This window comes from Christiangramia sp. (assembly GCF_029937855.1).
Taxonomy (GTDB): Bacteria; Bacteroidota; Bacteroidia; order Flavobacteriales; family Flavobacteriaceae; genus Christiangramia.
Window position 1 is genome coordinate 1 of sequence record NZ_JAPYPC010000026.1, and the last position, 57,671, is coordinate 57,671.

49 protein-coding genes (1 of these 49 running past the window's edge) are annotated in these 57,671 nt (G+C 36.9%); 24 read left to right on the forward strand and 25 right to left on the reverse strand.

Annotated elements, in window-relative coordinates:
• Both Q1K34_RS13175 and Q1K34_RS13180 read right to left on the reverse strand, forming a co-directional pair.
• Positions 1-1,004, reverse strand: a 1,004-nt coding sequence (locus Q1K34_RS13175; protein WP_300439742.1) for an aromatic amino acid ammonia-lyase, incomplete at its 3' end; no start/stop codon positions are given.
• Between the two features lie 301 nt (positions 1,005-1,305).
• Positions 1,306-2,841 carry an NAD(P)H-hydrate dehydratase gene (locus Q1K34_RS13180; RefSeq protein WP_300439745.1) on the reverse strand — a complete coding sequence of 512 codons (1,536 nt, stop codon included), beginning with the start codon at positions 2,839-2,841 and terminating at the stop codon, positions 1,306-1,308.
• A 127-nt stretch (positions 2,842-2,968) separates the two neighbouring features.
• Between Q1K34_RS13180 and gcvT the strand changes: the two genes are divergently transcribed.
• The 4 genes from gcvT (at position 2,969) to Q1K34_RS13200 (ending at position 6,070) form a co-directional block, all read left to right on the forward strand.
• Positions 2,969-4,051: a glycine cleavage system aminomethyltransferase GcvT gene (gene gcvT, locus Q1K34_RS13185; RefSeq protein WP_300439748.1), complete on the forward strand. Its 1,083-nt coding sequence runs from the start codon at positions 2,969-2,971 to the stop codon at positions 4,049-4,051.
• A gap of 5 nt (positions 4,052-4,056) precedes the next feature.
• Complete coding sequence (locus Q1K34_RS13190) at positions 4,057-4,872, forward strand: sugar nucleotide-binding protein (protein ID WP_300439750.1); 816 nt, start codon at positions 4,057-4,059, stop codon at positions 4,870-4,872.
• 86 nt (positions 4,873-4,958) lie between these two features.
• Positions 4,959-5,249: a 4a-hydroxytetrahydrobiopterin dehydratase gene (locus Q1K34_RS13195; RefSeq protein ID WP_300439753.1), complete on the forward strand. Its 291-nt coding sequence runs from the start codon at positions 4,959-4,961 to the stop codon at positions 5,247-5,249.
• Between the two features lie 92 nt (positions 5,250-5,341).
• Positions 5,342-6,070: a YebC/PmpR family DNA-binding transcriptional regulator gene (locus Q1K34_RS13200; protein ID WP_300439756.1), complete on the forward strand. Its 729-nt coding sequence runs from the start codon at positions 5,342-5,344 to the stop codon at positions 6,068-6,070.
• A 3-nt stretch (positions 6,071-6,073) separates the two neighbouring features.
• On the opposite strand, the gene Q1K34_RS13205 is transcribed toward Q1K34_RS13200, so the two are convergent.
• A complete protein-coding gene (locus Q1K34_RS13205; RefSeq protein WP_300439759.1) occupies positions 6,074-6,613 on the reverse strand; it encodes a 1-acyl-sn-glycerol-3-phosphate acyltransferase in 540 nt (179 codons plus the stop codon).
• Positions 6,614-6,621: 8 nt separating this feature from the next.
• Entirely contained in the window at positions 6,622-7,821 is a 1,200-nt protein-coding gene (locus tag Q1K34_RS13210; RefSeq protein ID WP_300439762.1) for a proline dehydrogenase family protein, read from the reverse strand.
• An 88-nt stretch (positions 7,822-7,909) separates the two neighbouring features.
• Here Q1K34_RS13210 and aroB point away from each other — a divergent pair, with 88 nt between their 5' ends.
• Entirely contained in the window at positions 7,910-8,980 is a 1,071-nt protein-coding gene (aroB, locus tag Q1K34_RS13215; RefSeq protein WP_300439765.1) for a 3-dehydroquinate synthase, read from the forward strand.
• Between the two features lie 90 nt (positions 8,981-9,070).
• Positions 9,071-9,376 carry a hypothetical protein gene (locus tag Q1K34_RS13220; RefSeq protein ID WP_300439768.1) on the forward strand — a complete coding sequence of 102 codons (306 nt, stop codon included), beginning with the start codon at positions 9,071-9,073 and terminating at the stop codon, positions 9,374-9,376.
• Positions 9,377-9,435: 59 nt separating this feature from the next.
• Here Q1K34_RS13220 and Q1K34_RS13225 read toward each other — a convergent pair whose 3' ends face one another.
• From Q1K34_RS13225 to Q1K34_RS13250, 6 genes are all read right to left on the reverse strand, one after another.
• Positions 9,436-9,984 (reverse strand): type 1 glutamine amidotransferase domain-containing protein, encoded by a 549-nt coding sequence (locus tag Q1K34_RS13225; protein ID WP_300439771.1) that lies wholly within the window; start codon positions 9,982-9,984, stop codon positions 9,436-9,438.
• Positions 9,985-10,083: 99 nt separating this feature from the next.
• The gene (locus Q1K34_RS13230) at positions 10,084-11,094 is read right to left on the reverse strand and encodes a YihY/virulence factor BrkB family protein (RefSeq protein ID WP_300439774.1); all 1,011 of its coding nucleotides are present in this window, start codon (positions 11,092-11,094) and stop codon (positions 10,084-10,086) included.
• Positions 11,094-11,612, reverse strand: a complete 519-nt coding sequence (locus Q1K34_RS13235; protein ID WP_300439777.1) for a DinB family protein — start codon at positions 11,610-11,612, stop codon at positions 11,094-11,096. The genes Q1K34_RS13230 and Q1K34_RS13235 overlap by 1 nt, the downstream gene beginning before the upstream one ends.
• On the reverse strand, positions 11,613-14,186 hold the full coding sequence (locus Q1K34_RS13240; protein ID WP_300439780.1) for a phosphoenolpyruvate carboxylase: 2,574 nt from the start codon (positions 14,184-14,186) through the stop codon (positions 11,613-11,615). It lies immediately after the preceding gene.
• A gap of 92 nt (positions 14,187-14,278) precedes the next feature.
• On the reverse strand, positions 14,279-14,758 hold the full coding sequence (locus tag Q1K34_RS13245; RefSeq protein ID WP_300439783.1) for a winged helix-turn-helix transcriptional regulator: 480 nt from the start codon (positions 14,756-14,758) through the stop codon (positions 14,279-14,281).
• Positions 14,759-14,830: 72 nt separating this feature from the next.
• Positions 14,831-15,997: a M14 family zinc carboxypeptidase gene (locus Q1K34_RS13250; protein ID WP_300439785.1), complete on the reverse strand. Its 1,167-nt coding sequence runs from the start codon at positions 15,995-15,997 to the stop codon at positions 14,831-14,833.
• Between the two features lie 280 nt (positions 15,998-16,277).
• On the opposite strand from Q1K34_RS13250, the gene Q1K34_RS13255 reads away from it, so the two are divergent.
• Positions 16,278-16,700: a helix-turn-helix transcriptional regulator gene (locus Q1K34_RS13255; protein WP_300439788.1), complete on the forward strand. Its 423-nt coding sequence runs from the start codon at positions 16,278-16,280 to the stop codon at positions 16,698-16,700.
• A 31-nt stretch (positions 16,701-16,731) separates the two neighbouring features.
• Complete coding sequence (locus Q1K34_RS13260) at positions 16,732-17,109, forward strand: DNA topoisomerase IV (protein ID WP_300439790.1); 378 nt, start codon at positions 16,732-16,734, stop codon at positions 17,107-17,109.
• Here the strand turns inward: Q1K34_RS13260 and mscL are convergent.
• From mscL to ychF, 5 genes are all read right to left on the reverse strand, one after another.
• Complete coding sequence (mscL, locus tag Q1K34_RS13265) at positions 17,106-17,552, reverse strand: large conductance mechanosensitive channel protein MscL (protein WP_300439792.1); 447 nt, start codon at positions 17,550-17,552, stop codon at positions 17,106-17,108. The two genes, Q1K34_RS13260 and mscL, sit on opposite strands and share 4 nt — an antisense overlap.
• Complete coding sequence (locus Q1K34_RS13270) at positions 17,552-20,182, reverse strand: DNA gyrase/topoisomerase IV subunit A (RefSeq protein ID WP_300439793.1); 2,631 nt, start codon at positions 20,180-20,182, stop codon at positions 17,552-17,554. The genes mscL and Q1K34_RS13270 overlap by 1 nt, the downstream gene beginning before the upstream one ends.
• Positions 20,182-20,676 carry a hypothetical protein gene (locus tag Q1K34_RS13275; protein ID WP_300439796.1) on the reverse strand — a complete coding sequence of 165 codons (495 nt, stop codon included), beginning with the start codon at positions 20,674-20,676 and terminating at the stop codon, positions 20,182-20,184. Before Q1K34_RS13275 ends, Q1K34_RS13270 begins: the two co-directional genes overlap by 1 nt.
• On the reverse strand, positions 20,673-22,535 hold the full coding sequence (locus tag Q1K34_RS13280; protein ID WP_300439799.1) for a DNA topoisomerase IV subunit B: 1,863 nt from the start codon (positions 22,533-22,535) through the stop codon (positions 20,673-20,675). Before Q1K34_RS13280 ends, Q1K34_RS13275 begins: the two co-directional genes overlap by 4 nt.
• A gap of 496 nt (positions 22,536-23,031) precedes the next feature.
• Complete coding sequence (gene ychF / locus Q1K34_RS13285; protein WP_300439801.1) at positions 23,032-24,126, reverse strand: redox-regulated ATPase YchF; 1,095 nt, start codon at positions 24,124-24,126, stop codon at positions 23,032-23,034.
• A gap of 347 nt (positions 24,127-24,473) precedes the next feature.
• Between ychF and Q1K34_RS13290 the strand changes: the two genes are divergently transcribed.
• Together Q1K34_RS13290 and treS are read left to right on the forward strand one after the other, a co-directional pair.
• Complete coding sequence (locus tag Q1K34_RS13290) at positions 24,474-28,736, forward strand: M4 family metallopeptidase (protein ID WP_300439803.1); 4,263 nt, start codon at positions 24,474-24,476, stop codon at positions 28,734-28,736.
• Between the two features lie 160 nt (positions 28,737-28,896).
• On the forward strand, positions 28,897-32,202 hold the full coding sequence (gene treS, locus Q1K34_RS13295; protein ID WP_300439806.1) for a maltose alpha-D-glucosyltransferase: 3,306 nt from the start codon (positions 28,897-28,899) through the stop codon (positions 32,200-32,202).
• 16 nt (positions 32,203-32,218) lie between these two features.
• Here treS and Q1K34_RS13300 read toward each other — a convergent pair whose 3' ends face one another.
• Together Q1K34_RS13300 and Q1K34_RS13305 are read right to left on the reverse strand one after the other, a co-directional pair.
• The gene (locus Q1K34_RS13300) at positions 32,219-33,415 is read right to left on the reverse strand and encodes a hypothetical protein (protein ID WP_300439809.1); all 1,197 of its coding nucleotides are present in this window, start codon (positions 33,413-33,415) and stop codon (positions 32,219-32,221) included.
• A gap of 128 nt (positions 33,416-33,543) precedes the next feature.
• Positions 33,544-34,284, reverse strand: coding sequence for a class I SAM-dependent methyltransferase (locus tag Q1K34_RS13305; protein ID WP_300439812.1), 741 nt, complete (start codon positions 34,282-34,284; stop codon positions 33,544-33,546).
• A 165-nt stretch (positions 34,285-34,449) separates the two neighbouring features.
• Here Q1K34_RS13305 and Q1K34_RS13310 point away from each other — a divergent pair, with 165 nt between their 5' ends.
• A complete protein-coding gene (locus tag Q1K34_RS13310; RefSeq protein ID WP_300439814.1) occupies positions 34,450-35,730 on the forward strand; it encodes a carboxypeptidase-like regulatory domain-containing protein in 1,281 nt (426 codons plus the stop codon).
• Between the two features lie 139 nt (positions 35,731-35,869).
• Here the strand turns inward: Q1K34_RS13310 and Q1K34_RS13315 are convergent, their stop codons facing one another.
• The gene (locus tag Q1K34_RS13315; RefSeq protein WP_229337627.1) at positions 35,870-36,223 is read right to left on the reverse strand and encodes a 4Fe-4S dicluster domain-containing protein; all 354 of its coding nucleotides are present in this window, start codon (positions 36,221-36,223) and stop codon (positions 35,870-35,872) included.
• Positions 36,224-36,366: 143 nt separating this feature from the next.
• On the opposite strand from Q1K34_RS13315, the gene Q1K34_RS13320 reads away from it, so the two are divergent.
• The 8 genes from Q1K34_RS13320 (at position 36,367) to Q1K34_RS13355 (ending at position 43,687) form a co-directional block, all read left to right on the forward strand.
• Positions 36,367-37,425, forward strand: coding sequence for an acyl-CoA reductase (locus Q1K34_RS13320; protein ID WP_300439820.1), 1,059 nt, complete (start codon positions 36,367-36,369; stop codon positions 37,423-37,425).
• A 69-nt stretch (positions 37,426-37,494) separates the two neighbouring features.
• Positions 37,495-38,553: a 3-phosphoserine/phosphohydroxythreonine transaminase gene (serC, locus tag Q1K34_RS13325; RefSeq protein ID WP_300439823.1), complete on the forward strand. Its 1,059-nt coding sequence runs from the start codon at positions 37,495-37,497 to the stop codon at positions 38,551-38,553.
• Between the two features lie 28 nt (positions 38,554-38,581).
• Entirely contained in the window at positions 38,582-39,544 is a 963-nt protein-coding gene (locus Q1K34_RS13330; RefSeq protein WP_300439826.1) for a D-2-hydroxyacid dehydrogenase, read from the forward strand.
• Between the two features lie 119 nt (positions 39,545-39,663).
• Positions 39,664-40,227 carry a hypothetical protein gene (locus Q1K34_RS13335; protein ID WP_300439828.1) on the forward strand — a complete coding sequence of 188 codons (564 nt, stop codon included), beginning with the start codon at positions 39,664-39,666 and terminating at the stop codon, positions 40,225-40,227.
• Between the two features lie 40 nt (positions 40,228-40,267).
• Positions 40,268-40,696: a DUF6146 family protein gene (locus tag Q1K34_RS13340; RefSeq protein WP_300439832.1), complete on the forward strand. Its 429-nt coding sequence runs from the start codon at positions 40,268-40,270 to the stop codon at positions 40,694-40,696.
• Positions 40,697-40,725: 29 nt separating this feature from the next.
• Entirely contained in the window at positions 40,726-41,031 is a 306-nt protein-coding gene (locus Q1K34_RS13345) for a DUF6787 family protein (protein WP_300439835.1), read from the forward strand.
• A gap of 1 nt (position 41,032) precedes the next feature.
• Positions 41,033-41,350 carry a hypothetical protein gene (locus tag Q1K34_RS13350; protein ID WP_300439838.1) on the forward strand — a complete coding sequence of 106 codons (318 nt, stop codon included), beginning with the start codon at positions 41,033-41,035 and terminating at the stop codon, positions 41,348-41,350.
• 51 nt (positions 41,351-41,401) lie between these two features.
• Positions 41,402-43,687, forward strand: a complete 2,286-nt coding sequence (locus tag Q1K34_RS13355; protein WP_300439841.1) for a TonB-dependent receptor — start codon at positions 41,402-41,404, stop codon at positions 43,685-43,687.
• 137 nt (positions 43,688-43,824) lie between these two features.
• On the opposite strand, the gene Q1K34_RS13360 is transcribed toward Q1K34_RS13355, so the two are convergent.
• The 3 genes from Q1K34_RS13360 to Q1K34_RS13370 form a co-directional block, all read right to left on the reverse strand.
• Positions 43,825-44,340, reverse strand: coding sequence for a redoxin domain-containing protein (locus Q1K34_RS13360; RefSeq protein ID WP_300439844.1), 516 nt, complete (start codon positions 44,338-44,340; stop codon positions 43,825-43,827).
• 84 nt (positions 44,341-44,424) lie between these two features.
• Entirely contained in the window at positions 44,425-45,456 is a 1,032-nt protein-coding gene (locus Q1K34_RS13365; RefSeq protein WP_300439847.1) for a GntG family PLP-dependent aldolase, read from the reverse strand.
• A 155-nt stretch (positions 45,457-45,611) separates the two neighbouring features.
• Positions 45,612-48,002, reverse strand: coding sequence for a zinc-dependent metalloprotease (locus Q1K34_RS13370; protein ID WP_300439850.1), 2,391 nt, complete (start codon positions 48,000-48,002; stop codon positions 45,612-45,614).
• Between the two features lie 98 nt (positions 48,003-48,100).
• Between Q1K34_RS13370 and prfB the strand changes: the two genes are divergently transcribed.
• From prfB to Q1K34_RS13390, 4 genes are all read left to right on the forward strand, one after another.
• A protein-coding gene (gene prfB / locus Q1K34_RS13375) for a peptide chain release factor 2 (protein WP_300439852.1) occupies positions 48,101-49,199 on the forward strand; the annotation gives its coding sequence in 2 pieces (ribosomal slippage) (positions 48,101-48,163 and positions 48,165-49,199; 1,098 coding nt in all).
• 62 nt (positions 49,200-49,261) lie between these two features.
• Positions 49,262-49,603, forward strand: a complete 342-nt coding sequence (gene arsC / locus Q1K34_RS13380; RefSeq protein WP_300439854.1) for an arsenate reductase (glutaredoxin) — start codon at positions 49,262-49,264, stop codon at positions 49,601-49,603.
• 10 nt (positions 49,604-49,613) lie between these two features.
• Positions 49,614-49,982: a hypothetical protein gene (locus Q1K34_RS13385; protein ID WP_300439856.1), complete on the forward strand. Its 369-nt coding sequence runs from the start codon at positions 49,614-49,616 to the stop codon at positions 49,980-49,982.
• 112 nt (positions 49,983-50,094) lie between these two features.
• Positions 50,095-52,635, forward strand: a complete 2,541-nt coding sequence (locus Q1K34_RS13390) for a TonB-dependent receptor (RefSeq protein WP_300439859.1) — start codon at positions 50,095-50,097, stop codon at positions 52,633-52,635.
• A 48-nt stretch (positions 52,636-52,683) separates the two neighbouring features.
• Here the strand turns inward: Q1K34_RS13390 and Q1K34_RS13395 are convergent, their stop codons facing one another.
• From Q1K34_RS13395 to Q1K34_RS13405, 3 genes are all read right to left on the reverse strand, one after another.
• Positions 52,684-52,860, reverse strand: coding sequence for a hypothetical protein (locus tag Q1K34_RS13395; protein ID WP_026934940.1), 177 nt, complete (start codon positions 52,858-52,860; stop codon positions 52,684-52,686).
• Positions 52,861-52,984: 124 nt separating this feature from the next.
• On the reverse strand, positions 52,985-53,263 hold the full coding sequence (locus tag Q1K34_RS13400; RefSeq protein WP_300439867.1) for a hypothetical protein: 279 nt from the start codon (positions 53,261-53,263) through the stop codon (positions 52,985-52,987).
• A 4-nt stretch (positions 53,264-53,267) separates the two neighbouring features.
• Positions 53,268-53,498, reverse strand: a complete 231-nt coding sequence (locus Q1K34_RS13405; protein ID WP_300439870.1) for a hypothetical protein — start codon at positions 53,496-53,498, stop codon at positions 53,268-53,270.
• Between the two features lie 286 nt (positions 53,499-53,784).
• Between Q1K34_RS13405 and fumC the strand changes: the two genes are divergently transcribed.
• Positions 53,785-55,176 carry a class II fumarate hydratase gene (gene fumC, locus Q1K34_RS13410; protein ID WP_300439873.1) on the forward strand — a complete coding sequence of 464 codons (1,392 nt, stop codon included), beginning with the start codon at positions 53,785-53,787 and terminating at the stop codon, positions 55,174-55,176.
• Between the two features lie 63 nt (positions 55,177-55,239).
• Here the strand turns inward: fumC and ccsA are convergent, their stop codons facing one another.
• On the reverse strand, positions 55,240-57,671 hold the 3' portion of the coding sequence (gene ccsA / locus Q1K34_RS13415) for a cytochrome c biogenesis protein CcsA (RefSeq protein WP_300439876.1). The gene runs 769 nt beyond the window's last position; the window shows 2,432 of its 3,201 coding nt (coding positions 770-3,201); the start codon falls outside the window, past its right edge; the stop codon is at positions 55,240-55,242.

Below are 57,671 nucleotides of genomic sequence, written 5' to 3' on the forward strand. Positions count from 1 at the left end.
GCCAACGGCTGGCCATGAAAATTACCGCCAGAAATAATTTTATCTGCTTCAATAAAAATATTTGGATTATCAGTTACAGAGTTTATTTCAGTTTTTACGGTTTTTCTAACGAATGACAAAGTGTCTTTCGAAGCTCCGTGAACTTGCGGAATGCATCTAAAAGAATATGGATCCTGGACATTATCTTTTTCGGAAGCAGCAATTTCACTGTCTTCTAAAAAATATCTAATCCTTTCAGCTGTTTTTATCTGACCCCGATGTGGTCTCACTAAATGAACCAATTCATCAAAAGGAGACAGGTTACAATCAAAAGCATCTAAAGAAATAGAGCCAATAAGGTCTGCCATATAAGAAAGCTTATAAGCTTTTAAAAGCGCATAAACTGCATGGGCACTCATAAACTGGGTTCCGTTAAGCAGCGCCAGTCCTTCTTTACTTTGCAACTTCACCGGCTGCCAATCCATTTCTTTTAAAAGCTCAGCTCCTGAAATAATTGTATCCTGAAAATAAACCTCTCCATCACCAATTAAAGGCAGTGCCAAATGAGCCAGGGGAGCGAGGTCACCTGAAGCACCTAAAGAGCCCTGCTCATAGATTACCGGTAGAATATTATTATTATAAAGCTGGATAAGTCTTTCTACAGTCTCAAGAGCTATCCCGGAATTTCCGTAACTTAATGACTGGATCTTTAAAAGTAACATCAATCTAACTACAGGTTTTGAAACCTTATCTCCGGTACCACAGGCATGCGATCTTACGAGGTTCTCCTGTAGTTCAGTTAATTTCTCAGAAGTGATCTTCACATTGCAAAGTGCACCAAAGCCTGTATTTATTCCATAAACCGGAGCATCACTTTCTTTAATCTTATTATTTAAATAAGTTCTGGATTTTTCAATATTAAGTCGGGATTCATCACTTAAAGCTAGTTTTTTTTCATTTTTTATGAGATCATGAATTACTTCAAGATCTAAAACAGCTGAGCTTATATAATGATGATTTTGCATTTTCTTGCTTAAGTTTGTGGATTGCAAAAATCTTACTTCAGAAATAAGATTCCAAATAAAAATGAAATAAAAAAATTCTTGAAACCAACTATCCTGAGGCAAGCCGTACCGGTATTTAACCGTACCTGTAGTTATCGGTATCATTTTTCCCTCGCCGGCCAAAAACCATTTTTTTTATTTCCATTCACCCGGAACGGCGAAAAAGCAGTTCTGTCCCCTCCCAGAGGAAATATGAAAGGAAACCCGAGGCAGAACCGTCAGGGGAATTTGTAAGATTAAATCACGTTATTTTGAAATACTCCTATGTATTCCCGGTTTCGTTTGCCTCTCTTGTAAATAGTTCCTTAATAGCCCGCCCCATTCTATTGGCTATTTCTCCCGCCAGGACAGACTCATAACCCAATTCTGAAGCGGCAATATCTCCCGCCATACCATGAATGTAAACACCAAAAACTACGGCGTTAATCGGCTCATACCCCTGTCCCATCAAAGAAGTTATAATGCCAGATAATACATCTCCGCTCCCTGCAGTAGCCATTCCAGGATTTCCTGAATTATTTATATAAATGTTTTCTTGGTATATGGAAAAAGTATGTGATCCCTTTACTACCATAATAATGTTATATTTTTTACTGAATTCTTTTACGAGATTAATCTTATGAAAATCATCATCCCACTCCCCTATTAGTCTTTTTAATTCACCGGGATGCGGAGTTAGAACGGAATTTTTTGGTAGCAAATCAAGCATATCAGGATTTTCTGATAGAATATTCAATCCATCGGCATCAATCAGTATGGGTTTGTCTATAGATTCTAATAATTCTTTTAAAGCGTTTACAGATTTTTTGTCAGTTCCCACACCCATACCAAAACATACTACATCGGCTTCAAAAGCTTTTGGATAAGACGTGAGTATATTATTATCGTCATCTGTAATAACCATAGCTTCCGGAATCCCCGTTTGAATTATATCATAACCACATTTTGGAATATAAACACTGCATAAGCCTGTACCCGTGCGTAATGCTGCCTTTGTGGAAAGAAGCACACTTCCTATCTTTCCATAACTTCCACCAGCAATTAGAATTTTTCCGTAGTCACCTTTATGGGTATTCGTTTTTCTAGGAATATAAAGACCGACGGCTTCTTGTTTTCCTATTAAAAAAATGTCAGATTCTATCTTGCTTATAAATTCCCTGTCCAGTCCTATATCCAGTACCTGAAGGTCACCAATGTAATCCATCGTATCAGGAAAGAAAAAGACAAGTTTTGGCGCTTGAAAACTCAAAGTATAATTAGCTTTAATTACAGCTGCTTCCTTTCCAGGAATTTTATCTGAAAACAGCCCGCTTGGCATATCTATGGCCAGTATAAAAGCCTCCGAAGTATTGATCAATCCAACTAGTTTTGCAACCCAACCTTCTATAGGCCTGTTTAAACCAATTCCAAACATCGCATCGATCACAAAATCTCCCGTATTTATCTCAGGAAAATTGTCTTCCTTTTTGATTAATTGTGGCCAGTCATTGGTGATTTCTTTCAGTTTCTCATAATTAGCCAAAAAATCTTCAGCTCTTTTATCACTATAATTCACAACATACACGGTAACATGATAGCCGTGCTGTATAAGATGCCTGGCGACCACTAAACCATCCCCTCCATTATTTCCAATACCACAAAAGATCTTAATTGGAATAGGAGCGCCCTGCAAGCGATTATTAATTTCATTAAATACCAGGGTTGCGGCACGCTCCATTAACTCTTCTGAAGAAATGTTCTGTTTTTTGATCGTTTCTTTATCTGCTTCTGAAAGCTGTGCTGCGGAAAGTATTTTCATAAAATTCTATTTCTTTTAAACATTAAATATAAGTAAAGTCTGTACAATAAATATAAAGTCATAAAAAGACCAAATTAATATTGTATTCTGCCCGAATTGAATAAATTTGCCCAAATTTTTGACAATAATGAAAGAAATAGCCCTATCTGAAAAACACAAAGAATTAAATGCTAAAATGGTTCCTTTTGCCGGTTTTAATATGCCAGTATCCTACGAAGGTGTAAATATTGAGCATGAAACCGTAAGGGAAAAATTAGGTGTTTTTGATGTTTCTCATATGGGAGAATTTCTTATTTCAGGAGAAAATGCCCTGGAATTGATCCAAAAGATAAGTTCTAATGATGCTTCCAAACTGGTAGATGGAAAAGCACAGTATTCTTGCATGCCGAATAATGAGGGAGGGATTGTAGACGATCTCATTATTTACAGGATAGATGCCGAAAAGTATCTATTAGTGGTAAATGCTTCCAATATTGAAAAAGACTGGAACTGGATTGCGCACCATAATTCTATGGATGCAACCATGCGAGATATGAGTGATGAAATGTCATTGTTGGCTATTCAGGGCCCAAAAGCGGCAGAAGCAATGCAATCTATTACCGAAGTTGACCTTAACAATATGAAATTCTACACCTTTGAAGTTGGTAGATTTGCTGGTGTAGAAAAAGTGATTATTTCTGCTACAGGTTATACCGGAAGTGGTGGATTTGAGATTTATTTTAGAAATGAAGATGCAGAGCAGATTTGGGATGCTGTAATGGAAGCTGGTAAAGATTACGGTATTAAACCTATTGGCCTGGCTGCCAGAGATACGCTTCGTTTGGAAATGGGTTACTGTCTTTATGGGAATGATATTGATGATACCACCTCTCCCATTGAAGCTGGATTGGGATGGATCACCAAGTTCACGAAAGACTTCATCAATAGTGAAGCTTTAAAAGCAGAAAAAGAAAACGGACCAGAACGCAAACTGGTAGCATTTGAACTGGATGAAAGAGGAATTCCTCGCCAGGGATACGACATCGTTAATGAAAATGGTAAGAAAATTGGAGTGGTAACTTCGGGCACCATGTCCCCTTCCCTTGAAAAAGGTATAGGATTAGGATATGTACCGGTTGATGTTGCAGGCGTTGGAAATAAGATTTCAATTCAAATACGTAAGAAAATAGTTCCTGCGACTCAGGTGCAACTGCCCTTTTATAAAGGCTGATTTATTTGAAACGAATACTTATTTTAGGAGCTAGCGGATTTATAGGCAATGCCTTGTATAAAGAGTTATGCTCCTATTTTGATACCCATGGTACTTACCATAGCGAAAGTAATTTTTTTGAAGAAAACCATCAGTTTCATCATTTCGATATGGAAACTGAGAACATCGAAATCCTTCTTGAAAAATTATACCCCGATATTATAATTTCATCCTTAAGAGGAAGTTTTGATGCGCAGATTGCGACGCATTTTTCAATCATCAATCATATTATAAAATATAACAGCAAACTTATTTTTATAAGTTCCGCGAATGTTTTTGACGCATTTACAAACTTTCCATCTTACGAATATGACAAAACCCTTAGTCAAAGTGTCTATGGTCGGTTTAAAATAAAGATTGAAAACGCATTACTGCGATTGCCCAATCACAACTACAATATTATAAGGCTTCCCATGGTTTTTGGAAAAGCTTCTCCGCGGGTAAAGCAAATAAAAACAGTCTTGGATTTTGGAGAACCACTGGAAGTATTCCCAAATGTAGTTATCAACGCTACAGAAATATTGAAAGTTACCCAGCAAATTCACTACATCATAAATAGGAACAAACAAGGAGTTTTTCACCTTGGTAGCACAGATCTTGTACATCAAAAGGATTTTACTGAAGAACTTTGTGCAGGTTTAGGTTATGAAAATCCTCTTTTCAAAAATGTGTATGATTCCAATTTCGATAGGTTTCTGGCAGTTTTACCCAAAGACAATAAATTACCATCAAATCTTCAAATAACCGTGCATCAGGTAATAGAGGCCTCTACCAAGCTTTAGTTGTTAATCTTATACTAAACCAAAGCTTAGTACTTCTTTTTCCCTGCTTAATTTCTAACTTTAAGTAAAACCAAAATTTTAGAGTGATGAAAAAATTAAACGAGGACGAAATTCAGAAGAAACTCAAACAGTTTGACGGCTGGAGCTATGCAAAACAAGCTATTCACACTTCGTTTCAATTTGAAAATTTTAAGGAAGCATTTACGGTTATGACGCGAATCGCTTTTGAAGCGGAAGCACAACAGCATCATCCTAACTGGGGAAATGTATATAACCAGTTAGAGATTTCACTTTCTACCCATGATGCCGATGGAGTGACTGAAAAAGATTTTAAACTGGCTCGTGCTATTGAAGATATTATAGAATCTACCAATTAAGATTTAGAATATTCAAATGAACAGCTCCTAAAATTCAACGAAAATTAGGAGCTTTTTTTATACTTTTGCCCGAATCTAATTTTATTCTAAGCATGGGAAGAGCATTTGAATTCCGAAAAGCACGTAAAATGAAACGCTGGTCTGCAATGTCCAAAGCGTTTACCAGAATTGGTAAAGACATTGTGATGGCAGTAAAGGAAGGCGGCCCAGATCCAGATACAAATGCGAAATTACGCGCCGTTATACAGAATGCGAAAAGCGTAAACATGCCTAAAGATAATGTGGAACGCGCTATAAAACGTGCTTCAGATAAATCTCAGGGTGATTATAAAATTGTACTTTTTGAAGGTTATGCTCCTCACGGAATCGCAGTTTTAGTAGAAACAGCTACAGATAACAATAACAGAACGGTAGCAAATATCCGCTCGCATTTTAATAAATCTGACGGAAACCTAGGAACTTCAGGTTCTGTAGAATTCATGTTTGACCATACCTGCAATTTCAGAATAAATTCTGAAGGCATAGATCCTGAAGAACTGGAACTGGAATTGATAGATTTTGGGGCCGAAGAGGTTTTTGAAGATGAAGAAGGAATTCATATTTATGCTCCTTTCGAATATTTTGGAGCGATCCAGAAAGAACTTGAAAGTCGTAAAATAGAAATAGTTTCTTCAGGTTTTGAGAGAATTCCGCAGGTAACAAAAAGTCTGAATGAAGAACAAACAGCAGATGTGGAAAAGTTACTGGAAAAATTAGAGGAAGATGACGATGTTCAAAATGTGTATCACACCATGGAAGCATCTGAAGAAGCTGAAGAATAATGGCTAAAAGTTTTCAGAAACTTTGCCTTCCACTCCCTCATAAAAGCTAAATATTTCAGTAAAATCTTTTTTAAAATCTCCGGTTGGCGAATATGCTTTAGAGATTTTTACTAGTTTATTTCCATAGTCAAAAGAAACCAGAATAATTGGCACATTAGCTTTCACGGCGATATAATAAAAACCGGTTTTCCACTTATCTGTTTTTTTCCTGGTGCCTTCAGGAGACATGGCTAATCTGAAAACTTCTTTTTTATTGAAGATTTCGGCAATTGCATCCACCTTTTTTTTCATTCCGCTTCTATCTATTGGCGCACCCCCAACGGCTTTGAAATACCACCCAAATGGTGGTTTAAAAAGTTCTTTTTTCCCTACGAAGTTAATTTGAATTCCCATTATCTTTCTTACCAGAATTCCAATAAGAAAATCATAAGAACTGGTATGCGGTGCGACAATGATCACGCACTTCTTTATTTCAGGGTTAAAATCGTTCTCTAATTTCCACCCTAAAATTTTAAAAAAAATAAGCCTAGCGAACCATTGCATGAATAGATCTACTCCCTGTGGTGCTTGGTAGAGGGATCTCCTTTGCGCCTTTTACGTTCTTCCCGTAATAAAGAAAGCTCCCTTCCTGTTTGGCCTTTTACGGAGGTATTTTCCTGGGCTCTTCGCAATAAATACGGAACGACATCCCTTACAGGGCCAAATGGAACCAGTTTTACAGCATTATAGCCTTTTTTAGCAAGGTTATAGCTTATATGATCACTCATTCCATATAACTGACTAAACCAGATACGATCATCATTTAGAGATAATCCTTTATCTTCAATGATCTGTAAAGCAAGATAACTACTTACTTCGTTATGCGTCCCAATGAATACGGAGATATCTTTCAGGTGATTTAGACAATAAGATAGCGTACTATTAAAATTCACATCGGTAGCTTCTTTGCTTTCACAAATTGGTGATGGGTATCCAAGTTTCTTAGCACGGGCATTTTCTTTTTCCATATAAGCCCCGCGCACGATTTTTGCTCCTATTTTAAAACCTTCTTTTTTAGCCTTTTCGTGAAGTCCCTTCAAATAATCCAACCTGTCCCACCGGTAACATTGCAGCGTATTAAAAATAAGGACTTTCTCCTTATTATACCTTCGCATCATTTCCTCCATAAGTTCATCTGCTGCAGTTTGCATCCAGGTTTCCTCTCCATCTGCATATAAACGCACTCCTAACTCATGAGCTCTTTTACATAAGGTATCTACCCTTTTTTGAACTCTTTCCCATTCTGCTTTTTCCTCCTCAGACAAGCTTACTTTTTCACTTACTTTTTCCCAAATTTCAAAACGTCCAATCCCTGTAGGCTTAAACATGGCAAAAGAAATTTCTTCTTTCCCTTTAGCATATTCAATAAGGCTTAGTTTTTTTTTCATAGCGGCATCAAACTCCGCTTCCGTCTTCTTTCCTTCTACCGAATAGTCTAAAATACTATGCAGGTTCTCATTATACATTTCCTTGGTCACCGGCTTACAATCCTTCTCGGTAACTCCCCCACAAAATTGCTCAAAAATTGTTTTTTTAATTAATGTTTCTACAGGTAAGTGTAGTTTAAGGGAAAATTTCGTCAACGCAGATCCGGCTTTTACCAGCGTAGGCCTGTTCATCATACTGAATAAGAATATCGCTCTGTCCAGTTCTGTATTAGACTTTAATTTAAAAGCCGATTTAGTATTGTTGAAAATCTTTTTATTTATCATTTGGCGCTATTAATCGGGCAAATATAATTATTGAAGCCGAAGAAATTCATAATTTCTCTTTAATTTCGAGTCAACAAAACTTAATATAATGAATGATTTACCGGCATCCTTAGATTCTGTTTTTTTTGCTGAAAATGGATATTCCAAACTGAACGAGTTTTTAAAAAAAGAGAATCCCTCCAGGATTTTCATCCTGGTAGATAGCAATACTCACGAGCATTGCTTATCCGATTTTCTTCAGAAAATACAAAATGAGGTTCAGACAGAAGTCCTTGAAATTGAAGCGGGGGAAGAATTTAAAAACCTGGAAACCTGCGCAGGTGTTTGGAATGCTTTGTCTGAATTGGAAGCCGACCGAAAGAGCCTGCTAATAAATCTGGGCGGCGGTGTGGTTACAGATCTGGGTGGTTTTGTGGCCTCTGCTTTTAAGCGTGGCATACAATTTATAAATGTTCCCACAACCCTACTTTCTATGGTAGATGCTTCTGTTGGAGGTAAAACCGGAGTAGACCTTGGGAATCTCAAAAACCAGATTGGAATTATCAATCAGCCAGAAATGGTGCTTATTGATTCTTCATATCTCTCGACACTCTCTCCCCAGGAAATGAGGAGCGGCCTTGCTGAAATTCTAAAACATGGATTAATTGCTGATGAATCTTATTGGGATCGGGTTTCAAATCTATCAGACTTAGATTTGTCCCATCTTGATGAAATTATTAAGCAATCTGTAAAAATAAAAGGAACTATTGTAGATAAAGATCCCTTCGAGCAGAATATTCGAAAAATATTGAATTATGGCCACACCCTGGGGCATGCTATAGAATCCTATTGCCTAACTCATCCCGAAAAGAAAAAACTTTTACATGGGGAGGCTATTGCCGCAGGAATGATCCTGGAAACATACCTATCTGTTCAATTAAAAAATTTTCCCAAAGAAAAACTTCAGAATATTACCCGAGTAATAAAGAATATGTATGGAAAAGAAGAGTTTTCTGAAAATGATATTGAACATATTAAGAAACTGATGAAATTCGATAAAAAGAACGATCGGGGAAATATTAATTTTGTACTTCTGGAAGACATCGGAAAGCCGGTTTGTGACATCGTTGTACCCGAGGAAATCATTCAACAAGCCTTCGATTTTTATGCAAGAATCTGAATTTTAAATAATTAAAAATTATGATAATATCCTGATAAGGCTTGTATCTGATTTAATTTTTTATTTATACTTGCATAAACCATTAATACTATGAAAAGGATAATCGTAGATTACAAAAAGCTCACTCCGGAAATTTTAGGATTGCTGGTAGAGAAGTATCCAGACGGCTATGATGACGATCAGGTAATTTCTTTTAAAAATGCTAAAAACGAAACAGTAGATGCTGTGGAGGTAAGAACTGAGGACGCTATATATCTTGTAAAAGTTAGTACACGTCTTGAGACAACCATGGCGAATTTTGATGAGGATGACTACGATGATTCAGAATTCAATGATCCGATTGTTGATATTCCTGAAAAAAATGATGATTCAGACGAAGAGGACGAAGACCAATAAAAAAAGGAACGCTCCGGCGTTCCTTTAAATTTATCTCAAAATTTTGATATTATCATTAATTAAGCATGTTGTAAATCGTGCTTGCCTTCTTTAATTTCCTCAATTACTTTTGCATTGAAAGCAGGAAGATCATCAGGATTTCTACTAGTTACCAAGGCTTCATCTACTACCACCTCTTTATCTACCCAAAGGGCCCCGGCATTTTCCAGATCTTTTTTCAACGATTTAAAAGAAGTCATCGTTCTACCTTCTACCACATCTGCACTAATTAAAGTCCAGGCTGCGTGGCATATGGCCGCTACTGGTTTACTTTGTTTAAAGAAATCTCTTACAAATACCAAAGCTTTTTCTTCCCTCCTTAAATTGTCTGGATTAATAACTCCTCCTGGCAGTACCAATGCATTATAATCTTTTGCAGAAACTTCATCTAAAGTTTTATCAACATTATATTCTTTACCCCAGTTTTCTTTATCCCAGGATTTAATTTTTCCTTTTTCCAGACTTACTATTTCTACTTTAAATCCTTCTTTCTCCATTGCTTCTTTTGGAGATGCCAACTCACTTTCTTCAAATCCATGTGTGGCCAAAATTGCAATTCTCTTTTCCATAATTTAATCTTATTTTTCGTTTGAATAAATATAAAGATGAGCTAAGGAAAACTGTATTAAGGCTCTACTAAAAATAAAGAGGTTTACGTTAAACCTTTACTAAGTGCCAGGAGAATCGGTGTTTTTCGATTTTTCATCGTCAATATCCAGGTAAGATTTTAACCTATCCACAATGTATTTTTCTTCCTTCAGCTGAACCCGCTTTTGCTCCAGTTTTTTCATTTCCTGATAAATGGCCGGTTCACCAAATCTATTTGGTTCTACTTTCTCTTTTCGAACCAAAGCATATTGAACGGTAAATTCAGCACCAAAAAACAGAATCAAACAGGTGTAGTATACCCATAATAGAATAAGCACCACAGAAGAAGCCCCGCCATAAACAGAAGCAGGTTCACTTTGGCCAAAATAGAAACTAATAAGAAATTCCCCTATAAGAAATAAAATAGTGGTTACCGCTGCACCCATATACGTTGTTTTGATCCTGATCTTAATATCAGGCAGCAGTTTGAAAATTGCGGCAAATAAAGTGGTTATAAAAAAGAAACTTAGGGCAAAATCTGCAATTAAAACTACAGTTTCAGTTAGGTTTGGTAAAATTTGCTGGATTTTATCGGCAAGGACTTTTAGGAGCGTGGAAATCACGAGGGCAATGAGCAGCAGCAAACCTATTACCAGCACCATTCCAAGGGAAATGACCCTATCAAGAACCAGTCGCCAAAAATCGGTAGATTTTGCAGCTACATTCCAGATATTGTTCATAGCGATCTTTAGCTGAAAAAAGACGCCGGTGGCACCAAAAATCAGCATAGCCAAACCAAAGATGATGGCCAGTGTGGAATCTTGAGAAAGTGCCACATTCTCAATCATTAGTTCAATGGCATCAGCAGTGTCCTGACCAATGAATTCTGCTATTTCCCCCGTAAGTCGGCCACGAACAGCTTCCTGACCATAAAAATACCCGGCAATGCTAACTACGATTATCAGCAAAGACGGTAATGAAAAAAGCGCATAATAGGCAATGGTTGCGCTTCTTGCGTATGGCTCATTCTTATTCCAGCTTACATAGGCTTTTTTCAAGAGCTTCAAATATATTTTTACGGTGTTCCACATCAAAGATATTTTTGAGTTATTATATCTTTATGATGCAAGGCATGCCCGGCCACAATAAAACCTATGGCACGGGGAGTGGCATTCATATCATTCATATTGCCAACAATTTTAAGCCTTTCTTCTGACAAACTTCTGAATAGAAAAATACCAGCTTTCCGGACAGATTTAAATTCTTCAATCAAATCATCAGGCCTTCGTACCTCTGCATCAGAATTCAACACATAAATATCGTGGTCAAATCCTGGTAGGGAGTTTTTCTCATTTCTGGCAAAGCATAATGCCCTGTATTGAAAAATACGTTCAGTATCTATAATATGCTGAAGCATTTCCAGAATACTCCATTTTCCAGAGGAATAGCGATAATCCCATTTTTCCTGTGGAACTGTTTTTAAAAAATCACTGAATTCTATCCTATTATTTTCCAGGGTTTCAATAAGCTCAGCCTTATCGTCAATTTTATTAATATAGCGCCAGTAAAAATCTCCTATTTCGCCTTGAGTTAATTCTGATTTTATCATTTAAGCTGAATTTCTACTTGCATTAATATTCCCATACAGTGAGCGTGTCACCATTTTCTCAAAGGTCTCCAGTTTTTCACCAGCATTTTCAGGATTTTTATTTAATTCCTGAACCATTCGTAAAGCATGCTGTTGGATGGTTAACAATGGTAGCACAATTCTTTCTCTTGCCTGGATAGAGGCTCTACCCGCAGGTTGATTCTGCATTAACACATTATAGCCTGTCACCTTTAGAAGCATCTTTTTTGTTCGCTCAAACTCCTCATGGATTATTTGCCAGAATTCTCCAAATTCTTCATCATTTTTCATATAAGCGGTTAAAGGAAAAAACGATTTGGTAAGGCTCATCATACTATTTTCCAGTAATGTCCTAAAAAACTCCGAATTTTCATAAAGCTGTTTCACCTTATCAAAATCACCTTCCTTTTCCAGCCTTTCCATGGCTGTTCCAACACCAAAAAATCCAGGAACATTTTGTTTTAACTGACTCCAGCTCCCCACGAATGGAATGGCCCGAAGATCTGAAAGATTGAGTTCCGCAGATTTATTACGTTTTGAAGGCCTACTTCCAATATTTGTCTTAGCGTAATACTTTAAGGTACTCATCTTCTCTAAATAAGGGATGAACCTTGGATGCTTCTTAAAGTTCATGTAGGTTTCGTAGCTTATCTCGGCCAACTCGGTCATCGTTTTTCTATCTTCATCTTTCAACACGTTTTTTCCATTGCTGAAAATTTCGTTGGAAACCCCGGAACTTAATAACTGTTCCAGGTTATAAGTACATGAATCTTTAGTGCCGAAATTTGAACTAATAGTTTGTCCCTGAACCGTAAGTTGAATTTCCTCATTTTCTATGGTAGGCCCCAACGAAGCATAGAACTGGTGTGTTTTTCCACCACCTCGAGCCGGTGGGCCTCCCCTGCCATCAAAGAAAACTACCATAATTCCATATTCCCGTGAGATTTTAGTAAGAGCTTCTTTGGCCTTGTAAATACTCCAGTTGGCCATTAAATAACCACCATCCTTAGTTCCGTCACTAAAACCGAGCATGATTGTTTGCTTATTGCCTCTTCGCTCCAAATGTTCTTTATAAACAGGATTAGTATAGAGCTTTTCCATCACATTATGCGCCTCCTGAAGATCTGGAACGGTTTCAAATAAAGGGATCACGTCTACACTTGGTTTTTGCCAACCGGTCATTCTTATAAAAGCAAAAGGCTGAAGAACCCCCTGCACACTACCGCAGTTACTAATAATATAACGGTTCGCGCCCATTTCACCACTCTTTTCCTGTATTTCCTGCATCGCATAAATAGAAGAAATAGTGGCTTTGGTCATTCCATCTTCCATCTTCTCCGGATCAAGTTCTCCCTTAACATTACTTAATATTTCAATTTGTTTCTCGTCATCCAGTTCATTGTAATCTGAAGGGATCAAATCTGGGTGGAGCTTACTTAAATCTTCTAAAACTTCTTGATGAATACTAGAATCCTGCCGGATATCCAGCGTTGCAAAATGATACCCGAACAAATTAATTTTATTAAGCATATCATCTACTTCATCAATAAAAAGAGATTGATGTTCTTTATTAAGTATCTCTTTTATTTTAAATAGCTTAGACCTAAAATCTTCAATAGGCAGTTTAATAGTGCCAGATTTAGAAATCGCAGAATCATAAAGCCCTTTTTCTATTTCAGCCATCAACTCATGAACCTCCCTAAAGGTCAATCTTCTTTTTAATTTTCGGATATCCCTATAGTAATTTAGTAATATCGTTCTCCTTAGTCTTTTAGCCACTCTCAGGGTTATATCTGTAGTTACAAATGGATTTCCATCACGATCGCCACCGGGCCAGAAACCTAGATTAATTACCTGATTCCCTATCTCTTCCCCATCAAAAATATTCTGCTGAATATAATTATGGATTTTACTTGCGCTTTGATAAAATACATTCTCAAAATACCAAATCAAGTTTACAGCCTCATCATAAGGAGTTGGTTTCTCTTTCTTGAAAAACGGAGTTTTACCCAACTGAGCCAATAGCTGTTTAATCTTTACCAGATCATTTTTTTGAATAGCTTTATCGAGATCTGTAATAATTCCTAAAACAGTACCCGGGTAAAATTGAGTGGGATGTGCTGTAAGAGTTGGCCTTACATTAAACCTTTTTAAGTATTGCTTTAACTCCTCTACTTTCTGCTTTGCTTCAGCCTCTTCCTTTACACTTCTAAGAGTCCCACGTCCATCCATATTATTTACGATTGAAAATGAAGCATCTTCAATAGCATCGAACAAAACAACCTGTCTTTCTATATATTGTATAAATTTGAAAAGTAAATCTACTTTTTCTTCTTCTGTAGGATCTTCGCCGTACTTATTAAAAAACCGATTTACAATTTGCGAAGGATTTTCATTATTAGCGAATCCGGTCTCACACAACTCCTGAAACAAGGGTAAAAGCGCCCCTGTTTTTCTTATATCGTCATATGGCAAGGTGAGGAATATGCTATTATATACCTGGTATTTCGCGAGCACGTTATCATTAAATCTATCTAATCTTGGTTCTCTGTGCATAAAAAAATTTTTAGATGGTTTAATTTATTTTTACAAAAAAACCCTTTAAACAAATGCAGTCTAAAGGGTTGTTATTAATCGTTTAAGACTGCTTACATTTCCTGAAAAATCGAGTGCATCAGGCGCTTCTTATCATTAATACTTTCCTCTAAGGAAATCATGGTTTCAGTTCTATATACCCCTTCAATATCATCCAGTAAGAAGATAATGTCTTTTGCATGCTGCGTATTCTTTGCGCGGATCTTACAAAATACATTGAACTTTCCAGTGGTAACGTGAGCTACCGTCACAAAAGGAATTTCATTTATTCTTTCTAGGACAAATTTGGTTTGTGAAGTGTTTTTAAGAAATACCCCAACATATGCAATAAAAGCATATCCTAGTTTTTTATAATCCAAGGTTAATGAAGAGCCAATAATTATCCCGGCTTCCTCCATCTTCTTTACCCTTACATGAACCGTTCCGGCAGAAATTAATAGTTTTTTAGCGATATCGGTAAATGGTGTCCTGGTATTCTCGATAAGCATATCAAGAATTTGATGGTCTGTTTCGTCTAATTTAAACTTAGCCATTTTAAAGTTCTTTTTTTAATGAACCTCAAAATTAATACAAAATCGTTGAATTATTGTCAGATAATTTGATATTTATCCGTATTTAACCTCTAATTCTTCATCATTTAAGATAATTTTATTAACTATAACGTTTTCGGTAATTTCTGAATCATCTGAGAGCTTTAATAATTTTCGATCTGCATTGATTTCCTGGTGAGCATATTTATTAATTTCAGGTAATATTTTTTCGATCATTGGAACAAATTCAATTTTTCCATTTTTTAAAACTTCTTTGAACTGAATAGCAACATCTCGCACGTCACCATTGATCATTGCTTTTCGAATAATCAAATCATTAAAAAGTTTCTGATTTTGAGGAAGTTCAAAATACTTTTTATAGTCAACCAGATCGATGTTTTCTTTCGAAATTCGATATAAACAGGAGATCAAAGCCTTATACACCATTTTTCTGGTGATTTCTCTCTCATAATCACCCGGAAAATGACCGGCTTCAAACAAAATCGTAGGGGTTGAAAGATTTTGAAATGTATCCCCGGCACAATTAATATTAAAAGCATCATCATATCTTCCTATATTCCCTGATAAATCACTAGACAGATCTTCTGCCATACCGGCGATGATACTCATACTTCTCTTCCTATAATCATCTATACTGCGCTGTTCATCCATCGATGGAGTCAAAAAAGAAAGGATAGCCGACTTCGGCCTGGATCCTGCGCTAAAAATTGTACGTTGATCATGCAGGTTGAGACAAAAATCGGGTTTCAGGTCATCATAAACTTCTTTTAAAAGCTTACTTTCAGGCTGATTAAGCTCCTGAAGATCCCTGTTTAGATCGATGGAATTTGCATTAACCCGCGTATAAGCCTCAGCTCCGTCAGGATTGAGAATGGGAATTAGCGTAAGCGTACAATTTTCAAGGATGCCAGAAATTGAGTTTTCATTGGAAATCAACTTAAAGGAATTCAAAAGATCAAAAACAGCCTTTGTAGTGGTAGATTCATTTCCATGCATTTGAGACCAGGCTAAAACTTTTATATTTCCGGTTCCTGCCTTGAACTGATATATAGGTTTACCCAGAACAGATTTTCCCGGAATCGAGATTTCGAAATCATTTTTAAATTCATTAAAAACCTGTTCAAGATGGGAATTGGTAATATATCTTCCGGTTATATCTGTGAACTTCACCTGTTCGTAAGACTGATTGCTAAATAGATTTTTAAGGACATTATTCTTCATGTTTACAAAACTAAACAATGTAAGTTTTACAATTGTAAACAATAGATTTAAATAAGACTGTACACATTTGTAAACGTAAAAACACTGGCTCGTTAATAGATACTTGGAAAATATCCTATTCTCTATAATTATAAATGTATATTGCTATTTTTTAGATATTTACACATCGTTATTTAAGATTTTTATTCAAATATATTAAGTTTGTTTACAATTGTAATGATATGTATTTGGAAATATTATTTACATTTGTAAATAGAATTCATCTTTCAATTTATTTACAATGGTAAACACAGAAAAGTTTGCAAATCGGCTTAATAAAATTCTTAATTTTTACGATTTATCAGCTGCATCTTTTGCTGATCAAATTGAAGTGGGCCGCTCTTCCATTTCTCATATTCTATCAGGCAGGAATAAACCGAGTCTGGATTTTGTGATGAAGGTGGTCCAGAATTTTCCTGAAGTTGAATTGTATTGGTTGCTAAATGGAAAAGGTACATTTCCTTCCACTTCTCAAAAAGAGACCACACACAAAAAAGAAAATAAACAGAAGCAGGAAGTTTCAGCTAGTTATCCTAAACAGGAAGAAATTGCAAAACCAGGGAATCAATCTTCGGATTCTTTTATTTCCAACAAATCTGGAAAGCAAATTCAGAAAATTGTAATTTTTTATACTGATGGCAGTTTTGAAGCCTTTGAAAATTGATAATCCCGTTTAATTTGAATTATTTTGCGGTATGAAAAGATTTTTTCCCTTTTTAGCCATCCTATTACTTAATTCCTGTTTTAATGCCGAAAGGAATTGTAAAGACTTTCGAACCGGTACTTACGAATTCGAATCATATATCAATGGAGAGCTGCAAACCTCCCGTTTTATAAGAACCGACAGTATTGAAATTGAAAATTATCAGGGAAAAACAGATACTTCTTCGGTGAGATGGATCAATGACTGTGAGTATATACTTAAGAATCTAAATCCGCAGGGAATGGCTGAAGAAAAGCCTATTCATATCAAGATTCTTACTACCACCAAGAATGGCTATAAATTTGAATACGGACAGGTTGGAGACCCTAAAAAGGCTCGTGGTGAAGTGAGAAAAATTTCAGAAGATTAATTTTGGCGCTCCCTTAAAAGTTTATTCTGTTCTTCCATCTTATCATTCAGGCTAGAAAGTAACTCAATATCCTTGGGAGTAACCACGGTCTTGTTTTTAGGATCCTGCGCTTTATTTCTAAAGCGGTTCATAAATTTAACCACCAGGAATACTACAAACCCAATTACAATAAAATCGATCATGGTTTCGATAAGTAAGCCGTAACCTATAGAGACTTCCTCCACAAAATCGGCAGCACCTTTAACTCCAGAGCTTTCTTTTAAAACAAATTTTCTGTCGGCATAGTTTATACCATCGGTGAGTAAACTTAGCGGAGGCATTATGATTTGCTTTACAAGCACATCTACAACACCATTAAAGGCAGTACCAATAATGATACCTACCGCCATATCTACCATATTGCCTTTTACAGCAAATTCTTTAAACTCTTTAAATATGCCCATTATTCATCAAATAAAGAAGGTTGATCGTCTGATTTTGATTTATCTGCAGCTTTGATCTTTCCGGCTTTAATATCTTCACCAGTGATTTCTTCAGAATTTTCATTATTTTCCTCTACACCCTCTTCCTTTTCATAAGGCATTGGATCCAGCAGATTTATCTGATTTACCTTTTCTGAAGTAAGTTGATTCCCTAGGGCTTTTATTCCTTTTATGGAAATAAATTCCTCCAGATTCACTTCTTCATTATCGCGACGCTCTTTCCCTTTAGGCTTGGTATATACGATTTCTGCCATGGGATAATAATCTGTAGAGACAAGCTCTAAAAATGAATCTTCGTGCTCTGAAATAAATCTCTCTTCTTTATCCGGATGTTCTATTACAAAACGTTTTACGTAAAAGCGTTCCTTTTCAGGTTCCCAGTAAATAGCTGAAATAGGTTTGTCTTTTATCCATTTTTCCAGCACGATGATCTCCTCATCAAATCTTGTGGTTAATTCTGGTTTAATGGTCTTGGCGACACCATCCTGAGTGATAATAAGCAGCCTGTCTTCACCTCTAAATTCACCTAAAAGCTCACCTCTTTCGTCTACATTCAATCTTTTTACCGTGTCATCAAACCAAATTCGGCGAGGTTTAAGAGTAGAAACGCCTTCTTCCTTTAATTCAATTCTCTTTACGGAATATTTTGTGACAATATTTCCTTTTACATTCCTGCCTTTAATAAGAATTTCAGCAAAATCAAGATCGAATTTCACTTTGCGTATACTTCCTACCTGACGGAGCAATACGGTTACTACTTCTGCTTCCCCATTGGGATTTGCAGAAAAATACAGCACTTTAGAGTCTTTTTTACCCTGGCTAAGATCATATTCCCTATCCCTGGTTACTGAAGTGACTGCGAAGCGTTTCACGTAAGTGTTTCCGGCTTTTCCGTCCCGGTACACCATATTATAGGTGGTACGCTTGTCTTTTTTCTTAAAGATGGCTACATGAATGATATCTTTACCAATAAATGTTTTAGCATCTACTTTTGTGACCATCATTTTACCATCTGCGGTAAAACAGATAACATCATCAATATCTGAACATTCGGTTACATATTCGTCCTTTTTAAGGGAAGTACCTACAAAACCTTCTGCTCTGTTCACATAGAGTTTGGTGTTGCGAATCACGACTTTGGTAGCTTCAATATCTTCAAAAAGTCGGAGTTCTGTTTTTCTTTCTTTTCCTGTGCCGTAATCCTTTTTTAGCTTTTTAAAATAATCAACAGCAAAATCAACGATATGATCAAGGTGATGTTTCACCTGGGCGATTTCCCCTTCCAGGGCATCAATTTTTTGTTGTGCTTTATCAATATCAAATTTGGATATTCTTTTAATCCTTATTTCAGTAAGCCGAACAATATCTTCTTCGGTCACTGCTCTTTTAAGGTGTTTTGTATGCGGTTTTAAACCTTTATCTATCGCCTGAATCACTCCTGGCCAGGTTTCTTCTTCTTCAATATCACGATAAATACGATTTTCAATAAAGATCCTTTCTAAAGAAGCAAAGTGCCAGCTTTCTTCCAGCTCGTCAAGCTTTATTTCCAATTCCCGCTTCAGCAAATGTAGCGTATGATCTGTAGATCTTCTCAAAACATCAGATACGCCTAGGAATACCGGCTTATGATCTATAATTACACAACCTAGAGGTGCCAGTGAATTTTCACATTGAGTGAAAGCGTACAATGCATCAATAGTCTTATCTGGAGATAAATTATTTGGTAAATGAATCAGGATTTCCACCTCAGCAGCGGTATTATCTTCGATCTTTTTGATCTTGATCTTCCCTTTATCATTAGCCTTAAGAATAGAATCTATAAGGCTCGAGGTATTGGTGCCGTAAGGAATTTCATTGATTACCAGCGTATTTTTATCCAACTGATTGATCTTCGCCCTAATCCTTACTCTACCACCGCGTTTTCCATCATTATAATTAGAAATATCTGCAATTCCGCCGGTTGGGAAATCAGGAAAAAGTTTAAAACTCTTTCCTCTCAAATGCTGTATTGAGGCATCTATAAGTTCATTGAAATTATGCGGAAGAAATCTGGTACTTAGCCCAACGGCAATTCCCTCAGCTCCCTGCGCTAACAACATGGGGAATTTTACCGGAAGGTTTACCGGTTCCTGTTTTCTACCATCATAAGAAAGTTGCCATTCGGTTAACTTCGGACTAAAAAGAACTTCTAAAGCAAATTTTGAAAGTCTGGCCTCGATATAACGAGGAGCAGCCGCACGGTCCCCTGTTAAAATATTTCCCCAGTTTCCCTGGGTATCTATAAGAATATCCTTTTGACCAATCTGAACCATCGCATCACCAATACTGGCATCCCCGTGAGGGTGATACTGCATGGTATGTCCTACGATATTCGCAACTTTATTGTAGCGCCCATCATCAAGATCCTTCATAGAATGCATGATTCGGCGTTGTACTGGTTTAAAACCATCTTCAATTGCAGGTACTGCCCGTTCCAGGATTACGTATGAAGCATAATCCAGAAACCAGTCTTTGTACATGCCGGTTACCTTTATAAGTTCTTCTTTACTTTCAAACTGCTCTTCTTGAGCTCCTTCTTGGTTTTCTTCCATTAGGCAGTAGGTTTAGGAACGGTTTGTAGAACTTTGTTCAAGGAATCAACCATTCCCCTTTTCTTTTTTCGATTTAAAAATGTGGTATTGAATGTATACTTTCTATAGCCTTTTTTCCTTCTGGAATTAATATAAATAGTCAATGCAGAATAGATCCCATAATCCATAAATTTGAATTTCCCCAGTTTTCTCTTAGGGAATTCAGCTTTCTGAACCCGGTATTCCATAAATTTTGAAAAAAAGACTCCGTTGTTTTTAAAATTCAGCGTTTCCCCGTCACTATCAAAATCAAAAGACTGACCGATTCTATGAACGTATAATCCTAAAAGCAGTGTGACGATATTGGGCACAAAATGGCTGAAACTTATCTGCTGTTCAGATTCTGAAGAAGCCATGATCTCAATGTTCACAAAAACATTGGTAACAAATACCGCCACAAGAACGATATAAATAGATGGAATTATTTTGACCTCGTTTTTATTGGTAAATCTCATATGCCAAGCTCTTCAACAAGGTCTAATTCAACTTTCAGGTTATCGATGATAAATTCCTGTCTATCGGGTGTATTTTTACCCATGTAAAAACTCAACATTTCTTCAATAGACTTGTCTTTATCCAGCATTACGGGATCTAAACGGATATCTTCTCCTATAAAATGGACAAATTCATCTGGGCTTATTTCCCCCAAACCTTTAAAACGAGTGATTTCAGGTTTTCCCGAAAGTTTTTCGATCGCCTGTTTACGCTCCATTTCACTGTAACAATAGATCGTTTCCTTTTTATTACGTACCCTGAATAAAGGGGTTTGTAAGATATATAAATGATTTTCTTTGATCAATTCGGGGAAGAACTGAAGGAAAAAAGTGATCAATAATAATCTAATGTGCATCCCATCAACATCGGCATCTGTAGCAATCACAATATTATGGTACCTAAGATCTTCCAGAGAATCTTCAATATTTAAAGCTGCCTGAAGCAGGTTGAATTCCTCATTTTCGTAAACGATCTTTTTTGAAAGTCCGTAACTGTTTAGAGGTTTACCTTTCAAACTAAAAACAGCCTGGGTAACCACGTCACGGCTTTTGGTAATAGATCCACTTGCAGAATCCCCCTCGGTTATGAATAAAGTAGTTTCTAAACAACGTTCATGTTTACTATCTCCCAGGTGAACCCTGCAATCTCTTAATTTTTTATTATGAAGACTGGCTTTTTTAGCTCTGTCTTTGGCTAGCTTTCGAATTCCTGAAAGATCTTTACGTTCTCTTTCTGCCTGAAGTATTTTACGCTGAAGACTTTCAGCAGTTTCCGGATTTTTATGCAGATAATTATCAAGATTCCTTTTTACAAAATCATTAATATAGGTCCTTACCGTTGGAAGTTTTCCGCCCATATCTGTAGAACCTAGTTTTGTTTTCGTCTGACTTTCAAAAACCGGCTCCATTACTTTGATACTAATGGCGGCGACAATGGATTTTCTTATATCGCTGGCTTCGTAATTTTTTCCATAGAATTCACGAACGGTTTTTACTACTGCTTCTCTAAAGGCTGCCAGGTGCGTCCCTCCCTGAGAAGTATTCTGTCCATTCACAAAAGAGTGGTATTCTTCAGAATATTGGGATTTACTATGCGTGATGGCAACTTCAATATCTTCTCCCTTTAAATGAAGAATTGGGTACAGCATATCATCTTCATGAATACTATCTCCAAGAAGATCTTTTAGGCCATTTTCAGAATAGAACTTTTCACCGTTAAAAACGATGGTTAGTCCCGGATTGAGGTATACATAGTTTTTAAGCATTTTCTCTATATATTCATTTCTGAATTTATAGTTTTTAAAAATGACCTCATCCGGTATAAAAGTGATCTTGGTTCCTCTTCTGCGAGAGGTTTCTTCAAGATGTTCCTCATCTTTTAATTCCCCCTGCTCAAATTCAGCAGCATGACTTTTTGAATCCCGGGAAGATTCCACCCGAAAATAGGAAGAAAGCGCATTTACCGCTTTGGTACCAACACCATTTAAACCTACAGATTTTTTAAAGGCTCGTGTATCGTACTTACCTCCGGTATTCATCTTGGAAACTACATCTACAACTTTCCCTAGTGGAATTCCCCTACCAAAGTCACGAACGATAACCCGCTGATTCTGCACAGAAATTTCAATGGTTTTTCCTGCGCCCATCACGAACTCGTCAATACTATTATCTATAACTTCTTTTAAGAGTATATATATGCCGTCATCCTGACTGGATCCATCTCCAAGTTTCCCGATGTACATCCCGGGACGCATACGAATATGTTCCTTCCAGTCTAATGACCGAATATTATCTTCGGTATATTTAGTATTCTCGCTCATAGGTAGTAATGGAGTTATGGCCTAAATATAAGGCAATAGCTAAAAAACTGAAATAGTTCTACGCGAAAGTAATTAACAAAGAATTTAGAAGAAATGTTAATTGCGAAGTATGAATCTAGAACTATGAAGTTTGAGATACGACGAAATTACGAAAATTTATTTGTTCGAAATCTAAATACCACATCGAGCGAAGCTGAAACGCTTTTTAAATTTTAACTTCTCCATGCTAATCCCGTATCATCCAGATTATATAATTAGTATTACAACGAATTACCAAAAGATTCTTCATTTCGCCACATTACATTCAGAATGAACATGAATATAGTCCGAAGTGTGAATTACGAATTACGAAAATTAAGTTTCAGGTTTCGATATTCGGGATTTGGGATTCGTTAATTGTTCATTATTCGTTATTCATTTTTCTTTCTTCGTTGTTGTTCGTAGTTCGTTGTTCCTTACTTGTACTTCAAACTTCGTACTCCAAACCCTAACTTCCTTAGACGTTAAAACGGAAATGCATCACATCCCCATCCTTAACGATATATTCTTTTCCTTCTACTCTCATTTTTCCCGCCTCTTTTACCTTAGCTTCACTTCCAAAGCTTACATAATCATCATAGCCAATTACCTCAGCACGAATAAAGCCTTTTTCAAAATCGGTGTGGATTACACCAGCAGCCTGTGGAGCAGAAGAACCAACAGGGATTGTCCAGGCTCTTACTTCTTTAACTCCGGCGGTAAAATATGTTTGTAGATCAAGAAGCTCATAGGCTCCTCGAATAAGTTTCGCTGATCCAGGCTCATCCAATCCTATATCCTGAAGGAACATTTGCCTTTCTTCAAAATCATCTAATTCGGTGATATCGGCTTCGGTTCCAACAGCTAGCACCAAAACCTCCGCATTTTCATCTTTTACGGCTTCCTTTACCCGTTCAACGTGCTTATTTCCTTCTACTGCAGCACCTTCATCTACATTACAAACATACATCACGGGTTTATCTGTAATAAATTGCATCGGTGCGATAAATTCTTTCTTTTCCTCTTCACCCAGATCAATAGCACGAACAGATTTTCCGGCCTCAAGTCCGGCTTTCACCTTTAATAATGCAGCTTCTTCTTTCTGTGCTTCCTTATTACCGGTTTTAGCGGCTCTTTTTACTTTCTCCAGTTTCTTTTCAGTTGTTTCTAAATCCTTAAGTTGAAGTTCCATATCTATGGTTTCTTTATCCCTAATAGGATCTATAGAACCATCAACATGCACAATATTATCATCTTCAAAACACCTTAATACATGAAGAATAGCGTCAGTCTCCCTAATATTTCCCAGGAACTGGTTTCCTAAACCTTCTCCTTTACTGGCCCCTTTTACCAGGCCGGCAATATCAACGATCTCTACAGTCGCAGGAATTACTTTTTCTGGATTCACTAATTCTTCAAGTTTCAATAATCTTGGATCCGGAACATTCACTACACCTACATTCGGTTCTATGGTACAGAATGGAAAATTTGCACTCTGAGCCTTAGCATTACTCAAACAGTTAAAAAGTGTCGATTTACCTACGTTAGGCAGTCCTACAATTCCAGCTTTCATATAAAAAAATTTAGATGCTTTGTTTTTGCGGCTGCAAAGATAGGCTAAATAAGCTGAATATCGAATTTATTTGAAATGCTGTTATTTAGATTTAAAAGACAAAACCTGGACTGGTATTTAAGGTTCGTTATAAACTTCTTTGTTCTCATACCAGTCAAAAGCGTACTTAAATTCATCTTTTGAACGCTCTGATTTTCATTAATTTTTAATAAATTTTATTAATTTAATATTAAAAAATATGTATTACACCGGGTATTATATTCTTTTTAACGATTTTCAAGGAACAAAAATGAAAACCGTAATGTGTTTTTTTTCGTAAATACCATTAACCTAACTAAACTTTAATTATGAAACAAAAATTACTTCTCAGAAGGGGCTACCTTCTAATGATCTTTTTTATTACCACTTTTACCGCTTTCTCCCAGGTTACAAGTGAGGAAATAGAAACCAATTTAAACAATGATCCCAGGGTAAAAAGTTTTATTATGGAAGCGGGCCGTGGCACACCCTCTCTCATGCAAATGAATACTTCAAAAGGAGAATTGCAATTAAGCGAGGCTCCTGAATTTCTTAAAACTGTTCTTGGAACGGGCACGGAAACAGATTTTGTACTTGAAAGCAGCCTTACTTCCCATGGATTGCAGATAAATAAATTTCAGCAATATAAAAATAGCGTAAAAGTGGAGCATGGTGTTTTTAAGGCTGTTTCGAAAGAAAATGTTGTTACCGCTTTTTCTGCAGAGTATTACAATTTGCCAGATTCCTTCTCAACCACTGCCTCTTTAGGTGAGGAAGCTGCCCTGCAAATAGCATTGAACCATGTTGGAGCCAGTCTCTATTCCTGGGAATACATCAGGACTCTTGGAAGTGGTCCCGAAATAGATGCCGCTTATGAGGAATATTATCCAAAAGGCCAACTGGTAATCGTGGACGATTACGGTACTACCGAAGTTGATCCTGCTATTGCTTATAAATTTAATATTTATGCTGCCGAACCTATTTCCAGAGCTGATATTTATGTAGATGCAAATTCCGGTAAAATTTTACTTACCGATGCTATAATTAAACATGCCAACGGGCATTCTAAAGAAGAAATAAAAAACACTATCCGCAAACCTGAAAATAAGTCAGTTAATATTCCTTTTCTAACCGCAAGCGGAGACACTCGTTACGCAGGTACGAGAAATTTTGATACTTCTCAGGACGCTAATGGTAACTTTGTTCTTAAAGGAGTTACTCCAAGTGGCATTGAAAACGAAACATTTTCTTACGAAGGTATAGGTGGTTTACCTTTAAATATTCCTGCACTTGCAGATCTGGCAGTTCCTGTAGCAGATGGTGACGGTGATCTTCTAAATCCTGAAACAGCCGATAACATCTGGAATTCAGCTGAGCATCGAAAAGATGAATTTTCTACCACCAGTGTTTATCCTATTGCTAACGAAAAAAACAATGATGATGTAGCCCTGGATGCCCATTGGGGTGCCGAAGTAGTACTGGACTACTGGAAAAATGTACATAACAGATTAAGTTATGACGATAAGGGTACCAAAGTTTTTAATTATGTTCATTTTGGTGACGCTTATGATAATGCTTTCTGGAATGGTACTGCAATGACCTATGGAGATGGTAGTTATCAGGGAGGTACTAATCCAAACGGTTCTTTTGCTCCTTTAACTTCTATGGATGTTTGTGCACATGAAATTGGTCACGGCGTTTGTGAATTTACTGCAGATCTCGTTTATGCAAGGGAATCTGGAGCTATGAACGAAGGTTTTTCCGATATATGGGCAGCGGCCGTTGAAAATTATGTGCTAACCCAGATTGACGGAAACCTTAATTTTGATACCTGGGGGATTGGAGAACAAATAGATGAAAGAGATGGGGGTTTGCCTCCCGGAGATGCTAATTCCCGTGCCTTAAGATGGATGGATAGTCCAAAAACTGCGGGAGATCCTGATTCTTATGGTGGTGAAAACTGGATAAATCCTGAATGTGGAACTCCTACTTTAGCAAATGATCAATGTGGTGTTCACACTAACAGCGGGGTTTTGAATAAATGGTATTATTTACTGGTGGCAGGAAGTGGTCAGACTATTTCCCCCGGATTTAATAAACCAGGTGCGGAAGATGGAATAACCGATGCGGGCAATACTTATTCTGTTACCGGACTTGGATTCGACAAAGCATCGAAGATTACTTATATTGCAGAAACCATGCTTTCTCCAAATGCTAAATTTGCTGAAATGCGTGAAACTTCTATTCTGGTGGCTCAAACCCTATTCGGAATAGGCTCTTTTGAAGAGGAACAAACCACCAACGCATGGTATGGGGTAGATGTGGGACCTAAATTTAATGCGGGTGAGCCTAATTCTATTAGCTTCAGCGACAGTAATCTTCAAATATTTTCAGAAAACAATGAATTGAACGGTTGTGAAGATTTTAACACCTATTCCGTAGTTCTTACGGGAGTAGAAATAAACCCTTCGGCTAATATCACTTTAAGTACCGCTGGAAGTACCGCTTCGGAAGGAACAGATTTCAATGTATCTTCTAAGGATTTAAGCTTTACTGGTTCACAAACCCAGACTATTGAAATCACCGTTTATGACGATGCGCTGATTGAAGATAACGAAACAATCGTACTCTCATTCGTTTATAATGGGGAATTCTTCAAGCAGGAGTACGCTATTTCAGATAACGACTTTGCTCCCCGAACAGGAAGCGAAGTGTTTGACCTGGCTTCAGAATCTTTTGATACAGCAGGCTTGCCTACAGGCTGGTCTACAGTAAACCTGGCAGAAGGGAATAATATCTGGAAAGTGAACGGTGACCTTACAGCCGCCGGAAGAGCTTATATAAGTGACGGTATTACCAATATTCCGTTTTACGATCAAAATTCACCATCCAATATTATATTAAGGTCGGCACTTTTAAATGCCGCGGCTGCAAGTGATGTTACCGTGAGTTTTGACTGGGAAGCAGGTGGTGAAACCGACGCGGTAGATCCAAATGTTATTTTTGACTATGGTGAATTTGTATATTCCCTGGATGGATCTAATTACGTTCCGGTGAAAAAATTTGTGGGAAGCGGACCTGTTGGTGTGAATACTGCCAGCGGGACATTTAGTGCCGTAATGAATGAATTGGACGGAAAAGCATTTTTCCTTGGCTGGAGATGGTATAACGATACCAATGCGGGAACCGAATTCAGTTTTGCAATAGACAATGTTAAAGTATCTGCCACACCAGCAGGTATAGAAACAGAAATTACCGAACAGTCTACAACAAAAGTAGCTGCAGGAAGTACGGTATTTTTCCTAAGTGATACAGACAAGGCTCTTATCGCGAAGATCGAAAATGCTTCCGCAGATCTTGGATGTGTTACTATGTCTTTGACAGATGCGGGAAAAAGTTTTAAAGTATTTCCAAATATTGCAACGGCCAGGCCTTCTAAAGTCTTCAGTATAAATACTGAAAATGCTGATGCAACGTACGATCTTACTATCTATTTTACAGATGAAGAATTGTCGGCTTTTGATAACACGACAAATCTGATCCCTATCAAAGTTAACAGCGATAATATTGACGATGCCGATGACAGGGAAAATAATTTCCAACTGAATGGCGGGTTAACCGATGTAAATAAGGAAGACGCTTTTAGCGCTTATACGGCCACATTCACTGGTTCTGGAAGTATTTCTATAGTACAGGATTTTGAATATTGTAAAGCTGCTCCATCTCCATGGTTAAGCAGTGATATTGGAAATGTTCAGATCCCCGGAGAAATTTGCTATATAGATGGTGATTTTGAATTAACAGGATCTGGTGCTGGAATGCAGGATAAGGCAGATGCTTTTTATTTTACTTATCAGCAGTTAACTGGCGATGCTGAAATTATAGCCAGATTAAACTCGTTTGAGAATGGTGGACTTAACGGAAATGCCTCTGTGGTAATTAGGAAGAGCCTCGATAACGATGCTAAGGTAGCAGCAACTACAATTTCAGCGAATCCTAATTTTAAAGGTGCTGAAGTTCAGTTTGAATTCAGAAAGATTACTGGTGCTAAATTGAATGCAACCAATTATCAATCGGCGGCTTTACCTCGATATATTAGATTGGTAAGAAAAGATGATAATATCACCTCTTATATTGGTAGCTCTATAGATAGTTGGGTAGAAATTGCTTCTACAAAAATAAAGTTTGGTGCCGAAATTTACGTTGGGATCGCTACTGCGTCTGGTTCGAGTAATACTTCTACCACAGCCAACTTTAATGAAGTAACAGTACTTCAGGGTGCTCAGGTTGCCTCTAAGGAGCAATCTTCAGGTACTAAAACGGTTACAACGAGTACGAGTACACAAGAAGCAAAGAGTTTCGCGGTTTATCCTAATCCTGCAGTTAACAATATAAATGTAGAGATCGAAGAGGATACCATAAATTCTGTTGCTATTTATAATATGAATGGTCAGATGCTGGATCAGATAACTTATAGCAAAGCATTATCGAAAGTAAATGTGGATGTATCCCGTTTAATTCAGGGAACTTATATTCTTAAAGTAAACACGGGTCTGGGACATTCTTTGACAAAGCAGTTTGTGAAAAAATAAACTAGTGTTTTATAATTCTAATGAAAAAGCCGGGAAATGTTTCCGGCTTTTTTTTACCGTCTAAAAATCATAGTCTTAGTATTTTTTTAACTGAAGCGACCTACTTATTTTTTAATTTTAAGAGATACAGAATCCTAACTTTTTTATTTAAATCCTGTTTATGCCTAAAAATTCAAATTCTACAGAAACCCATTGGTATAAAGACGCCATAATATATGAACTGCACATTAAAGCTTTTTTTGATAGTAATGGTGACGGGATTGGGGATTTTGAAGGCTTAATGCAAAAGCTCGATTATCTTGAAGATCTTGGGGTAACAGCCATCTGGCTGCTGCCGTTCTACCCTTCCCCACTACGGGATGACGGTTATGATATTGCCGATTATTACTCTATTAACCCATCCTATGGTGATGTAAAGGATTTTGAAATTTTTATAAAAGAAGCGCATAGTCGAGGTTTAAAAGTGATCACAGAGTTGGTTATTAATCATACTTCAGATCAACATCCATGGTTTCAAAGAGCCAGGAAAGCTCCGGAAGGCTCTGAGGAGCGGGATTATTACGTATGGAGTGATGATCCGCATAAATATAAAGATGCCCGAATCATATTCACAGATACCGAGCCTTCTAACTGGAGTTGGGATGCAGAAGCCAAATCTTACTATTGGCATCGGTTTTTTGCCCATCAGCCAGATTTGAATTTTGATAATCCGCAGGTTCAGCAGGAAGTATTTAATATTTTAGATTATTGGTGCAAAATGGGCGTGGATGGATTTAGACTGGATGCCGTTCCGTACCTGTTTGAAAGAGAAGATACCAATTGTGAGAACCTGCCACAAACCCATGAATTTCTTAAAAAATTGAGAGCCCATGTAGACCAGAATTATGAAAATAAGGTGTTGCTGGCTGAAGCAAATATGTGGCCCGAAGATTCCGCTGCTTATTTTGGCGATGGAGACGAATGCCACATGAATTACCACTTTCCTATTATGCCACGTATGTTTATGGCCGTTAAAATGGAAGACCGCTACCCTATTATAGATATTATAGACCAAACCCCAGATATCCCTGAAAATTGCCAGTGGGGAATCTTTCTTCGAAACCATGACGAGCTTACTTTGGAAATGGTAACCGATGAAGAACGAGATTATATGTATAAAGTCTATACAAAAGATCCGCAGGCAAAGATCAATGTGGGGATTAGACATAGACTGGCTCCGCTTCTGGAAAATAACCGCAGTAAAATAGAACTGATGAATGTGTTGTTATTTTCGCTTCCGGGAACCCCTATTATTTATTATGGAGACGAAATAGGAATGGGTGATAATTTTTATTTAGGAGACCGTGATGGGGTACGGACTCCGATGCAATGGAGCGCCGATAGAAATGCCGGGTTTTCTCTGGCTAATCCTCATAAATTATACCTGCCGCTAATTATAGATCCCGAATATAAATATGAATCTATAAATGTAGAAACCCAACAAATGATCTCCTCATCACTATTATGGTGGATGAAGCGTATCATAGGAATGCGTAAAAAATATAAAGCTTTTGGACGAGGTGATATTGAATTCCTATCGCCTACCAATTCTAAGATCATTGCCTATACCAGAACATTTGAAGATGAAAAAATACTTGTGTTGGGTAATCTCTCCCGTTTTTCCCAACCGGCAGAATTAGATCTGGAAGAATATAAAGGATTTACCCCTGTAGAAGTTTTCAGTCATAATAGATTTCCTGAAATATCTGAGCGACCTTATCTTTTCACATTATCACCTTACGGTTATTACTGGTTCATTCTGGAAAAGGAAAGGGAACGGGTGGAAGGAAAAAGTAAAATCCCAGTCCTAAAAATTGATAATTGGAATAATCTTTTAAAAAACCGAACACTACAGAAGCTTTCAAGACAAATATTGCCTCCATATTTGGAACATCGAAGGTGGTTTGAAAATGCCGGCAGAACTATACAGGAAATTGGTGTTAATGAGTCAATTGAAGTAAAAATCAAAGGGCTTCCTACCAGAATCCTTATTCTTGAAGTTACCTACAATGAAGGTTTACCCGAGTCGTACCAATTGCCTGTTTCTTTCTCTTCAACAGAAAACGAAAACCTGATAAAAGAAATACCCAAACGCGGCATTATCACGAAACTTAAGATAGACGGCAAGGAAGGTTATTTATTTGATTCGGTATATGCGGAAGGTTTTAGGGATCATCTCCTTAATGGTTTCAGGAATTCGGAAAAATCCAAACCCAAATCTGGTTCCCTGGATTTTTCAACAGAAAATACTATGCGGGAATTCTTAGACACTGAAATTAAATCTGAGCTTGTAAGCACAGAAAACCGCCAGACCCTAATCACTTATAACAATGAACTAACGTTTAAACTGTATAGAAAACTAGACCAGGCTTTTAATCCAGATGTTGAAACTATAAAGTATCTTTCTACTAAAACAGATTTCCAAAAAATCTCTGCATATGTAGGGGCTATTAAATTCAATCAGAAATCTGGTAAAGCTTTTTTCCTTGGAATGCTGCAAAAAACTACAGAAAACCAGGGCGAAGCCTGGTCCCATGTAAAAGATTCGCTAAATCGTTTCTTTGAAAAGGTTCTTACCTCTACCCGGGATATCGAAATTGAGCGATTAGATCAACATATTACAGAACCCTTAAAATATGAAAGCTTTCCAGCTTCTATTCAGGAAATAACAGGGATCATATTACCTGAAAGAATATACCAACTCGGAGAATTTACAGCAGAACTACATGACGCGCTGTCTCAAAATTTAACCGACACCAATTTTGATAAAGAGGAATCTTCCCTGCATTACCAGCGATCCTTATTTTCAGGATTACAAACCTTAACCAGAACGAGTCTCGAAAAGCTCAATAAAATAGTAAAAGATCTACCTGAAGAAACCGCGGCCGAAGCGAAAGAAGTCCTGCACTTAAAGAAGGATATTCTAAAATGTTTTAAACAAATTTATGATCATAAGATCCCGGTAATGAAAATAAGGACCCACGGTGATTATCATTTAAAGGAAATTTTATGGACAGGAAGGGAATATATTATGAATAGCTTTGAAGGGGATCCTTCCAAGCCTTTTAGTGAACGGAGAATTAGAAGGTCTGCCATGAGGGACCTGGCAGCGATGATAAGATCACTCCATTACGCTGCATACAGCAATATTATTTCTTCTGAATATGACCAGCAACGAAAAGAAGGTAATCTTGAAGAATGGGCAGAAACCTGGCATTATTACATCAGTAGGTTATACATACAGGGATATTTTGATAAAGCCTTAAATAAGGATTACGTCCCTAAAAAACAGGAAGATTTTAAAATCCTCATGAATACCTTCCTTTTGGAAAAAGCCTTGACAGAGCTTAATTATGAGATAGAAAATAGACCCGAATGGATTTTAATTCCACTCAGGGGAATTAAAGGAGTGCTTAATCATTTATAGAGATTAGCGGCTTACACTATTCTACGATATACATCTTGTTGGAAGCTTTTATATATTCCTGAGGGTTAAAAGTAGATTCAAAACTGTTTCGAACCAGGTCCAGCTTGAGTTTTAAATTTTTCATTTCATCTCTAAGAAATGGATCGTTTTGATATTTCTGAATAAGCTTTTCATATTTCTCCAGGTTTTCAAGTATTCTGAAAGTAAGCATTCCAAATCTGATCTTTAAATTTTGCACGCTAAGCATCTGGTCGTGATATTCCTGTTTCCAGTTTTCAGGATTCTTGCTACGCTCCTCTACGATTTTATTTTCAGCAATTTTAGAAATATCAAGGATGTACTGAGTACGCTTTTTAGCATCGGTCTCATTCGTGAAACTCTCTCTAAAATCTTTTTCGTCAATACCCAGTATTTTTACCAAATTATCCTCTTTTGCCTTATTTTGAAGCTCTTTTAATTCATTTAAACTTTTGGTAATTGCTTCCCATTCAGTTTCGATTAAGTCTTTATCATGGGTAAACTGCGCTATGGAAGTAGTAAGCTTAAGCATCTTCATACTTTGTTCCCTTAATTCCTTATCCCTTCTATTTAAAGAACCTATAAACTGACTAATCCCGTCAAAAAGGCTTCCGGCAAATACACCTGTAAATGGAGTTCCTTTAGCAAGATCTCCGGTAACCTGTATCATATGGTTTAAGGCTGCCAAACGGGCATTATCCTCCTGCTCTGCTGCAATATATTGCTTGAATTTCCCAAACCATTCCTGGTATCCCTCATAATTCATAGGATTTCCCACAGCATCTAATGTAGAATAGAATTCACGGGAAGTTTTGAAAAGATTTAAAGGTTTGATTTCACGTTCCATCGAAGCGAGGTTCAAAACGGCAGAACTATAATTATATTTATAGACACTTACAGTATTCTTATCTATTTCTTCCTGTCTTTCTTCAAGGTATTTAACCCGTTCCAAAAGTTTCTCTACTTTTTCTGAAGCTGAATTGGTATTCTTAATACTTTCATCCAGATTATTAATTTTAGAGTCTATTTCTTTGATTCTAAATTCCAGATTTTGACTTAACAGGCTACGTTCCCTATTTAGTTCCTTCAACACCTGCTCTGTTACCGATGCATTTTGATTATCTGAGTATATCTGGGCATGGGCGCTAATTTCGCTGAATAAGATAGCTGTAAAAACGAAGATGATCTTCTTCATAAGATATTGTTTTTTCAATATTGTAAACCTACCACAAATTTGCATTTTTTATGCCAATAATTTTTCAGGCATATAAGCTGAAAAAAAATCATAAACTCCAGGGAGATATCATTAAAAGTGTAGAATTATTAAGCAAAACTATGCATTTTCCCCATTCTGAAAAGAATTGGAAAATTAACCTCATTTCTTTTTCCAAAGGTCATTTTTAATCTGTTCTCTATCAAAGAAACAGGGTCTTTGTCATTCTCTATTTGATAATGCTTTACGGCAAACCATGTTCTTAAATAGCCTAAAAGATGATCTATATCCCAGGTGTAATTTTGGTTAAAATGAGGCGCCCTAATTTCTTCAAACGGAAAAGGAATTGTTTTATAATGATCATCAAGATATTTTCTTTCTGTATCCCAGTAATCACCTATAATACCATCATAAAATTCCCGGATTACTTTATTGGTTTTTGAATTACTACTGAAAAGTCCATATCCCATAATTACGATCTTCCCGTGAGGTTTAAGGCATCTTTTAACTTCAGCATAGAAGCTTTTAAACTCGAACCAGTGTACTGCCTGGGCAGATATTATTAGATCAAACTGCTCATTTTTAAAATAGGTTTCTTCAGCCGGCTGAATGGAATAATCAATATTGGATTTTTTAACCGCTTTCTTTAGTTGATTTTCACTGATATCTGTGGCTTTAACTTCTTCGAAAAATTTAGAAATCTCTCCTGCAACCTGCCCACTCCCCGTGCCACAATCCCAGGCGCTTTCGAATGAATTTAAATTTGATTTTATAAATTCATAAACTTCCTGGGGATACTGTGGCCTGTATTTCCTATAATTTTCAGAATTGCTGGAAAAGTTGTCTTTCATTTCATTAATTAATCTTAACACTTTAAAAATATTATATTTTCAGAAATTACACCTGATGCTTGATAATTTATTAATCGTTTAATGCATAAAGCAGTCCTTTCACATCATTTTATGCATATAATTCATTATATTGTATAAGTTTATTCAAAACTTAATTTTACAATTATGAAAGAGTATAAAACAATTTTTAACAGTAATATGCATACTGCCGTTTGCTTGTTATGCATGTTATTAATATCGATGCAAAGTTTTGCTATTCAGCCCGGAGATATCGAATTTGTTCAGTATAAAGGTGAAGTAGTAAATTCCAGTAACGGAAGGGGAATTTCTTCAGCATATCTAGCGCTTAACAATAGCAACATTTCTACCATTACTAATGCTGACGGGGAGTTTTCCTTAAAGGTTCCTGAAGATATGATAGAAGCTACCGTGACCATTTCAGTATTAGGATTTCAGAGCAAAACCCTGCCATTAGACTATTTTAAACCGGAAGAGACCATTATAGAACTCGATGAGACGGTAGAAGAACTTTCAGAAATAAGCCTTTATAAAGCAACTAATGCTGATCTACTTGTTAGAGAAATGCTGGATAAGAAAGACGATAATTACCTTACAGATCAAAGTTTAATGACCTCCTTTTATAGAGAAACCATCAAAAAAGGCTGGAGTAATGTAAGTCTTTCAGAAGCTGTGGTAAAGATTTTTAAGAGCCCTTATAATTCAGGTAAAAAAGACCTGGTATCGCTTTACAAGGCACGTAAGAGTACAGATTATGATAAATTAGACACCCTTGCACTTAAATTGCGCGGAGGGCCTTTTAATACGCTATACTTAGATATGATGAAGTATACTGAATATGTATTAAGGCCGGAAATGATGAAAAGCTATGAATTTAAGTTTGATGATCCTACAAAGATCAATGACCGGTATACTTATGTAGTAAACTTTAGGGAAATGGATGAATCTGATCCATGGTACTACGGAAAATTATTCATCGATGCTGAAACTTCTACTCTTGTAAAGGCTGAATATAGTCTGAATGTTGATGATAGGGATAAAGCAGCAGCAATGTTCGTCAAGAAAAAACCCAATGGATCTAAAGTGTATCCGACAGAATTAAATTATCAGGTAGATTATGCCCAGAATGATGGAAAATGGCATTATGCTTATGCTAAGGCCCAAATGGAATATGTGGTAAACTGGAAACGTAAAATATTTAATTCTAAATATAAGATCAATAGTGAGATGGTAGTAACAGATTGGCAGGCCTATGCTGGAAACGACTGGAGAAAATCTGTAGATCTTATCAATCCAAATATCGTGATGGTAGATGATGTTTCCGGATTCTATGATACAGAGTTCTGGGGAAGCAATAATATTATTGAACCTGAAAAATCCATTCAAAATGCCATTGATAAAATAAAGAAAAAAATGGATGATGAATAAGCTGAGATATCATTCTCAGGAATATTTCAGGCTAAGAATTCTATAATATTAGTAAATGCCAAAGTAATAAACCTATAAAAATAAAATCCCTGCCGTTGGCAGGGATTTTTTATGTTTAAACAAAGCCTTACCTCTTTTCTTATTCGTCCTGGTGCATAAAACGTTGCTTTGCCAGCAGTTCTTCTTCACTCTCCACATGCTCATCATCTGGCACGCAGCAATCTACAGGACATACCGCTGCACATTGAGGTTCCTCATGAAAACCTTTACATTCGGTACACTTGTCTGGTACTATATAATAAATTTCATCACTAATAGGTTCCTGTGCTTCGTTTGCATCGGCTTCTTTACCGCCAGGAAGTACAACATTCCCTTCCAGGTCGGTACCGTCGGCATACCTCCAGTCATCAGCACCCTCATAAATTGCAGTGTTTGGGCACTCTGGTTCACAGGCCCCGCAGTTTATGCATTCATCGGTTATAACAATTGCCATAGCTCTTCTTTTATTTGTAAATTTAAAAAAACGGAACGAAAAAAGTCCGTTAGCTTTTTCAGATTTATATGGTTATAAGCTGCAGAAACTTTAATTTCGCTGTACAAATTTAAGATAGACTACCCTCTTAACCAAATAAGAAGATGACAATTGATGACCACAAATCACATCTAATCACTTTAGGTGAATTTTTAAAGCAGTTCAAGTTACCTGGGGCGGTTCAGGATGAGAATATCCCTGGAAATGATAAGTTTTTTGCAGAAATGGATGAAAAAATAAATGCTGCAATTCACTATAATGGTTGGTTTACCCGCGAAAATATCATCTTTTCCCTACAGCAATGGAGTGAAGCTTTAACACATCAAAATCTAAAACTATGGCTCGGGGAATATGATCTTTCTAATAGCGGAGGAAAAACGGTTGGAATTGTCATGGCAGGTAATATTCCTTTAGTTGGATTTCATGATTTTCTTTCGGTTCTGGTTGCAGGACATAAGGTGCTGGTAAAATTATCCAGCAACGATCGGTTTTTACTACCAGTTATTGCTGCTTACCTTATGAACCTTGATAGCAGATATGAGAACCGTATAAATTTTACAGAAGGCAAACTGGAGAATTTTGATGCGGTAATAGCCACCGGAAGCAATAATACCGCGCGTTATTTTGAATATTATTTTAAGGATAAGCCCAGCATTATCAGAAAGAATAGGAATTCAGTAGCTATTATCACCGGAATTGAAACAAAAGAAGAATTGGAGAAATTAAGCGGGGATATTTTTAGGTACTATGGCTTGGGATGCAGGAACGTTTCAAAATTATATGTTCCTAAAGATTATGATTTTGATGGTTTTTTCAAGGCTATCTATTCCTGGAACCCTATTATAAATCAGGATAAATATGCCAATAATTATGATTATAATAAAGCGGTATATTTAATGAGCGAATTTAAGCTGCTGGACAACGGTTTTTTAATGTTGAAAGAAGATAGCAGTTTTGGCTCACCGATAGCCACTCTTTTTTATGAGAAATATAATGACGAAAATGAGCTGAAAACCCTTTTAAAGCAAAACGAGGACAGGATTCAGTGTATCGTTAAAAATGATGCAGGTAAAGAAGAAGTAAGCTTTGGCCAGACTCAAAAGCCTCAACTTTGGGATTATGCCGATAACATCGATACTATAAACTTCCTTTCTAAACTCTAATCTTATAATTTTTCTAACAGCAATTCCGTTCAATTTTTGGCATCTTTGAAATATTCAAGTATAAAACTTATGAAAAAACACAACTTCAGCGCAGGACCCTGTATTTTACCTCAAGAGGTATTTCAGGAGGCTTCCAAAGCAATCTTAGATTTCAATAATTCTGGTTTATCTATTCTGGAAATTTCCCACCGAAGCGCCGATTTTGTTTCGGTAATGGATGAAGCACAATCGCTGGCATTAGAATTATTAGGTTTAAAGGACAAAGGATACAAAGCTTTATTCCTACAGGGTGGAGCCAGTACACAGTTTTTGATGGTTGCTTATAATCTTTTGGAGAAAAAAGCAGCTTATCTTAATACTGGCACCTGGTCTTCAAAAGCCATAAAGGAAGCCAAATTATTTGGTGAAGTAGAAGAAGTTGCAACTTCGAAGGATAAGAACTTCAATTATATCCCTAAATCCTATTCAATTCCTGAAGATATAGATTATTTCCACTGCACCAGCAATAACACTATTTTCGGGACTCAGATGAAAGAATTTCCTGCTACTTCAAAACCACTGGTGTGCGATATGAGCAGTGATATTTTTTCAAGAGAAATGGATTTCTCGAAATTTGACCTTATTTATGCCGGAGCTCAAAAAAATATGGGGCCTGCAGGAACGACTCTGGTCATAATCAAGGAAGACATACTTGGCAAGGTTTCCAGGGAGATCCCGTCAATGATGAGTTATTCCACCCACATTTCTAAAGATAGTATGTTCAATACTCCGGCGGTTTATGCCGTATATGTTTCCTTGCTAACTTTAAGGTGGATAAAAGCTAAAGGTGGAATTAGGGCTATGGAAGAACTGAATAATAAAAAAGCTGATCTCCTCTATTCTGAAATAGATCGAAATCCGCTGTTTGAAGGTTTTGCTGCCAAAGAAGATCGTTCTCCCATGAATGCCACTTTTAATTTAGTTGATGACTCCTACAGGGAAAAATTTGATAAATTATGGAAATATGCCGGTGTGAACGGGCTAAACGGGCATAGAAGTGTTGGAGGATACAGGGCGTCCATGTATAACGCCTTAGCTTTAGAAAGCGTGCAGGTGGTAGTTGATTGCATGCAGAAATTGGAAAAATAAGAATAGAATTAATTATAGATCATTTCAAATGAAAGTATTAGCTAATGATGGTATTTCAGAAAGCGGTATAAAAATCCTTAAAGATGCCGGTTTTGAGGTTATTGTAAAAAAGGTGGCTCAGGAGCAGCTTAAAAATTATTTAAATGAAAATGCCATTAGTGTACTTCTTGTAAGAAGCGCCACGAAAGTAAGAAAAGATATTATTGATAATTGTATCCATCTTAAAGTTATAGGACGTGGTGGCGTGGGAATGGATAATATTGATGTAGAATATGCCCGAAGCAAGGGCATTTCTGTTATAAATACTCCTGCAGCTTCCTCAAGCTCTGTGGCAGAATTAGTCTTTGCCCATCTTTTTGGAGGTGTAAGAAAACTGTATGATGCGAATAGAAATATGCCTCTTGAAGGAGAATCGAAATTCAAGGAACTAAAAAAAGCATATGCCGGAGGTGTAGAACTTAGAGGAAAAACCCTTGGAATTATAGGTTTTGGAAGAATTGGTCGGGAAGTTGCTAAAATCGCTTTAGGTATTGGAATGAAAGTAATTGCCAGCGATCAAAATATTGGCGAAGCTGAGATCACCCTGGACTTTTATAATGATCAAAGTATAAAAATTCCTATAAAGACCGAACCTGTTGATATGCTTATTAAAGATTCCGACTTTATCACGTTGCACGTTCCAGCTCAGGGCAAACCGGTTATTGGGGCAAAGGAGTTTAAGCAAATGAAAGATGGAGTGGGCATCATCAATACGGCCCGCGGTGGAGTTTTAGATGAAGAGGCCTTACTCGCTGCCATAGAGGCTGGAAAGGTTTCATTTGCCGCTTTAGATACTTATGAAAATGAACCCACCCCGGCCATCAAATTATTGATGAACGAAAGTATTTCTTTGAGTCCGCATATTGGTGCTGCTACCAACGAAGCACAGGAAAGAATTGGTATTGAACTTGCAGACCAGATCATTTCAATCTTAAAAAAGGAAAAGGCCTAAGCACTATTTTATAAGAGGACAAAGCCGGTGAAACAGCTTCATCGGCTTTTTTTATTATTTCATTAGGAAAATACCGTGGTAAACTTACTAACTTCAGTTTATCTTATAAAACCTTGAACATGGCTAATATTCTGGATATATTACTAACCCGAACAGGGGACCGGCTTTTGGAAAAAAGCCAGGAAATAACTAAGCTTGATTCTGAAGTTTTTAAAAAATCTTTTGTGTATTCGTTGCCGAGTTTACTTATAATTTATTCCAACAAATCAGAATTTAAGACCGGCAAACATAATAATCTCATAGCACTGATTGAAAATGAAGATATTATTCAGGCAGGTAAACAAAATGCCCAATCGCTAACAGACCCTGAAATCCAGGTTTTTCTTCAATATGCTGAAATATTAGATGTCGAAAAAAAGGATCTCAAAGATATCTTATACCTCTCTTTAGCCATTCTCACCAGCATAATTTCTGAAATGATGGAAAATTCCGATTTAAAATTTCAGGATATCATTAAAACACTTTCAGGGCTTGAAACCAAAAACTCTGAAGCATATTTAAAAGTACTGCTTAAAAATGCTGAAGATCCTAATATTATTGATAATCGCGAAGAGATATTATTAGGGCGGAAAAATAAAGATGATGACCAAAGTTTACTGGGAGGTTATACCGGCGGGCGCTGATTCAGGAATAATTTTTGATTCAATTTTATAAAAAGATATAATGAAAAACATCCTACACATAGCATTACTTGCACTATTTGTTTACAGTTGTGGTTCTTCAGGGGGAAAAAATTTACCTTCACAAAAAGATAGAAATGCCAAAAATGATACCGTAAGAATAGCCAATGACAGCCTGGAGTATGAAATTATCATAATTGAACCAGGGTTCAACCTATTTTTAAATTCAATCGCAAGACCCCGAGGCTATTACTCTCAGCCTTATTTGGAAAATAAAAATCAATTTCTGGTAACCGAATATAATCAAAGAGTTAACCAGCCCTTCGCTTATAATCCAGATCTATATATAAACCAAATTAATTATGATCCGAGTATAGATTATGGCTACGAAGTAAATTATTTACTCTACAATTATTTTGTTTTTTTTAGCAGGCATTATAATCAAAGATTTAGTGTGCCTACAAGGATTTGATTCTTTAGTCAATTTCCTATATTTGCAGCATGAGGAAATTGAAAGAACGCTGGGGAATAGAGTCTAATTGGCAATTCTTCGTCATTCTACTTGTATTTGCAATTACCGGCTCTTCTGCGGCCAAACTTGCCATTCCAATTTGTGAACTTTTTGGAATTACTCGAGAAACCAGTCACTGGAGTATTTACTGGACAGCAAGAATTTTACTGATTTTTCCTATTTATCAGGTTCTTTTGGTAAGTTTTGGATGGGTTTTCGGCCAGTTTCAGTTTTTTTGGGCATTCGAAAAGAAAATGCTTAACAGGATTGGATTAGGTAAAATTTTTAAAGCATAATTTGAAGCTATTTAAAAACATATTCTTCGTTTTTACTGCGGTACTTATATGGTTGCCGTCGGTCATTAGCTTCTCCCATATTTTTACAGATCACGATCATCAGCTTTGTGATAATTATGCTGAACATCATTACCACGCCAAAGCTCTGGATTGCGATCTGCATAAATTTCACAAAAATCCTGCTCTTAGTCTGGACTTACCTGAGTATTTTCTGGTAATTGAAGAAAACTTACAGGAAGAATTATTTGATTATTATTCATTTTTAAATGATTATGATCCCCTTCATTTTGATCTTCGGGGACCACCATGTTTTGCTTAAATCAACAATTCTTACATAAGCAATAACATACAAATCATTTAAATCTTACCAATGCGAAATATATTGTTAGGTATACTGCTATTTGCAGTAAATACTGTTATATACAGTCAAAATCAACTTTCAGGAACCATAATAGATTCCAATACAGGAGAACCTGTTTTTAGTGCAAGTGTTTATTTTCCTCAACTGGAGAAAGGAACAATGAGCGGAGAAGATGGGAGCTTCACTATAAAAAATATCCCTGAAGGAACTTACAAATTGATCATCTCTTCCATAGGTTTTACTACCCAAAATCTGGAAGTCAGTATTCCTTCAGAAGGCATTAGAATAGCATTAAATCCTTCTGCCATAGAAATGGAAGAAGTAATTGTTTCTACGCCTTTTCATCAATTGCAAAGTGAAAATGTGATGAAAGTCGAAAGGGAAACTGTTTCTGAACTTAATAAAAAGGGAGCGATTAACCTTTCTGATGGAATTACTCAAATTGCCGGAGTGGAGAGTCTCACTACAGGTTTTGGAATAGGAAAACCGGTGATTAGAGGTTTAAGCTCTAACCGTGTATTGGTCTATACCCAGGGAGTGCGGCTGGAAAATCAGCAATATGGAGATGAACACGGTCTGGGCATTAGCTCTAAAGGGATTGGAAGTGTAGAAGTTATAAAGGGCCCTGCTTCCCTACTCTACGGAAGTGATGCCATTGGAGGAGTCCTCTATTTGAATCCAGAAAGATATGCCGCTGCCGGGAAAACCAACGCCGCATTAGAAGCCGATTATTTCAGCAATACCCTGGGCTACCAAACAAGTTTAATGGCAAAAACCTCTGGCGAAAAACTAAAATTTTTAGCTCGCGGAAGTTATGCTGCCCATAGTGATTATGAAGATGGAAATGATACGCGGGTGACCAATACCAGGTTCAATGAAAAAGATATTAAAGCAGGATTAGGGTTCCAGGATAAAAATTACAAAGCCGATCTGAGATATAACTTTAATCGAAGTGAAATTGGGATTCCAGAAGAAATTGGGGTTCAATCAAAGGATAAAGATCCACTTCTGCCCTATCAAAAAATTGATAACCATATTTTAAGCCTGGATAATAAATTCTATTTTCCTAATTCCAGTATCGATCTTAAGTTGGGGTACCAATATAACGACCGAAAGGAATTTGAGGAGCACCATGAGGAACATCATGAAGGTGAAGAAGAACATGAGGAAGAGGAACATGAAGAAGAGGAGGAACATGGGGAAGAAGAAGCTGGAGATGAACCTGCCCTTGAAATGCATTTAGAAACTCTAAATTATAACCTTAAATACAACCTGCCTAAAATGGGCAATTTTGAAACTATTACCGGCATCCAGGGAATGTATCAAACCAATAGGAATTTTGGGGAAGAAATCCTCATTCCAGATGCAGAGACCATGGATTTTGGAATTTTTGCCACTACCCATTACCACCTGGAAAGTTGGGATTTTCAGGGAGGAGTGCGATTCGATAACAGAAATATTGAAACAGAGGAATTCCAGGCAGAAGATGGTGATTTAATTGAAAGTATTGACAGAAGTTTTAATAGTTTCAACGCTGCCCTTGGCGCCAAATATCATTTCAATCAAAAATTCATCGCACGCCTTAATCTTGCCAGTGGTTTTCGGGCACCTAATTTATCTGAATTAACTTCCGACGGAAATCATAATGGAGCAAATCGTTATGAGATAGGAAATTCTGAGCTCGATAACGAGCAGAATTTTCAGATAGATCTTTCTCTGGAATGGAGAAATGAACATTTTGAAGCTTTTGTAAATGCTTTCAACAATAATGTTAATGATTATATCTTCATCAATCCAACAGGAGAGATAATCGAAGAAGAACCGGTTTTTAAATACGAGCAGGCGAATGCTAATTTATACGGTGGTGAAGTTGGTGTGCATATACATCCCCACCCGTTAGATTGGTTACATTTAGAGAGCAGTTTTGAAACGGTAACGGGTAAATTGAATGATGGAGGTTACTTACCTCTTATCCCGGCCAATTCATTGACCAATACTTTAAGAATCGAATTTGAAGGCGGGGAAACTTTTATGGAAAAATATACTTTTGTTAGACTAAAGAATGTTTTTGACCAAAACACTCCCGGCAGATTTGAAACTGAAACTGGAGGATATTCCTTATTGGGAGCCGGAGTAGGAACGGTTTTAAAACTGGATAAACTGCAAATAGATCTAAATCTTAGTGGCACCAACTTGCTTAACAAGACTTATATATCCCATCTCTCTCGTCTTAAGCCAGACGGTATTTTCAACATAGGTAGAAATATTATGTTTAGTGCAAATATTAAAATATAGTCTTAAGAGAATCTACTAACAATTTTAAAAAAAGAGGCTGTCTAAAATGTATTTAAAACGTCCTTTTGAATTTTTTCAGCTGGACGAAATAACATTTTTTTTAGACAGCCTCTTTATTTTATCTTATATTTTATTTGCTACGCTTCTCCCCTGGCCGGATAATCTTCTTTTAACACAAAAGAAATAGATTTTAGCAATTCATCAAATTTAGGCCTTGCAAAAGGCATGGATTGGATACTTGCCGAATACAGGGTTCTATCAGGTCTTATTAGAAAAAGTGCTGGTTCAAGAAATACATCCGGTTCTTCATCTTTTATTCCTTCCGAAATATAAAGATCCCATTTTCTGCCTTGTTCAATACTAAAACCATATCCTATATTTAGATTATCTATTTCCCATTCTTCAACAGTTTTTTGTGCCAGTTCCTCCGTATTGGAACTCACGCAAATCACATCTACACCCTTATCTCTAAAATCCTTCACTTTCGTATTTAATTCTTCCAGGTATTTTTTACATACAGGACAATGGAGACCGCGATAAAAAATAAGCATGGTGAAATTTTCCGGTTTGCTTTCGCGTAAATCCCATTTAAGGCCTTTGGTTGTTTTTACAATTAATTCTGGAACTTCCTGTCTTGGTTTTATGTTTTTCATCTGTCAATTTTTTGAAAATTACCAGAATTTATATTTTATCTATATTAAAGACCTGCCAATATTAAGTTAAGTTTTTTCGAAAATCTAGGGTAGATCGAGGTTTCGAAGAGTTTCAAGAAAAAAATGATGCATCTCTTCAGAATAATCCAAATGAGTAACTATTCTCAGTTTTCCCTGTCCCATATTACTAATCCTAATATTCTTTTCTGAAAGTTGTTTCAAAAACTCCTCTTCATTTTCAGCATTCTTTAAATAGAAGATGATAATATTTGTTTCTACAGGTTCAACTTTCTCTACATAATCTAATTCTTCAAGCATGTCTGCGATTTCCGAAGCCCGCTCATTATCTTTTTCGAGTTGCTCTAAATGGTTATCCAATGCATAAATACCTGCGGCAGCCATAAATCCTACCTGACGCATTCCACCGCCCAGTACTTTACGAATTCTAATGGCATTCTTCATTAATTCTTTATCACCGATTAAAACTGATCCCATAGGCGTTCCCAATCCTTTAGAAAGACAAACTGAAATAGTATCGAAAAGTTTTCCGTAATCTTTAGGATCTTCTTTTTTCTTAACCAGGGCATTAAAAAGCCTTGCCCCGTCCAGGTGTAAACCAAGCTCATGTTGATTGCAAACCTGCCTTATTTTCTTTATTTCTTCAAGATCGTAACAGGCGCCTCCTCCTTTATTTGTTGTATTCTCAAGACAAACCAAAGTGGTTAACGGACTATGATAGAAATCTGGCGGATTGATATTTTCTTCTACCTGTTGGGCGGTGATCATCCCCCGCACTCCGTCTACTAATTTACAGGAAACACCACTGTTAAAGGAAACTCCACCGCCTTCATAATTATATACGTGGGCCCACTTATCACAAATCAACTGTTCACCAGGTTGTGTGTGAAGCTTGATTGCTGCCTGATTGGCCATACTTCCTGTAGGAAAGAATAAAGCCTCCTCTTTACCAAACATATCGGCAAGCTTTTTCTCCAGTTTATTAATAGTAGGGTCTTCTTTATAAACGTCATCTCCTACTTCAGCAGTCATAATGGCCTGTAACATTCCTTTGGTTGGTCTTGTGACCGTATCACTTCTAAGATCTATCTCTTTCATTCTTTAATTTTTTACTAGATGCTAAGGTAAAAACTATCGAGTTCTTTTCTTAATAATTTGAATTCTATAATTTTTCATCCCTGGATCCACTTGTAAAAAACATCTGTATCATTTTGGCCTTCCCCGCCCAAAAACCGATTTTTTTAATTGATAGATTAAAAGGTTCCTATAGGTGAACCATCAGGAATTTCTGGCACATTTAATTCCAGTTCAAATTCTCCGGGTTTCTCACGAAACATTTTGATCTTTCTGTACATTTCTTTGGAAACAACATCATCCTTACCTCTTAACCAATTGGCCAAATTATCTATCTTTTCATTGGTTATTGCCCTGACTAATGGCGTGGATCTTTTGTGTATCGCTAAATTTAGAAGATGTTTAAAAACTACAAAATTGATGGTGTACTGAACTTCTGCTTCATAACTGTCCCCATTCCTTTTCTGTATGGTTTCTGAAATTAATTCATCCAGTAAAAATTCAAGATCTGGTAAATTTTTATCCACTGCATTTTGCTGGAGCATTCTTTCTGCTCTTGCCGGATGAAGAAGGAAACTCAATGTCATTTCACTTGCCGTTGCAGGCGCTCCAAAAGCATCAAAAGCGACATCTGTATTACTTTTGAAGGACTCTCTGTCCCGGGAATACCCATAGGCTCTTGGAGGAAATAACTTCAATTTTTCTTTTGGAATGGCAAGTTCTTCTGCTGATAAGGTTTTTAAAAGCGTTTTTAATGCTTCTTTCTGAAGTTTCTCCTCTACGTAGGTCACCACTTCATTATTTCCACCTTTCACCGCATATTCGTATTGAAGTCCGCCAATAAGCTTAACTGCTGCTTCCGTCTGGTATCTATGAAAAAAGTATAAAGGCACAAAAACATCTTCCAGGACAGAGTAAGGTTCATTTTTCCTGATATTATCAATCGAAAAATTCTCAATAGCCTTCTTTCTGATTTTCAGGATATTTTCAAGTTCTTCATTTGCATGTTTTCCATTATCCCATAAATGTGCCAGGGCATTAGCTCCTCCAGCTGCGCGTGCATCAGAATCTGTTATAAATATGAGTCCGTTATCACGAGCCTCTTCCAATATAGAATTAAGATATTCCTTTTCATCTCTGCTTTCAGGAATATCGCTATAGCTATACTTCGTGGTCACTTTATCCCAGGCCCCTATTCCTGTATCGTAAGCATTTCTAAAACTAATCTCTCCATTCTGTATCTCGAATTGAGGGTGAGGATAATCCATTACTGAAGCCCGATCTGCCGTACTGGCGGCAAAATTATGGGCAAAACCAATGGTATGTCCTACTTCATGAGCCGAAAGCTGACGGATTCTTGCCAGCGCCAGTTCCATCATCGGGTCATGATTGGCATCACTGCTGGCAAAAGGTTTATTCATAAGAGCCTGGGCGATCATAAAATCCTGCCGAATTCTCAAACTTCCCAGACTTACATGCCCTTTAATAATTTCGCCGGTTCTGGGATCTACCACACTGGCCCCATAACTCCAGCCCCGGGTTGAACGATGTACCCATTGGATCACATTATACCGAACGTCCAGAGGGTCTGCATCCTCTGGCAACATTTTTACCTGAAAAGCATTTTTATACCCTATAGCTTCAAAAGCCTGATCCCACCAGCTGGCACCTTCCAGTAGTGCAGATCTCACCGGCTCTGGTGTTCCTGGATCTAAATAATAAATAATTGGTTCAACAGCTTCGCTTACATCTGCCTTAGGATCTTTCTTTTCTAAACGATGTCTAACCGCATATCGCTTTTTAATTGGCTCGTAGACCGGGGAAGCATAATCCATATAAGAGATAAAGATTGCTCCGCTCCTGGGATCAAACTCACGCTTTTCATAATTATCATCGGGTAATTTTACAAAGGAATGGTGTTGGGTTACACTAATATTTTTAGCATCTGGCACTACTGAATTTATCGTTCGGCCTTTGGGTTCTCCTTTAAAGGTCAATAAAGCTTCAAATTCCGTATTTTCGGGAAATGCTTTAGTTCGATCCAGGGAAAGGGCGCTTTTAGATTTATCCAGCGTATAATTACCATACTCTCCTTTTTTTAATTTTTCTGCTACGCCATGAGCATCCTGCATTAAGAATGGCGTGAAATCTATAATGTATTTACCATCTTTTTCTTCCTTGATCTCAAAGCCGAAAATAACCGATTTGGCAAATGCTTCAGAAACACTTTGCTTTTCAGCCTGATTATCTGTGATCGCCCTAAAATTCTGATTTGGCTGAACCAATAAAAGCTTATTTCCAGCTTTCTGAAATTTCACCACGGCCTCTCCTCCAAGTTGTCCCCTATCCAGGCCAATATCGTTAGAACCAACCCCTGTAGTTAAAAAATGAGTGTATAAAAATTCCTGGTTAAGATTATCTACTTCAAGATAAATCTCATCCTCCTTCTGGTTGTAGTGAAAATCAAAATATCCTTCATATTTCTTTAAGCTATCTTTTTTTTCAAGGAATTGAGCCTTCATCATAAATGAAATACTGAAGACCAGAAGTATACAGGTGAAATTACGCATAGAAGTAGTTTTAAATGTCGTCTAAAACTAAAAAATATTCGTTAAATACTTTCTGAAAACACCCCTAAATTCTATTTTTACACTAAATCAACCATTGAATGATAACAATAGAGGATATTAAAGATCTCAAAGAGCGCCTGGTTGCGTTAAGGAGGTATCTTTGACATTGATGCCAAAAGGATCGAAATAACAAATATGGAGGAAAAGACCTTTGCTCCTGATTTCTGGAATGACCCTAAAAAGGCAGAACAGATCATGAAAGAGGTTAATTCTGAAAAAAGCTGGGTTGGCGATTATGAAAAAGCGGAAACCCTGGTAGATGATCTAGAGGTTATCTATGAATTTTACAAAGAAGACGAAGCTACTGCTGAGGATGTTCAGAATAGGTATGATAAAGCTTTAGACCTAATTGAAGACCTGGAGTTTAAAAACATGCTTTCTGAAGAAGGAGATAGTATGAGCGCTGTGCTTCAGATCACTGCCGGAGCCGGTGGAACCGAAAGTTGTGACTGGGCAGAAATGTTGATGAGGATGTATCTTATGTGGGCTGAAAAGCGAAAATTTAAGATACGTGAACTCAACTATCAGGCTGGTGATGTCGCAGGGATAAAAACAGTAACCCTGGAAATCGAGGGTGAATATGCTTTTGGGTGGCTAAAAGGTGAGAATGGTGTACATCGCCTGGTGCGAATTTCCCCATTTGATTCCAATGCTAAAAGACATACCTCATTTGCTTCGGTTTATGTTTATCCGTTGGTAGATGACAGTATAGAAATAGATATCAATCCGTCAGATCTTAGCTGGGAAACCATGAGATCTTCCGGGGCTGGGGGACAAAATGTAAATAAGGTGGAAACCGCTGTAAGACTGCGCCACGCCCCTACTGGAATTGTTATTGAAAATTCAGAAACCAGGTCACAGCTTGAAAATAAGAATAAGGCCATGCAATTATTGAAGAGTCAGTTATTTGAAATTGAGCTTCAGAAAAGACAGGCTCAACGCAGGGAAATAGAGGATTCTAAGATGAAGATTGAATGGGGATCACAGATACGTAATTATGTAATGCATCCTTATAAACTGGTGAAAGACGTAAGAACAGCTGAAGAAACTGGGAATGTAGATGATGTTATGAACGGCGATATCGATGCCTTTCTGAAATCTTTTCTAATGATGATGGGACAAAAGAACGAGGACTAATAAATTTTTATCTCAGTTTTTAAAAACTGATTTAATTGATTATTTTAAAGAAAAAGAATCGAATGTTAAAGATCTATCACAACGCGAGATGTAAAAAATCCAGGGAAGGATTAGAGATTTTAAATAATTCTGAAAAGGAATTTGAAGTAAAGGAATATTTAAAAGAACCTCTGGATGAGAATGAATTGGAAAAGCTGATCAAAAAATTAAAGATCACTCCAATACAACTGGTTCGAAAAAATGAAAAGATCTGGAAAGAAGAATATAAGAACAGGGATTTAAGTGATCGTGAAATTATAACAGCCATGGTTAAAAATCCTAAACTTATAGAAAGGCCTGTAGTGGAGAGCGATAAAGAAGCTGTAGTTGGCAGGCCGCCTTCAGATATTGAAAAATTGCTTTAAAAGAAAAACAATGAAACTTCAACACAGAATTGCATTGATTAGTGTCGCAACCGCTGCAGTGGCAGGTTTCGTCTATTCACAAATATATATCCACGAAAAGAACCGCAAGGAAATTAGGGATGTGGCTACAGAGCTTGCGCTTACGTGGAAAGAACAACTTGATCTTAGTGTTCAGCAAACCGAACTCCTGGAAGATACCATAATCGAGTATACTATTAAAAAGAACGAGATCATCAATTCAAGTCTGGGGAGCAATCAACAGATTAATAAGCTTAGAACTATTCAGAAGAATGAGCATAAAACCCTTCAAAAGTTTCTGAACGAAGATCAGTTTGAAAATTATATATTTTTGAATAAACAGATCACTCGAAAATCTTAGTTTTAAGATAATTAGGCTTGTTTTTCTTATACTTCTAGTTGCATTAACACAAAATTAACCGTTGTGGATTAAACTATTTTAATTCTGATGGGTCATAGAAAAAAAATTAATAATGACCATCCGAAAGATCTATTCCCTTAGTTTAATTCTAAGTTTACTCAGTATTTTTGCTTTTAATGTTTTTGCCCAGGCACCTGCCGATGTTGTAAAGTATACTATCACAGGTAAAGTGATAGATAATGAGTTGGAAGTTCCGCTAGAATATGCAACTATTTCTGTTCAGGATGTTAATGGCCCTTCAAATATTAATGGAGGTGTTACCAATGCCAATGGTGAATTTTCAGTAGAAGTTGAAGAAGGGACCTATAATATCCTGGTAGAATTTATTTCCTACGAAACAAAAGAGTTCAATAGCAGGCAAATCAATAAAGATTTGAATCTGGGCACCATAAAATTAGGCCTGGGTTCTGAAAATCTTGATGAAGTTGTGGTAAGGGCTGAGACTACACAGGTTGATATCAGGCTTGATAAAAAGATCTATAATATAGGTAAAGATTTGACCACAGCGGGAGGAACCGTTAGTGATGCATTAAATAATGTTCCATCGATTTCTGTTGATATAGAAGGAGGGATTAGCTTAAGAGGAAATGAAAATGTTAGGATCCTTATCAACGGCAAACCTTCCGCGATGGCGGGATTTGGAAATACAGATGTACTAAGTCAGTTACCTGCAGAAGCTATAGAAAGAGTTGAAGTGATCACCTCTCCTTCCGCCCGTTATGATGCAGAAGGAACTGCGGGGATCATCAACATTATCCTTAGAAAAAAAGAAACACTTGGCTTTAATGGTTCAGTAACTGTAAATGGTGGAATCCCTGAAAATGCCAGTATTTCTACCAATCTGAATTACCGTACCGATAAATACAACCTTTTTACCACCACCGGGTACAGATATTCTGAATCTCCCGGCTATGCTTTCTTTGATACTCGTTATTTTGATCCAAGAGCCGATGTCCTACTGGATAGTATCTCTTATGATAGAAATATAGAAGATAGGGATTACGATAGGATTAACCGTGGTTTTAATACCAATGTGGGAATGGAATACTATCTTTCAGATATGTCATCTATTACCGGAGCTATTTTTTACAGGTTGGGAGACGACCGTGATGTGACCAATAACCTCAATGATTATCTATTAGGAAATACGGAATTACTGGGAACCAATAGAATGGAAGTTGAAAATGAAGAAGATCAAAGCTACCAGCTCTCCCTAAATTATATAAAAAAGTTTGATAATAAGGGGCATCAATTAACGGCAGATTTTCAATTCGAGAACGACAGTGAAACTCAGGATGCTTTTATAGAAGAAATTACCACCTATAATAATACGGATAATAATGATATTGATATCCCTTCAGAATCCACGATTACTAAAGAGGATCAAAAAGAATATCTTATCCAGGCCGATTACGTATTGCCTATTGGAGAAGAGTCTCAATTTGAAGCAGGTTACCGTGGTAATTTTGAGAATGAGGTAACAGATTATAAACTTTTTCAGCAAAACGATCAGGATGAATTTGTTATAAATGAAAGTCAGACTAATATTTTTGATTATTCTGAAAATGTCCAGGCGCTTTATACTCAATACGGAACTAAGTTTGGGGATTTCAGCTTTCTTCTTGGTTTAAGATTAGAAAACACTAATTTAAAAGGTAAGATAGATTCAGAATTAACAGAAGCCGAATTACAGGAGGAATTTTCTTTTCCCATAGATACCGACTTTGACAATAACTATCTTGGTTTATTTCCTACAGTAAATCTTATTTATGAACTCGGTGAAGATGAAAATATTACCCTGGGCTATAACAGACGTATCAACAGGCCACGAGGATGGTATATTAATCCATTTCCATCGAGGAGCAGCCGTAATAATATTTTTCAGGGAAATCCGAACCTTAATCCGGCCTTTTCAAATGCCTTTGATCTGGGATATTTAAAAAAATGGGAGAAATTAACCTTTACTTCTTCGGTTTATTACCAGAGAGAAACTGATGCTTTTCAAAGGGTTCAGGAAGAAGTTTTTATTAGTGGACCTTCCGGCCAGCAGATAGAAGTGATTAGAAGTATCCCTTTTAACCTGGCCACTAACGATAGAATGGGTGGAGAAGTTGGTTTCCTGTATAATCCCGCAGACTGGCTTAGGCTTAATGGTAGTGTAAATATGTTTCGTTTTAAGCTAGATGGAGAATTTAATGGAACCGATTATAGTCAGGATAATTCAAGCTGGTTTGGTAGGTTCAGTTCCAAAGTAACTTTACCCTTGAAAATTGACTGGCAAACGAACTTATTTTACAGAGGTCCCTCGGAAGAAATACAGGGAACCCAGGAGGGTATTTTAAATGTAGACCTCGCTTTTAGTAAGGAAATTTTAAATGAAAAAGCAACGCTATCATTGAACGTCAGGGATATTTTTAACGGTAGGAAGAGGACCAGTTTCACCACTACAGAATTCTTTGAACAGGATAGTGAATTTCAATGGAGACAAGGGCAATCTGTAAATGTATCTTTTATCTATAGATTCAACCAGCAGAAGCAGAGACAAAATAGAAGAGAAAACGGGAATGAAGATTTTGATGAAGGTGAATTCTAATTTTAGATTTCGAGGTATAAAAAAAGGGACTAAAAATAGTCCCTTTTTTTATGCTTTTTCCGCTTTAGCTTTTTTTCGAGCTTCGCGTTTTTCTTTAATCAACTCTCCAACAGACCCTCCTATCCAATAGGGTAGAAACGCCATTAAAAAGATCATAAGCCAGAAACCCATCGTTAAAATTGCCAGAAAAGCTAAGAAACCAAGGTATTGATCGAATTCGAACATAACAGTCTAAGTTTGATTTGAATCACGTCAAAGATATGAAGTCTACCCGGCTTATCACAAAAAAACTCTTAGTTTTTTAACTTTTAATTAATGCTGAAAATCTTCTGATACTAGTTTTAGCTACTTAGGGAACACGTTTAAGCTTAAATTCCCCATCTATAATACCAAAAATTCCATCCAATCCATTGCTAAGCTCTTTACACGAAATTTTACCTTCAATTAGATCATCTTCGTTCTTTGTTATTTCAATAAAATTTGAAGTAAGATTTAATGCTGCCCGGGGAGCAATAACCCACTGTTCCGAATTTAAAGCCTTTTCATACCTGATCCAACTATTATTATATAGCTTATCTCCAAAGAAATACTTTCCGGGACCCTGGAAGTTTTCTACTAAAAATTCCATAGTATCACCATCGGTTGAAATTGCTCTTACATAAATTCAAAATTCCCTCAGGTCCAATTTCCCTGGTAAATTTTAGGGAAGCTACCTTATTGTCTGAATTGAATTCCAATCCATTTACATTCGCTATCAGATATTGATCTGATATTTCTGAATCATCATCATTAGTGCTACAACTTAAAATTGAAATAGCCAGCACTAATGAAAAAAAGTAATAGAAATAGTGCTTTTTCATCATGAGATATATTTAATTATAACTTCCTTAAAATTAACCCTATTATAAGTTTTACAAAAGGGGAATAACCCCCTATTTTCTATTTAATTTACTGAAAATGTGATATTTACATTATATTAAATCAAACCTTTTCATTCTCTCTAAAACAATTCAGATAGTTTTTTAGACCATATTTCTGAGGGTTTTCCAATTTCCTTTTATAAAATATACCTGTCTAATTTTAAAGTTTTTTTAGTTTAAAGAAATCTCGTAAAGCTTAACTTTGCGCGACAACCAATTTTTTTCATTTATGGATTATAGAATAGAGAAAGATACCATGGGGGACGTAAAAGTTCCTTCAGATAAATTATGGGGAGCCCAAACTGAACGTTCCAGAAACAATTTTAAGATTGGTGCGGCCTCTTCCATGCCCTTGGATATTATATATGGATTTGCCTATCTAAAAAAGGCGGCTGCTTACACTAACTGCGAACTTGGTGTCTTACCGGTAGACAAAAGAGATCTTATCGCTAAAGTTTGTGACGAAATTTTGGAAGGTAAGCACGACGATCAGTTTCCGCTGGTGATCTGGCAAACCGGAAGTGGTACTCAAAGCAATATGAATGTGAATGAGGTTATTGCGAACAGGGCACACCAAATTGCAGGAAAAACGATTGGAGAAGGTGAAAAAACACTTCAGCCTAACGATGATGTTAATAAATCCCAATCTTCGAATGATACCTTCCCTACCGGAATGCATATTGCAGCTTATAAAAAGATTACTAAAGTTACCCTTCCCGGACTTCGTAAACTGAGAGATACTCTCAAGAAAAAATCAGACGAATTTAAAAATACTGTAAAAATCGGCCGTACCCATTTTATGGATGCCACTCCCCTAACCTTAGGTCAGGAATTTAGCGGGTATGTAGCCCAACTTGATTTTGGAATTAGAGCCTTAGAAAATACTTTGCCTCACCTTGCTGAGCTTGCTCTAGGAGGAACAGCGGTAGGCACCGGTCTTAATACTCCAAAAGGATATTCAAAAAGGGTTGCAGAATTTATCGCTAAATTCACGGATATGCCGCTCGTTTCTGCAGGTAATAAATTTGAAGCTCTGGCTGCCCATGATGCTTTTGTAGAAACACACGGAGCATTAAAGCAACTGGCAGTTTCCCTGAACAAGATTGGAAACGATATAAGAATGCTTGCCTCAGGACCTCGAAGTGGAATTGGTGAAATCAATATTCCGGCAAACGAACCAGGATCATCCATCATGCCCGGTAAAGTAAATCCAACGCAATGTGAAGCATTAACCATGGTTTGTGCCCAGGTTATGGGAAATGATACTACCATAAGCGTTGGAGGAATGCAAGGCCAATTTGAGCTAAATGTATTCAAGCCCGTAATGGCAAATGCTTTACTGCAGAGCGCTCAATTACTGGGAGATGCCTGTCTATCTTTTGAAGAACACTGTGCAAGAGGAATTGAAGCCAATAATAAAAGAATTCAGGAGCATCTTAATAATTCACTGATGCTGGTAACGGCCTTAAACACGAAAATTGGCTATTATAAAGCAGCTGAAATTGCAAATACTGCGCATGAAAATGGCACTACTCTAAAAGAAGAAGCTGTAAACCTTGGTTATGTCACCGAAGAGCAGTTTGACGAATGGGTAGACCCAAAAGATATGGTTGGAAATTAAAATATATTCCAAATTCTATTATATTAAAAAAGCCCCGTTCGGGGCTTTTTTTAATATATTCTTCTAAATTGTATCGGCATTATTCCTTATCTCTTTCCTGGCTTTCTTCGCATAATGCTTCTGATATTTCCAATAAGATAAAGCTCCAAGAACAGCAACCCCAGCAAGGGTATAATAAATAAATGTTGGGGTGATCACTTTATCTCCACTGGCATATGAATGCAAACCACTCAAATAGAAATTCACTCCAAAATATGTCATCATTATCGATGCATAAGCGATTACCGACATGAAGTTAAAGATCCATCTTCCTCGTAAACCCGGAACTAATCTCATGTGAATTACAAAAGCATATACCATAATACTAATAAGTGCCCAGGTTTCTTTTGGGTCCCATCCCCAGTATCTACCCCAACTTTCATTAGCCCATTGTCCACCCAGGAAGTTTCCAATAGTCAACATCACCAGGCCAACTGTTAAGGCCATTTCAGTGATAATCGTTATTTCACGAATATTTAGTAGTATCTTTTTCTTATTGGAAGCAGTAGTTAGCGTCATTAGAAATAGAGATACTATTCCCAAAATCATTCCTAAAGTTAAGGGACCATAACTACCCACAATTACAGATACATGAATCATCAACCAGTAACTGTCCAATACCGGCACAAGATTAGCAATAGCTGGATCTGTCCAGTTCTGATGTGCGCTCCATAGGATTATAGCAGCTACAAAAGCCGTAGAGGCTATGGTTAAATTAGATTTTCTTCCGAAGGCAAGACCAAAGAACATGGTTGCCCAGGCCACGTAGATCATAGATTCGTAGGCATCGCTCCATGGTGCGTGACCAGAAATATACCATCTAGCTCCCAGGCCAACAGTATGAAGTGCAAAGAGAATTATTATAATGCCTACGCCGAGATAAATTATTCCACGTATAAATTTATTATCCTTAAAAATCCTTGAAATCACAAATATTAGCATGAATATACCCGAAAGCATATACATCCAGTAGAGATTTTTAAAAATATTGTATTTATTATAGGTGATTTCGGCATCAATTTTTTCTTCTGAAGGCATCACTTCTCCGCCAAATCTCTCCTGGTAACTTTTGATACTTTCAAGATATTTTTCAGCTTCTGAATAATCTCCTGTTTCGCGTGCATCTCTTAAGGCATTGATATAAAGCGGTAGGATTTGTTTTGTATAAACCGAATCCATTCCTTTTAAATTAACCTCATCTACTTCCTTAAACGATACCCATTTGTTATTCTCATCGCCAGGAACAGGAAAAATCTTTAAAATCTTTCCCTGTAGGGCCTGATAAAGGAGATTCACTTTTTTATCTGTTTCTATAAAATCTTTCTGAAACTTATTGGGGACTGCAGCCCTATATGCTTCATCAAGATATTCTGAGAGTTTATACTCCCCTGTTCTAGCGAAGAAATCGGTTAGGGAGAGATATTTTCTTCCTTCCTCAACTCCTAGTAAGTTATGGAGACTATCATTCTTTTTTTCTACAAAAATAAGTGGGACATTGTACCAGACCATGGGATTCTCTGTCATGGAAATCAATACCTGATCTGAACTTAGCCCTTCGTACTCATCGGTTTTACTAAGTTTTCTTAAGAGTTCTGACGAATAGGTATTAGCAGGTTTCATTCTTCCACCTGCATCCTGAATTACCAATCTCCCAAATTTAGCTGCATGCTTTTTAGCCACGGCATTGGACTTAATAATGCTGTCCATTTGAGATTTTTGAGATTCGCTATGCATATGTTCCTCCTCCTGAGCAAAAACTCCAGAAGTCATAAACATTAAAACCAAAATGGTGGACAAGGTCTTTTTCTTAGCCTTCACTTTGTCCAGCATTACTTTAAGATTTCCGAAACGAGAACCTTTATCAAACAAAATCAACATAAGCCCTAAATAAAGTAGAAAATAACCAATATAGGTAATCCAGGTACCCCAGAAATCATGATTAACAGAAAGAACAGTACCTTTTTCGTCAGGGTCAAAACTGGATTGAAAGAACCGGTATCCTTGTTCATCCAAAACATGATTCATATAAATTTCATAGGGCATGGGGTTCTCACCATCTCTAATTACCTCAACCTTACTTTTAAACGAAGCGTATCCGGGCGTTTCCCTATCGGCCGTACCGGGATATTTTTCTGCAATAAAATCATTCAGTTTAATGGCAAACGGTAACTCTTTTTCAATGGAGCCATAATTCACAAAAATGTCCAGACCGCCAAGATTTAATTGTGTTGGATCACTTACAGTGCCCTGTCCCCCTAACAAAGTGACGGTTTCAGAATCACCTTCCGTAGAAACCTTTAAAGTCACCGCATCAAGATCCTGTTTTGTTTTCGGATTGGTAGGAACCACATCATACTCACCTTTAACCACCGGTTCAGGAATAACAAATTGCATATTCCCAATATTGTATAAGGATCTAAGCATAAGTGTTTGGGTAGAATCTTTTACCAGTTCCC

Bases quoted from the DNA above. Each gene is read 5' to 3' on its own strand.
- Q1K34_RS13180 (WP_300439745.1), bottom strand. From the start codon at position 2,841: ATGAAAATACTTTCCGCAGCACAGCTTTCAGAAGCAGATAAAGAAACG.
- gcvT (WP_300439748.1), top strand. From the start codon at position 2,969: ATGAAAGAAATAGCCCTATCTGAAAAACACAAAGAATTAAATGCTAAA.
- Q1K34_RS13195 (WP_300439753.1), top strand. From the start codon at position 4,959: ATGAAAAAATTAAACGAGGACGAAATTCAGAAGAAACTCAAACAGTTT.
- Q1K34_RS13200 (WP_300439756.1), top strand. From the start codon at position 5,342: ATGGGAAGAGCATTTGAATTCCGAAAAGCACGTAAAATGAAACGCTGG.
- Q1K34_RS13205 (WP_300439759.1), bottom strand. From the start codon at position 6,613: ATGCAATGGTTCGCTAGGCTTATTTTTTTTAAAATTTTAGGGTGGAAA.
- Q1K34_RS13210 (WP_300439762.1), bottom strand. From the start codon at position 7,821: ATGATAAATAAAAAGATTTTCAACAATACTAAATCGGCTTTTAAATTA.
- aroB (WP_300439765.1), top strand. From the start codon at position 7,910: ATGAATGATTTACCGGCATCCTTAGATTCTGTTTTTTTTGCTGAAAAT.
- Q1K34_RS13220 (WP_300439768.1), top strand. From the start codon at position 9,071: ATGAAAAGGATAATCGTAGATTACAAAAAGCTCACTCCGGAAATTTTA.
- Q1K34_RS13225 (WP_300439771.1), bottom strand. From the start codon at position 9,984: ATGGAAAAGAGAATTGCAATTTTGGCCACACATGGATTTGAAGAAAGT.
- Q1K34_RS13230 (WP_300439774.1), bottom strand. From the start codon at position 11,094: ATGTGGAACACCGTAAAAATATATTTGAAGCTCTTGAAAAAAGCCTAT.
- Q1K34_RS13235 (WP_300439777.1), bottom strand. From the start codon at position 11,612: ATGATAAAATCAGAATTAACTCAAGGCGAAATAGGAGATTTTTACTGG.
- Q1K34_RS13240 (WP_300439780.1), bottom strand. From the start codon at position 14,186: ATGCACAGAGAACCAAGATTAGATAGATTTAATGATAACGTGCTCGCG.
- Q1K34_RS13245 (WP_300439783.1), bottom strand. From the start codon at position 14,758: ATGGCTAAGTTTAAATTAGACGAAACAGACCATCAAATTCTTGATATG.
- Q1K34_RS13250 (WP_300439785.1), bottom strand. From the start codon at position 15,997: ATGAAGAATAATGTCCTTAAAAATCTATTTAGCAATCAGTCTTACGAA.
- Q1K34_RS13255 (WP_300439788.1), top strand. From the start codon at position 16,278: ATGGTAAACACAGAAAAGTTTGCAAATCGGCTTAATAAAATTCTTAAT.
- Q1K34_RS13260 (WP_300439790.1), top strand. From the start codon at position 16,732: ATGAAAAGATTTTTTCCCTTTTTAGCCATCCTATTACTTAATTCCTGT.
- mscL (WP_300439792.1), bottom strand. From the start codon at position 17,552: ATGGGCATATTTAAAGAGTTTAAAGAATTTGCTGTAAAAGGCAATATG.
- Q1K34_RS13270 (WP_300439793.1), bottom strand. From the start codon at position 20,182: ATGGAAGAAAACCAAGAAGGAGCTCAAGAAGAGCAGTTTGAAAGTAAA.
- Q1K34_RS13275 (WP_300439796.1), bottom strand. From the start codon at position 20,676: ATGAGATTTACCAATAAAAACGAGGTCAAAATAATTCCATCTATTTAT.
- Q1K34_RS13280 (WP_300439799.1), bottom strand. From the start codon at position 22,535: ATGAGCGAGAATACTAAATATACCGAAGATAATATTCGGTCATTAGAC.
- ychF (WP_300439801.1), bottom strand. From the start codon at position 24,126: ATGAAAGCTGGAATTGTAGGACTGCCTAACGTAGGTAAATCGACACTT.
- Q1K34_RS13290 (WP_300439803.1), top strand. From the start codon at position 24,474: ATGAAACAAAAATTACTTCTCAGAAGGGGCTACCTTCTAATGATCTTT.
- treS (WP_300439806.1), top strand. From the start codon at position 28,897: ATGCCTAAAAATTCAAATTCTACAGAAACCCATTGGTATAAAGACGCC.
- Q1K34_RS13300 (WP_300439809.1), bottom strand. From the start codon at position 33,415: ATGAAGAAGATCATCTTCGTTTTTACAGCTATCTTATTCAGCGAAATT.
- Q1K34_RS13305 (WP_300439812.1), bottom strand. From the start codon at position 34,284: ATGAAAGACAACTTTTCCAGCAATTCTGAAAATTATAGGAAATACAGG.
- Q1K34_RS13310 (WP_300439814.1), top strand. From the start codon at position 34,450: ATGAAAGAGTATAAAACAATTTTTAACAGTAATATGCATACTGCCGTT.
- Q1K34_RS13315 (WP_229337627.1), bottom strand. From the start codon at position 36,223: ATGGCAATTGTTATAACCGATGAATGCATAAACTGCGGGGCCTGTGAA.
- Q1K34_RS13320 (WP_300439820.1), top strand. From the start codon at position 36,367: ATGACAATTGATGACCACAAATCACATCTAATCACTTTAGGTGAATTT.
- serC (WP_300439823.1), top strand. From the start codon at position 37,495: ATGAAAAAACACAACTTCAGCGCAGGACCCTGTATTTTACCTCAAGAG.
- Q1K34_RS13330 (WP_300439826.1), top strand. From the start codon at position 38,582: ATGAAAGTATTAGCTAATGATGGTATTTCAGAAAGCGGTATAAAAATC.
- Q1K34_RS13335 (WP_300439828.1), top strand. From the start codon at position 39,664: ATGGCTAATATTCTGGATATATTACTAACCCGAACAGGGGACCGGCTT.
- Q1K34_RS13340 (WP_300439832.1), top strand. From the start codon at position 40,268: ATGAAAAACATCCTACACATAGCATTACTTGCACTATTTGTTTACAGT.
- Q1K34_RS13345 (WP_300439835.1), top strand. From the start codon at position 40,726: ATGAGGAAATTGAAAGAACGCTGGGGAATAGAGTCTAATTGGCAATTC.
- Q1K34_RS13355 (WP_300439841.1), top strand. From the start codon at position 41,402: ATGCGAAATATATTGTTAGGTATACTGCTATTTGCAGTAAATACTGTT.
- Q1K34_RS13360 (WP_300439844.1), bottom strand. From the start codon at position 44,340: ATGAAAAACATAAAACCAAGACAGGAAGTTCCAGAATTAATTGTAAAA.
- Q1K34_RS13365 (WP_300439847.1), bottom strand. From the start codon at position 45,456: ATGAAAGAGATAGATCTTAGAAGTGATACGGTCACAAGACCAACCAAA.
- Q1K34_RS13370 (WP_300439850.1), bottom strand. From the start codon at position 48,002: ATGCGTAATTTCACCTGTATACTTCTGGTCTTCAGTATTTCATTTATG.
- arsC (WP_300439854.1), top strand. From the start codon at position 49,262: ATGTTAAAGATCTATCACAACGCGAGATGTAAAAAATCCAGGGAAGGA.
- Q1K34_RS13385 (WP_300439856.1), top strand. From the start codon at position 49,614: ATGAAACTTCAACACAGAATTGCATTGATTAGTGTCGCAACCGCTGCA.
- Q1K34_RS13390 (WP_300439859.1), top strand. From the start codon at position 50,095: ATGACCATCCGAAAGATCTATTCCCTTAGTTTAATTCTAAGTTTACTC.
- Q1K34_RS13395 (WP_026934940.1), bottom strand. From the start codon at position 52,860: ATGTTCGAATTCGATCAATACCTTGGTTTCTTAGCTTTTCTGGCAATT.
- Q1K34_RS13400 (WP_300439867.1), bottom strand. From the start codon at position 53,263: ATGGAATTTTTAGTAGAAAACTTCCAGGGTCCCGGAAAGTATTTCTTT.
- Q1K34_RS13405 (WP_300439870.1), bottom strand. From the start codon at position 53,498: ATGATGAAAAAGCACTATTTCTATTACTTTTTTTCATTAGTGCTGGCT.
- fumC (WP_300439873.1), top strand. From the start codon at position 53,785: ATGGATTATAGAATAGAGAAAGATACCATGGGGGACGTAAAAGTTCCT.